The 57671-nt window shown below is 63.7% G+C and carries 52 protein-coding genes and 1 tRNA gene (2 of these 53 cut by a window edge); 37 read left to right on the top strand and 16 right to left on the bottom strand.

Annotated features, from left to right (window positions below):
• From ALII_RS0101965 to ALII_RS0101940, 6 genes are all read left to right on the top strand, one after another.
• Positions 1 to 1140, top strand: partial view of an acyl-CoA dehydrogenase family protein gene (locus tag ALII_RS0101965; protein WP_029660100.1) — the 3' portion only. Its footprint begins 39 nt before the window's first position; 1140 of the gene's 1179 nt are visible here — the last part of the coding sequence; its start codon lies off the left edge, out of view; the stop codon is at positions 1138 to 1140.
• Between the two features lie 37 nt (positions 1141 to 1177).
• Positions 1178 to 2539 carry an MmgE/PrpD family protein gene (locus tag ALII_RS0101960; protein WP_024585657.1) on the top strand — a complete coding sequence of 454 codons (1362 nt, stop codon included), beginning with the start codon at positions 1178 to 1180 and terminating at the stop codon, positions 2537 to 2539.
• An 89-nt stretch (positions 2540 to 2628) separates the two neighbouring features.
• Entirely contained in the window at positions 2629 to 3669 is a 1041-nt protein-coding gene (dctP, locus tag ALII_RS0101955) for a TRAP transporter substrate-binding protein DctP (RefSeq protein WP_024585656.1), read from the top strand.
• Positions 3659 to 4228, top strand: a complete 570-nt coding sequence (locus tag ALII_RS0101950) for a TRAP transporter small permease (RefSeq protein WP_161632224.1) — start codon at positions 3659 to 3661, stop codon at positions 4226 to 4228. The genes dctP and ALII_RS0101950 overlap by 11 nt, the downstream gene beginning before the upstream one ends.
• Positions 4229 to 4231: 3 nt before the next feature.
• A complete protein-coding gene (locus tag ALII_RS0101945; RefSeq protein WP_024585654.1) occupies positions 4232 to 5509 on the top strand; it encodes a TRAP transporter large permease in 1278 nt (425 codons plus the stop codon).
• Positions 5482 to 6603: a LacI family DNA-binding transcriptional regulator gene (locus tag ALII_RS0101940; RefSeq protein WP_152529500.1), complete on the top strand. Its 1122-nt coding sequence runs from the start codon at positions 5482 to 5484 to the stop codon at positions 6601 to 6603. The genes ALII_RS0101945 and ALII_RS0101940 overlap by 28 nt, the downstream gene beginning before the upstream one ends.
• Positions 6604 to 6821: 218 nt before the next feature.
• On the opposite strand, the gene ALII_RS0101935 is transcribed toward ALII_RS0101940, so the two are convergent.
• The 7 genes from ALII_RS0101935 to ALII_RS22605 all read right to left on the bottom strand — a co-directional run bounded on the left by ALII_RS0101935 (position 6822) and on the right by ALII_RS22605 (position 19055).
• On the bottom strand, positions 6822 to 8240 hold the full coding sequence (locus ALII_RS0101935) for a UvrD-helicase domain-containing protein (RefSeq protein ID WP_081718864.1): 1419 nt from the start codon (positions 8238 to 8240) through the stop codon (positions 6822 to 6824).
• A complete protein-coding gene (locus ALII_RS0101930) occupies positions 8227 to 9984 on the bottom strand; it encodes an ATP-binding protein (protein WP_024585651.1) in 1758 nt (585 codons plus the stop codon). Before ALII_RS0101930 ends, ALII_RS0101935 begins: the two co-directional genes overlap by 14 nt.
• Positions 9985 to 10353: 369 nt before the next feature.
• On the bottom strand, positions 10354 to 14187 hold the full coding sequence (locus tag ALII_RS0101920; RefSeq protein WP_024585650.1) for a hypothetical protein: 3834 nt from the start codon (positions 14185 to 14187) through the stop codon (positions 10354 to 10356).
• 7 nt (positions 14188 to 14194) lie between these two features.
• Entirely contained in the window at positions 14195 to 15481 is a 1287-nt protein-coding gene (locus tag ALII_RS0101915; protein WP_161632223.1) for a restriction endonuclease, read from the bottom strand.
• 786 nt (positions 15482 to 16267) lie between these two features.
• Positions 16268 to 17128 carry a hypothetical protein gene (locus ALII_RS21475; protein ID WP_024585648.1) on the bottom strand — a complete coding sequence of 287 codons (861 nt, stop codon included), beginning with the start codon at positions 17126 to 17128 and terminating at the stop codon, positions 16268 to 16270.
• Positions 17125 to 18711 carry an AAA family ATPase gene (locus ALII_RS21470; RefSeq protein ID WP_024585647.1) on the bottom strand — a complete coding sequence of 529 codons (1587 nt, stop codon included), beginning with the start codon at positions 18709 to 18711 and terminating at the stop codon, positions 17125 to 17127. The genes ALII_RS21475 and ALII_RS21470 overlap by 4 nt, the downstream gene beginning before the upstream one ends.
• Entirely contained in the window at positions 18708 to 19055 is a 348-nt protein-coding gene (locus tag ALII_RS22605; protein WP_161632222.1) for a DUF6634 family protein, read from the bottom strand. The genes ALII_RS21470 and ALII_RS22605 overlap by 4 nt, the downstream gene beginning before the upstream one ends.
• 164 nt (positions 19056 to 19219) lie before the next feature.
• Between ALII_RS22605 and ALII_RS0101895 the strand changes: the two genes are divergently transcribed.
• Positions 19220 to 19492 carry a helix-turn-helix transcriptional regulator gene (locus tag ALII_RS0101895; RefSeq protein ID WP_024585645.1) on the top strand — a complete coding sequence of 91 codons (273 nt, stop codon included), beginning with the start codon at positions 19220 to 19222 and terminating at the stop codon, positions 19490 to 19492.
• Positions 19493 to 19728: 236 nt separating this feature from the next.
• On the opposite strand, the gene ALII_RS0101890 is transcribed toward ALII_RS0101895, so the two are convergent.
• The 4 genes from ALII_RS0101890 to erpA all read right to left on the bottom strand — a co-directional run bounded on the left by ALII_RS0101890 (position 19729) and on the right by erpA (position 21732).
• Positions 19729 to 20163, bottom strand: a complete 435-nt coding sequence (locus ALII_RS0101890; RefSeq protein ID WP_024585644.1) for a hypothetical protein — start codon at positions 20161 to 20163, stop codon at positions 19729 to 19731.
• A 92-nt stretch (positions 20164 to 20255) separates the two neighbouring features.
• Positions 20256 to 20543 (bottom strand): hypothetical protein, encoded by a 288-nt coding sequence (locus ALII_RS0101885; protein WP_024585643.1) that lies wholly within the window; start codon positions 20541 to 20543, stop codon positions 20256 to 20258.
• Between the two features lie 37 nt (positions 20544 to 20580).
• Positions 20581 to 21381 (bottom strand): exodeoxyribonuclease III, encoded by an 801-nt coding sequence (gene xth / locus ALII_RS0101880; RefSeq protein WP_024585642.1) that lies wholly within the window; start codon positions 21379 to 21381, stop codon positions 20581 to 20583.
• Positions 21382 to 21732 carry an iron-sulfur cluster insertion protein ErpA gene (erpA, locus tag ALII_RS0101875; protein ID WP_024585641.1) on the bottom strand — a complete coding sequence of 117 codons (351 nt, stop codon included), beginning with the start codon at positions 21730 to 21732 and terminating at the stop codon, positions 21382 to 21384.
• 83 nt (positions 21733 to 21815) lie between these two features.
• Between erpA and ALII_RS0101870 the strand changes: the two genes are divergently transcribed.
• The 14 genes from ALII_RS0101870 to ALII_RS0101805 all read left to right on the top strand — a co-directional run bounded on the left by ALII_RS0101870 (position 21816) and on the right by ALII_RS0101805 (position 37885).
• Positions 21816 to 23000 carry a deoxyguanosinetriphosphate triphosphohydrolase gene (locus tag ALII_RS0101870; RefSeq protein ID WP_024585640.1) on the top strand — a complete coding sequence of 395 codons (1185 nt, stop codon included), beginning with the start codon at positions 21816 to 21818 and terminating at the stop codon, positions 22998 to 23000.
• 60 nt (positions 23001 to 23060) lie between these two features.
• Entirely contained in the window at positions 23061 to 24815 is a 1755-nt protein-coding gene (argS, locus tag ALII_RS0101865) for an arginine--tRNA ligase (protein WP_024585639.1), read from the top strand.
• Positions 24816 to 24920: 105 nt separating this feature from the next.
• On the top strand, positions 24921 to 28178 hold the full coding sequence (locus ALII_RS21460; RefSeq protein ID WP_024585638.1) for an SPOR domain-containing protein: 3258 nt from the start codon (positions 24921 to 24923) through the stop codon (positions 28176 to 28178).
• 81 nt (positions 28179 to 28259) lie between these two features.
• Entirely contained in the window at positions 28260 to 29273 is a 1014-nt protein-coding gene (gene nagZ, locus ALII_RS0101855) for a beta-N-acetylhexosaminidase (protein ID WP_024585637.1), read from the top strand.
• 50 nt (positions 29274 to 29323) lie between these two features.
• Complete coding sequence (locus ALII_RS0101850; protein WP_024585636.1) at positions 29324 to 30091, top strand: ScpA family protein; 768 nt, start codon at positions 29324 to 29326, stop codon at positions 30089 to 30091.
• Position 30092: 1 nt separating this feature from the next.
• On the top strand, positions 30093 to 30809 hold the full coding sequence (gene scpB, locus ALII_RS0101845) for an SMC-Scp complex subunit ScpB (RefSeq protein ID WP_024585635.1): 717 nt from the start codon (positions 30093 to 30095) through the stop codon (positions 30807 to 30809).
• A gap of 35 nt (positions 30810 to 30844) precedes the next feature.
• Positions 30845 to 31954 carry an ABC transporter ATP-binding protein gene (locus ALII_RS0101840; RefSeq protein ID WP_024585634.1) on the top strand — a complete coding sequence of 370 codons (1110 nt, stop codon included), beginning with the start codon at positions 30845 to 30847 and terminating at the stop codon, positions 31952 to 31954.
• 36 nt (positions 31955 to 31990) lie between these two features.
• On the top strand, positions 31991 to 32218 hold the full coding sequence (locus tag ALII_RS0101835) for a twin-arginine translocase TatA/TatE family subunit (protein ID WP_024585633.1): 228 nt from the start codon (positions 31991 to 31993) through the stop codon (positions 32216 to 32218).
• A gap of 38 nt (positions 32219 to 32256) precedes the next feature.
• Positions 32257 to 32871, top strand: coding sequence for a Sec-independent protein translocase protein TatB (tatB, locus tag ALII_RS0101830; RefSeq protein WP_024585632.1), 615 nt, complete (start codon positions 32257 to 32259; stop codon positions 32869 to 32871).
• Entirely contained in the window at positions 32868 to 33695 is an 828-nt protein-coding gene (gene tatC / locus ALII_RS0101825) for a twin-arginine translocase subunit TatC (RefSeq protein WP_024585631.1), read from the top strand. Before tatB ends, tatC begins: the two co-directional genes overlap by 4 nt.
• 66 nt (positions 33696 to 33761) lie before the next feature.
• A complete protein-coding gene (gene serS, locus ALII_RS0101820; RefSeq protein WP_024585630.1) occupies positions 33762 to 35066 on the top strand; it encodes a serine--tRNA ligase in 1305 nt (434 codons plus the stop codon).
• Positions 35067 to 35077: 11 nt separating this feature from the next.
• Positions 35078 to 35839, top strand: a complete 762-nt coding sequence (surE, locus tag ALII_RS0101815) for a 5'/3'-nucleotidase SurE (RefSeq protein WP_024585629.1) — start codon at positions 35078 to 35080, stop codon at positions 35837 to 35839.
• Positions 35836 to 36486 (top strand): protein-L-isoaspartate(D-aspartate) O-methyltransferase, encoded by a 651-nt coding sequence (locus ALII_RS0101810; RefSeq protein WP_024585628.1) that lies wholly within the window; start codon positions 35836 to 35838, stop codon positions 36484 to 36486. Before surE ends, ALII_RS0101810 begins: the two co-directional genes overlap by 4 nt.
• A 103-nt stretch (positions 36487 to 36589) precedes the next feature.
• A complete protein-coding gene (locus ALII_RS0101805) occupies positions 36590 to 37885 on the top strand; it encodes a peptidoglycan DD-metalloendopeptidase family protein (protein WP_024585627.1) in 1296 nt (431 codons plus the stop codon).
• A 148-nt stretch (positions 37886 to 38033) separates the two neighbouring features.
• On the opposite strand, the gene ALII_RS0101800 is transcribed toward ALII_RS0101805, so the two are convergent.
• The gene (locus ALII_RS0101800; RefSeq protein WP_024585626.1) at positions 38034 to 38867 is read right to left on the bottom strand and encodes an ATP-binding protein; all 834 of its coding nucleotides are present in this window, start codon (positions 38865 to 38867) and stop codon (positions 38034 to 38036) included.
• A gap of 203 nt (positions 38868 to 39070) precedes the next feature.
• On the opposite strand from ALII_RS0101800, the gene yajC reads away from it, so the two are divergent.
• From yajC to ALII_RS0101770, 6 genes are all read left to right on the top strand, one after another.
• A complete protein-coding gene (gene yajC, locus ALII_RS0101795; RefSeq protein ID WP_024585625.1) occupies positions 39071 to 39409 on the top strand; it encodes a preprotein translocase subunit YajC in 339 nt (112 codons plus the stop codon).
• A 153-nt stretch (positions 39410 to 39562) separates the two neighbouring features.
• The gene (gene secDF / locus ALII_RS0101790) at positions 39563 to 42118 is read left to right on the top strand and encodes a protein translocase subunit SecDF (RefSeq protein ID WP_024585624.1); all 2556 of its coding nucleotides are present in this window, start codon (positions 39563 to 39565) and stop codon (positions 42116 to 42118) included.
• 6 nt (positions 42119 to 42124) lie between these two features.
• On the top strand, positions 42125 to 42514 hold the full coding sequence (locus tag ALII_RS0101785; RefSeq protein ID WP_024585623.1) for an Mth938-like domain-containing protein: 390 nt from the start codon (positions 42125 to 42127) through the stop codon (positions 42512 to 42514).
• A complete protein-coding gene (locus ALII_RS0101780; RefSeq protein ID WP_029660084.1) occupies positions 42514 to 43326 on the top strand; it encodes a squalene/phytoene synthase family protein in 813 nt (270 codons plus the stop codon). Before ALII_RS0101785 ends, ALII_RS0101780 begins: the two co-directional genes overlap by 1 nt.
• Positions 43327 to 43388: 62 nt before the next feature.
• Complete coding sequence (locus tag ALII_RS0101775; RefSeq protein WP_024585621.1) at positions 43389 to 43844, top strand: hypothetical protein; 456 nt, start codon at positions 43389 to 43391, stop codon at positions 43842 to 43844.
• Complete coding sequence (locus tag ALII_RS0101770; RefSeq protein ID WP_024585620.1) at positions 43837 to 44772, top strand: sterol desaturase family protein; 936 nt, start codon at positions 43837 to 43839, stop codon at positions 44770 to 44772. The genes ALII_RS0101775 and ALII_RS0101770 overlap by 8 nt, the downstream gene beginning before the upstream one ends.
• Here ALII_RS0101770 and trmFO read toward each other — a convergent pair whose 3' ends face one another.
• Positions 44773 to 46182: a methylenetetrahydrofolate--tRNA-(uracil(54)-C(5))-methyltransferase (FADH(2)-oxidizing) TrmFO gene (gene trmFO / locus ALII_RS0101765; RefSeq protein ID WP_024585619.1), complete on the bottom strand. Its 1410-nt coding sequence runs from the start codon at positions 46180 to 46182 to the stop codon at positions 44773 to 44775. It lies immediately after the preceding gene.
• Between the two features lie 80 nt (positions 46183 to 46262).
• Here trmFO and ALII_RS0101760 point away from each other — a divergent pair, with 80 nt between their 5' ends.
• A complete protein-coding gene (locus tag ALII_RS0101760; protein WP_024585618.1) occupies positions 46263 to 46865 on the top strand; it encodes a hypothetical protein in 603 nt (200 codons plus the stop codon).
• A 131-nt stretch (positions 46866 to 46996) separates the two neighbouring features.
• Here the strand turns inward: ALII_RS0101760 and ALII_RS21775 are convergent, their stop codons facing one another.
• Positions 46997 to 47137, bottom strand: a complete 141-nt coding sequence (locus tag ALII_RS21775) for a DUF1127 domain-containing protein (RefSeq protein ID WP_081718860.1) — start codon at positions 47135 to 47137, stop codon at positions 46997 to 46999.
• A gap of 223 nt (positions 47138 to 47360) precedes the next feature.
• Here ALII_RS21775 and ALII_RS0101750 point away from each other — a divergent pair, with 223 nt between their 5' ends.
• From ALII_RS0101750 to ALII_RS0101710, 9 genes are all read left to right on the top strand, one after another.
• Positions 47361 to 48473 carry a DUF2157 domain-containing protein gene (locus ALII_RS0101750; RefSeq protein ID WP_024585617.1) on the top strand — a complete coding sequence of 371 codons (1113 nt, stop codon included), beginning with the start codon at positions 47361 to 47363 and terminating at the stop codon, positions 48471 to 48473.
• Complete coding sequence (locus ALII_RS0101745) at positions 48470 to 49045, top strand: GDYXXLXY domain-containing protein (protein ID WP_024585616.1); 576 nt, start codon at positions 48470 to 48472, stop codon at positions 49043 to 49045. The genes ALII_RS0101750 and ALII_RS0101745 overlap by 4 nt, the downstream gene beginning before the upstream one ends.
• Before the next feature lie 108 nt (positions 49046 to 49153).
• A tRNA-Leu gene (locus ALII_RS0101740) sits at positions 49154 to 49238 on the top strand.
• 131 nt (positions 49239 to 49369) lie between these two features.
• Complete coding sequence (gene tig / locus ALII_RS0101735; protein ID WP_024585615.1) at positions 49370 to 50863, top strand: trigger factor; 1494 nt, start codon at positions 49370 to 49372, stop codon at positions 50861 to 50863.
• A 118-nt stretch (positions 50864 to 50981) separates the two neighbouring features.
• Positions 50982 to 52457, top strand: coding sequence for a DegQ family serine endoprotease (locus ALII_RS0101730; protein WP_024585614.1), 1476 nt, complete (start codon positions 50982 to 50984; stop codon positions 52455 to 52457).
• Between the two features lie 12 nt (positions 52458 to 52469).
• Complete coding sequence (locus tag ALII_RS0101725) at positions 52470 to 53792, top strand: replication-associated recombination protein A (RefSeq protein WP_024585613.1); 1323 nt, start codon at positions 52470 to 52472, stop codon at positions 53790 to 53792.
• 91 nt (positions 53793 to 53883) lie between these two features.
• The gene (locus tag ALII_RS0101720) at positions 53884 to 54861 is read left to right on the top strand and encodes an RluA family pseudouridine synthase (RefSeq protein WP_024585612.1); all 978 of its coding nucleotides are present in this window, start codon (positions 53884 to 53886) and stop codon (positions 54859 to 54861) included.
• Positions 54862 to 55785 carry a DMT family transporter gene (locus tag ALII_RS0101715; RefSeq protein ID WP_024585611.1) on the top strand — a complete coding sequence of 308 codons (924 nt, stop codon included), beginning with the start codon at positions 54862 to 54864 and terminating at the stop codon, positions 55783 to 55785.
• Positions 55786 to 55802: 17 nt separating this feature from the next.
• Complete coding sequence (locus ALII_RS0101710) at positions 55803 to 56597, top strand: ATP12 family protein (RefSeq protein ID WP_024585610.1); 795 nt, start codon at positions 55803 to 55805, stop codon at positions 56595 to 56597.
• Here the strand turns inward: ALII_RS0101710 and ALII_RS0101705 are convergent.
• Entirely contained in the window at positions 56594 to 56956 is a 363-nt protein-coding gene (locus ALII_RS0101705; RefSeq protein WP_024585609.1) for a YggT family protein, read from the bottom strand. The two genes, ALII_RS0101710 and ALII_RS0101705, sit on opposite strands and share 4 nt — an antisense overlap.
• A gap of 74 nt (positions 56957 to 57030) precedes the next feature.
• A protein-coding gene (locus tag ALII_RS0101700) for a sodium:solute symporter family protein (RefSeq protein WP_024585608.1) crosses the window boundary here: on the bottom strand, positions 57031 to 57671 show its final stretch. It continues 1159 nt past the right edge of the window; 641 of the gene's 1800 nt are visible here — the last part of the coding sequence; its start codon lies off the right edge, out of view — the gene reads right to left on this strand; the stop codon is at positions 57031 to 57033.

Below are 57671 nucleotides of genomic sequence, written 5' to 3'. Positions count from 1 at the left end.
TATCCCGAACTGCGTGAAGCGGTGCGCCGCATCTGCGTGCGCTATCCTTCGGAATACTGGCGCAAGCTGGAGAGCGAAAGCGGATATCCCAGCCAGTTCGTCGACGAACTTACGAAAGCCGGGTTTCTCGGTGCCCTCATTCCCGAAACTTATGGTGGGTCCGGCCTGCCACTTCGTGCTGCGGCGGTCATTCTTGAGGAGATCAACGCGTCGGGATGTACCGCGAGCCCCGCGCACGCGCAGATGTACATCATGGGAACGCTTCTTCGGCACGGCAGCGAGGCGCAAAAGCGAACGTATCTGCCCGCTATCGCGAGAGGCGAATTGCGCTTGCAGGCGTTCGGAGTGACCGAGCCTACCACGGGCTCGGACACCACCAAACTCAAGACGCGCGCTGAACGGCGCGGCGATACCTATGTCATCAACGGCCAGAAAGTGTGGACATCGCGCGCGCGCCATTCGGACCTGATGCTTCTTCTCGCTCGCACAACTCCGCTTGAGGAGGTGAAGCGCAAGACAGAGGGCCTGTCGGTTTTTCTGGTCGACATGCGCGAGGTCCTCGGCAAGGGACTGACGATCAATCCCATCGACGCCCTCATCAACCACAACACGACGGAAGTCTTCTTCGACGATATGAAAATTCCCGCCGATAGCCTCATTGGCGAGGAAGGAAAGGGTTTCCGCTACATTCTCGACGGGATGAATGCCGAGCGCATTCTTGTCGCGACGGAAGCGCTGGGCGATGGGCGATGGCTCCTGAAGAAGGCGAAGGAGTACGCTGGCTCACGTGAGGTTTTTGGTCGCCCGATCGGCGCCAATCAGGGCGTACAGTTCCCCCTTGCGCGCTGCTTCACGGAGTTGGAAGCCGCCGACATGATGTGCCGCCGCGCAGCCGCACTCTTCGATGCGGGACGCGAGTGCGGAGCGGATGCGAACATCGCCAAGCTAATGGCGTCCGAAGCGACCTGGAACGCGGCGGAGGCAGCGATGCAGACCCATGGCGGCTTCGCCTTCGCCAAGGAATACGACATCGAGCGCAAATGGCGTGAGGCGCGGCTTTATCAGATCGCTCCCATCTCGACCAATCTGATCCTCGCTTATGTCGGCCAGCACGTGCTCGGTCTGCCGCGATCCTATTGAAAAGGCATTGGCTCCACTGCGTCCGGGAGGAAAAAAATTGACTGGGTTGACCATGGACATTGCGGCGTTCGTCTCCGGGCTTTCGACGCAAGATATCCCCGCGCGTTGCTTTGACGCGGCGCGGATCGGCATGCGCGACTGCGTGGCGGTCATGATCGCCGGCCGCAACGAACCCGCACCCCGGCTCGTTGCCGACACGGTCCACGAAACGCGCGCCAATGACGGTGTTCCAGAGATCCCACTGGGCCGGTGGCTCTCCCCCGCAGATGCGGCCCTTGTCAACGGCGTTGCCGGTCATGTGCTCGATTACGACGATGTCGGGCTCGATGGTCATCCGAGCGTTGCCATGACACCTGCCATCCTGGCGGAGGGCTGGGCGCTCGATGTTGGTGGTGCCGAGGCGCTGGCGGCCTATGTCGCTGGGTATGAAGTGTGGGCGCTTCTCGAAAATCTGGAGCCCGGCGCAATGCATGAGCGCGGATTTCATCCGACTGCGGTCTCCGGTACGCTCGCCAGCGCGGCCGCCTGCGCCTATCTCAACCGGCTCGATGACGAGACGACCGGCCATGCGCTCGCGATCGCAGCGTCACTTGCATCCGGCCTCGTCGCCAATTTCGGCACCATGACGAAATCGCTCCACGCCGGACGCGCAGCGCAAGCGGGCGTGATGGCGGCACGTCTGGCGAAGGCGGGTTTCACCGGTTCTTCCGATGCGCTCGAACACCGCACAGGCTTCCTGCGCGCTCATTCGGCCAGCGGCTCGCCTGACTTGGCGCGAGGGTATTTGGGTTTGGGACAAGAGTGGCGACTTGAGGAGCAGGGCGTTCACATCAAACGCTACCCGATTTGCTATGCGACGCACCGCTCTATCGATGCCATGATCGATCTTGCCGAAGGCCATGACCTTCGTCCCGATGAAGTAGAGGAAATTCACGTCGAGACGGGACGCACCCAGCGCCTGATGCTGCGCAATATCGCGCCGAAAACCGGCCTGGAGGCGAAGTTCTCGATGGAGTTTGCGATGGCGTCGGCGCTCGTAGAGCGCAAGGTCGGGTTGAGCGAACTCACCGACGATTTCGTGGGCCGCAGCGACGTTGTCGCGGCAATGCGCAAGGTGACCTGTACCACGACCGATGAAACCATGCCTGGGTTGCCATTCGCACCCTCGGACACCGTCAGTGTACGGTTGCGCGATGGGCGGCGTGTGGCTCACGTCCCTATCGTTCATGCCAAGGGAAGCTGGCAAAGCCCTATGAGCGAGGATGAACTCGAGGAAAAATTCCTGGATTGCTGCCATGCGCATCTGTCAGACGATCATGCAGCACGGCTGTTCCGGTCACTGGGAGACATGCCGAACCTTGTCTCAGTTCGGGAGGTGCCACTGACGGTACACCCATGACGGTTTGGGGAGGAGAGCCCGTAACGCGTGGGATCGGCCATAAGTATTTCCGCAAGTAAGAAGATTCAAAAGCTAGGAGGAGAAACATCATGCCATACCGGTTGAACTGGAAAATGCAGGCCTCGGCACTTGCTGCTACGGCGCTTGTTTCGCTGACAGGAGCAGGCCTCGTCGAGGCGGCCGAGCGGCTGCGCATCTCGCTCGACACCAATCCGAGCCACGTCCGAAACGAAGGGGTTGAGCTTTTCGTGGAGGCTTTGCGCGAGCGTGTCGGTGACGAAATGGTCATTGAGGTTTACCCGAGCGCGCAGCTCTACCGTGACCGCGACGTCGGACGTGCCCTGCGCCAGGGAAGCGTGGAGATGGCCGTCCCAGGGACCTGGGTTCTGGATGGCATGGTGCCTGCAATGGCACTCACGTCCTTGCCCGCATTCTATGGGGTTCCGCAAGAGGTCACTCTGGATTTGATCGACGGCGAACTTGGCGAGGCTATCAACGCGCAAGCCGAGGAGCGAATGCGCGTCAAAGTTCTGGGCCCTTGGATGAGCCTCGGCATGTCGCACTATTATTCGACAAGCCGTCCCCTCAATTCGCACGACGATCTCGCAGGCATGCGTATTCGCATATCGGGGGGGACGTCGAACGCCAAACGGGTCGAGGATATGGGTGGCGTGCCCAACCTCATCGCCTGGCCCGACGTGCCGCTCGCTCTGTCGACTGATGTCGTCGACGCCGTTTCCTCCACGCACGAAAGCATCGCATCGGCGCAGCTTTGGGATGCGGGATTGCGCTTTGCCTTCGAGGACGACCAGTGGTTCGGCCAATATGTGCCGATGGTTTCGCAGCGCTTCTGGGATGACTTGAGCCCACATCTGCAGGAGGCCATGACCCAAGCGTGGGTCGAGGTGATTGAGGAGACCCGCCGCCTTGCCGATGAAGCTCAGCTCGAAGCGCGCGAGAAAGTTGCAGCCAGCGGGATCACGATTGTGACTGCGACAGAGGAGCAGCTTGCGGCAGCTCGCACGAAGCTCATGAGCAGCCAGGATGGGCTGGCTTCCTCCATCGGCATCGACCAGGATTTGGTCGACATGGCGTTGGAGGAACTTGAGGAGCGAGGATATGGGGATTGAGACAGCCTCGGCGCCTTCAGACGAATTGCGTCGTTCTTCCGCGCCGCGGGGCCGGTTCGATCTGTGGCGTGCACGCGTAGAAACGATCATCATCGGCGGGTTGATGGGCGCGGCCATGGCGCTTGTCTTTTACACAGTACTGATGCGCTATGTCTCACCGGCAAATGCTCCGCGCTTCACCGATGAGATCGTCGTCTATGGAGTCATGTGGGCCGTTATGCTCGCATGGGGAGGCGTGAGCCGTTCACGCAATCACGTGCGCGCCGACCTGGTCCTGCATGTTATGCCGCCGCGCCTTCGCCATTTGAGCGAAATCGCTGCCAATGTCGTGGGATTTGCCTTCGCGTTGTTCCTGGGCTGGTTCGGCTATCTGGTCGCCTATGAAGCTTGGGATTTCGGTGATTTGTCGCCGACCAACATCCGTTTTCCGCTCTGGGTTTACTATTCCGCCCTGCCAATTGGCGCGCTTCTGATGGCCCTTGGGCATGCCAGAGCCGCAATGGAAATGATCGTCGACGGTCCTACGGACGAAAAACTGCAAATCGGCGAGGAGATCTAAGCCATGGCTGGAGGTATTTTCGCCGGGATGTTCGGCAGCCTGATGGCTCTCGGATTTCCCATCTATCTCGTCCTGGGCCTGACAGCTGCAGCATTGCTGTGGATGGACGCGACACCGATGGTGTCCGTTACACAGAAGATCGTCGACGAGTTGAATTCCCAGACGCTGATCGCATTGCCCTTTTTCGTCGTGGCAGCCGTCTTCATGGAGCGCGGGGGCATTGCGCGCGCGCTCATCGAAGCCGCGATGAGTTGGGTCGGACGAGTTCGTGGCGGTCTCGGCCTCGTCTGCGTGATTGCCTGCATGCTCTTTTCCGCAATGGCTGGTTCGAGCGTTGCGACCGCGTTGGCTATGGGAACAATTCTGGTCCCTGCCATGCTGCGGCAGGGATATGATCGCCATTTTGCTGCGGGCGTGGTTGGGGCGTCGGGCACGCTCGGCATTCTCATCCCGCCAAGCCTTGCAATGGTCGTCTATGGCGTACTGGCCGACGAATCCATTCCCCGGCTTTTTCTGGCTGGCGTCATTCCCGGTCTGCTACAGGCGACGCTCCTGGGAGCGTGGGCAATTTATTATGCCAATCGGCGCGGATACCCACGAACCGAGAAGGCGACGATGGACGAATTCTTACGGCTCAACGTGCGGGCGCTGCCGGCATTTGCGCTACCAGCGATCGTCCTGGGCGGCATTTATGGCGGGCTCACCACGGTTACCGAGGCCGCCGCGCTTTCGGCCGTCGCTGCGCTGCTGATTTCGCTGTTCGTGTATCGGACGGTCACGCTTTCCGATGTTGTTCCGCTTCTGGCAAACGCCTCTTATAAGGCCGCCTCCATCATGATCATCATTGTGGTCGCGCTGGTCTTCGGCCACTGGGTAACCGAGAGCGGAGTGGCATCGGCGATCGTCCAGTTCGTGCAAGCGCATGACCTCAAACCTTGGCACTTCCTCGTCGTGGTCTCGGTCATGCTGTTCCTACTGGGCATGTTCCTCGAGGTCTTCTCGGTGATGCTTATCGCCCTGCCGCTGCTGATCCCGCTTCTGGAGCCATTTGGCATCGATCCAGTCCACTTCGGCATTATCGTCGTCATCAATATGGAGATTGCGCTGCTGACGCCGCCCGTGGGGCTCAACCTATTCGTGCTCGCGTCGATCACGAAAGCGCCGCTGTGGGATGTCATCAAGGGTACGACGCCTTTCGTCGTCTTAATGTTTCTGCTTCTTGTGTTGGTCATGGTATTCCCGCAACTGTCCTTGTGGTTGCCGAATGCCATTCTCAACTGAATGGAAGCGCGATTGCGGGCGGCCGGGCGCCCGCAATCAGGGAAGAGAGACGAATGTCCAGCACTGTGACGATCAGAGATGTGGCGGCCGCGGCAGGCGTCGGGATTTCCACCGTGTCGCGCGTCGTCCACCGCCATCCGTCGGTGGCCCAGGAACTGCGCGAGCGCGTGGAGACAGCAATGCGCGAGTTGGGCTATGAGCCCGACGCCTCCGCACAATCCATGCGGATGCGCGCGACGCACCAGATCGCCTGCGCCATTCGCGACAGCTCGATACCCGAATTCGCGGCGTTCGTGCGGGCTGCAGAAGCGGTCATCCGCCAAGCAGGGTATACTCTACTTTTGACCAATATCGACGAGAGCTCCGAGCAGGAGCGGGATCTCGCCCGCATGCTCGGCCGGCGTCGTGTCGACGGCCTCATGATGACGCGTAGCGCCGATGGCGACAAGCGCGTCGACGAAGCCTTGACCAAGCTAGGCATTCCTGTCGTCTACATCGACCGCGACGCCTCGCCGATTGCCGACACGGTCGTCATCGATCACCGCCATGGCATCCGGGCGGCTGTCCATCATTTGGCTGCGCTGGGTCACAGCCGGATCGCATTTCTAACGGGACGCCCGACGATGCGTCCGGCACGCGAGCGACTGTTGGCCTTTGAGGAAGCTATGGGCGAACGGGGATTGCCGGTCGATCCGCGGCTCGTATCGGCGCAGAGCTTCTACGCGGAACAGGCATTCCAGCACGCCTCGCTCGTGCTGACGTCGGAGCCGCGCCCATCGGCGATCATCGCCGGTGGGATGTCGCTTCTGCCGGCGGTTCTGCGGGCTGCCCGAATGCACAATCTGCAGATCGGGAAGGATGTCTCGGTCATAGCCGGCTGCAATTCCGATCTCGCCGAACTTTCCGTACCGCCGGTAACGGCTATACGCTGGGACGTCCCAGCATGGGGACGTATTTGCGCACAACTCCTGCTGGATCGAATCTCGGCCCCCCCTGAGAGTGCCGGGGGGCGCGAGATCATATTGCCTACCGAACTCGTCATCCGCGAATCGTGCGGATCGCTTGTCCGATCTCCGGACCGCTCAACAGGGTGAGCAATCAGAGGCAGATCCGGGGCCGTCTGCTGCCTGTCCGGTTCTGGGTGGAAAACTGAGATAGCCGACGTTCGGCCAACGACCCCATTGCCGCGGTTCGGGGGTGCCTCCGTCGCCGCCAAGACTTGCCATTCGTGAGGCTCGCTACTGACGGCAGAGCCCAGGCCCGAATGCAGACTGGCTGCTTCTGGCGTGAGCCATCACGGCAGCGGTCGCAATCACTTGGCTGAGAGATCGAGAGCGGCCGTTACAATGTCGATCCGGCGCGACGCTCGAGTCAATGCAACATAGATATCTTCCTTCGTGGCGGGCTCAGTCAGGAAAATCACCGAATTTTCATACTCCAAGCCCTTCGCGAGGAGGGTGCTGGTGACGATCTTATAGCCATAGCGTCGGCCGGCATGGCGGCGGCGTTCCTGCACATGCCAGGCGCAGTCCAGCAGCGACGGGCTTCCGGGCAGGCAGCGCAGCTGAAGGCTTTCACGGAGCGCAAAGATGAGTTCACCGCGGAACATACGCCTTCCATTCCGGAATTCGTCGAGCAGCGCGATGATCGGCTCCAACTTGTCACTCGTCACGATCGCCAGGGCTGCGGCTTCGGGCGCCGTGAGGGACTTGCGGATCTGCTTGCCGCTGTGAATTTTGCTTATCCGGCGTAGGAAAGGCGTCTTGTTTACCCCGACAATCGACCGTTGAAGCAGTCCCATGACGAACGTTAAGCGATCCATGCCAGCCGTTGCCTCAATCGTTGAGCAGGCTGTCTGCAAATCCTTGCATTCGATCGTCTCGACGTTTTGAGCATGTACCCGCTTCGCCAATGCCGCACGCATCCGTTCGCTGCTTTTCGAGCCTATAATGGCGAGCCGGTTGGCGTCTGACAGGCTACGATGGCCACAGGCCTTTTTCTCCAAGGCCCGTAATCGCCCGGGTTCGTCCAGGTGGTGAACCTGGACACAGGCTGGCACCTTGCGCAGGTCGATCGCCTTGCCTGCGAGTAGGTCGGCCCGCACGATGCGAAGCCATTCGGCAAGACGATCATTCTGTTTGTTCTTCCAGCGCCACGGCGTGCCCAGCTCGTCGAGTTCAGGAAAGGCCGGCAGTACGTCTTCCTGCCAGCGCACGGTTGCTTCGCCGCCAAAATCGAAGATGCTCTGCAGCGGATCTCCGAAAATGAGGGTGGGCACAAGTCTCGATAACAACACCACGACCGCGTGTTGGTCAGCGCTACAGTCCTGGTATTCATCCACGAGAACGAGACCGTAAGATGCTTGGATCACCCGGTCGATCGAGCGGCCGTCGAGCAGCTTCCGCGTAGACGCGTAGACCGTCGACCACTGATGCCCACGTGGAGTCACCAGTCGTGGGAAACCCGACGTGACCGGATAGGCGGCCGCGTACCTCAAGGACCAGGCGGCAATTGTTTCGAGCTGGTAGCGATCGGAACTCACGCCCTTTTCCCGGAGGCGCTTTCGGAGCGCATCGACGCCGGCGAGGGTATGGGTGAGCAGCAGACAGCGGCAGGATGTTTCCGCCACGATGTCGGCGATGGTTTCTGTCTTGCCGTAGCCAGCCGGCGCCACCACCGAGCCGTTGCCTTTCTCTTGCAGGGCCATCCGGATCCGGTCAGGAATTGTCATCGATCCAGCTCCGAAGAGCGCTCACCGTTTCCTGCAGTCCCTTTCGCGCGTCCTTAAGATGCGGGCCGAGGATCTTTTGCGCTATATGCTCCGCCTTCGCGATATCCTTATACCAAGCTCCATGCAGGACCTCGCTGTCGTTTCTCTTCTTCCCCTTTGCCCTAGCTGCTAAGGCGTCGAGAACGGTCGCGTCGCTCAGGCGGGCTCTGACCTGATCGATGGAAGTGAAGCGATCATCCGCTTGCCGGGGCTTGTTGGCCGCGTCGAGAATAGCTGACTGTTCGAGGAAGGTGAGGGTGTAATCGAAGAGCATCTCGACGGCGGCCAGGGGCAGCTGGTGAAACAGGACATCTTCCGTTGAACAACCCTTATCCCAACGAAACACGGCGACACCCGCCTTTTCCAACTTGCCAAGAATCTCGGTGTCCGCAGGATCCTGATCGGAATCCAACAGTAAGCCCACCTGGTAACCCAGGCCGCAGAACTGTCCCGCCAGCGCTGGGGCATTGTCGACCCCGCCCCCGTCAGCCAGCGCGATGCCTTTGAGAGCCAGGTTGTCGAAATGCAGGGCGACCCAATAATCATCCAGTCCCTTCAGGAGGCCGACTTCGGTCTTTCCCTCACATATGAGCACTGTGGGAGCCAGATATGCTTCAGGCATCGAACGAGGGGGCGCCTGGGGATCCCGCTTGCTATATCTCTTGTTGGCAGGCCGAACCGTCACCTTACCGTCCTCCGCGCGGCGGACGACATGCAGATCGTGAACACTCAGCTCGCGGATAACAATGGGCGAATGCGAAGTGATGAACACCTGAGGACTTACGCGGTCCTTCGATTTCAGGTGCTTGAGCAGGCGAACGATCCGGTGAGGCTCGAGCCCGTGCTCGACTTCGTCGATGATGGTTAGGCATAAGGACGATTTGGAGTAATCCTGCAAGGCCGCGACGAGTAGCCTTGCCGATCCCATGCCCAATGCACGAAGGGGAACTTGCCCATCGTGAATGGCGACGCTTCCCTTTGCAATAGCAAGGTTCTGCACGTCCAGACCGGCAGCGATCGTACCCGGCAGTGCGAGGCCCACCTTCTTGGCAGCCAGCTTGACGCTCTCGAGGCTGCTTTTGAAAAGCGCCGCCGCCTCGGTTTTGAAATGATTGCGGGCAAGTCGGCCAGCACGGGCGAGAATGTCCTGGGTGCCCGCGGCTCCTTCGCTCATGCGGGCAAGTGTGGAATTCCGCCCCCAGCTCAGATGTCGGTCCGCATAGACACCCAAGCGAGCCGGGGCAACGCTTGCTCTGTGCGCATAAGTCAGCGAGCGCTCTTTCATGTCGCCTGCAGCAACACGCTCATTCCAAAGCGTCCACGTTCCCTCAAGGCCCTCATCGATGCTGAGCATGATTGATAAGGCATGTTGGCCCTTCTCGGGCAAAGGAGGTTCGTCGACGACCTTTCCATCGTCAGAGATGCCCCTCAGATACGGAGCATACGTCGCATCCGAAATGAATTCGTCCGGCAGGTCAGTTAAAGTAACAATGATTTTGGCGACTTTATTGAACTCGCCTCCAAAAAAATCGAGATCGTCGAAACTCAAGGTGTGGCGAGGTGAAAGCGCCAGTTCGACGGCATCCAAAATTGTAGTCTTACAAGAATCTCCTGGACCGATCAGACAATTGACCCCTAATGCAGGCGCCCAACATAGTTCTTTTATCCCTCGGAAATTCTCAATTTCTACGTAGCCGACGCGCATATACTTTGCCCCCTGTTCTAGGTTAGGTTGAGGCTGTAGCGACGTCAAACGAAATGCCGCAAGAGTTTAGATGCACCTCCACTGTCCAAATGGCTATACACGATGGCAGTGCTGGTGATGAGCTAAAGATAGATCGGAATTCGCCATCTCCGACCCAAAGTCCGAACACTAATCGCGGTCGAGCTCGGGTCCGCTGTCTCGTGCCCAGGATTTCGGACCGCTCAGAGGCGCCGATGGACGAAGACGGCCTGTTGTTGGATGAGGCCGCGGCCCTCGATGCTCTGATGGCGCGCTGCCCTGAAATCACAAAGGACGTGAACGCGGCGGCGATATGAGATTGTCGTCGGCGTGACGGCGACCTGAACTTACCTAGGGATCGATCCAGCCGTCGAGCTGCGGGTCTGGCTGCTTCATAGCTTGTTCAATAGCCTCACGCTCGGCAAGTATTGCTGCGCGCCGCTCACGCAGCAGGGTGACGAGCTCGGCCGTATCGACCGTTGCGCGCTTGAGCCAACTGAGCAGGCGATCGCAGGTGCCGAATAGCAGCGGCGGGCGCTCATGGACCAAGAATGCCAGCACCTTGACCGCGTTGTCCTGCATCTCGCGGCCGTCGACATCGTCGGGCAAATCGAAGGCAATCTTGGCCATCTCCAAGGGCAGAAAATCGTTCTGCAGTCGGTCCAGCATGCCGCAAAGATCGCCATTGTCGCTCAGCCAATGTCTCAGATCGGAAATGTCGTCGAGGATCGCGGGCGACGCCTCGGCCATCCGGTCGAGCCACCGGCTATATTCGTGCGAGTCGGCGGCGAGGCGGAGCAGCGTTGCCCAGGCCTCCGGCATGAAATTGCCGGTGAACCCGACCTTGATCCTCAGCAGAATGCTCAGTGCGTGTTCGGCGTTCTTGGCGCCCAGGTCGGCGACGATGCGCGCCACACGCTTGCCGTCGCCGTTAAAAGCAATGTGTTCCCACGCGAGCTCGAACAGCGGGTGGTCCGGCCGACGCGCGATGATCTCCACAACCGGTTCCCATACGGCCTCGCCGCTGTGATGCGTGCCGAGCCACCACAAGGGCTGAGGCTGGCCGCTATAGACATGGATCGCAGCCTCAATCAGCGAGGGCGGCACCATATCGATCAATCGCGTGGGCGGCTGTGAAAGGTCGATGCCTTCCGGGAGCAGCGTCACGACGACCGCGTCGGGAACCTCTGAGCGCGTCAGGGTAACAGCCTGGAGCCAGCGATCATCCGAGCGACCGCATTTCAGACGCTCAAAGACCGCGGCGCGTTCGTCGTCACGCAGCAGCGACCAGTGGTCTATGAGGTCGGCCATGAAGGTGATCTTCGCGCCGGTTCCCGTGAAATCGAGCAAGCGCGTGACCCGGGATTCACGGCGTTCCGGCTCCGCCGCGGTCGCCTGCAGCAGGATCTCGGTGACACCGAGCGAGAACTCGCTCGGCAAGCGCCCGGCACGTTCGTTGCGCTCCAGCCAGTCGATCCAACCGTCGCAGAGAGCGACGAGCGATGACGGCGAGAGCGCGCCGAGTGCGTTGCGTGCGACGGCAAACAGTCTTGCTTCGATGAACGCGGCGTTGTGCGGCAGGGCCGCCATTACGACCGGCATGAGCCGCTCGAATATCGGCCAGGGCGGGTGCTCGCCCGTATGTTCTTCGCGATCGAAGACGACGAGAAAGTCGAGCATCGCGGCTGCGGCTGCGACGTTGTACGCGAGAGCCGCGAGACCGTCGAGGTGCCGCGCCCGCCGATCGGCTGAGCTGGCCTCCCAGCCCCGTACAGCGCCCTTAAGCGCCGCGAGCGCGCAGCTTGGATGATCGTCGGCGAAGATGCGGTCGAGGATCTCGTCGTCACCTATTCGTGGCCGGCTCAACCAGAGTTTTGTCGCCTCGGCACGCAACGCGGCCTCGTCATAGCTAAGCAGGCGCCCAACCATCGTAAGGGTCATGGCCTCGGGAGAGGCGGCCAGGAAACGCAGGGCGGCGGCGGCGCGCTCGGGGCCGACCAAGCCCTCGGGCGCATCGAGCAGGGCTAGTTCGGCCGCGACCTCGCGGCGGCGGACGGTCCGGAAGGCGCGTTCGAAATAGTCGGTCCCGAGCTGCTCGCCATAGGGAAGATGCGCCTCGCCCTCGCTCCATTCGAGGTCGTCGAGCGTCACCGACGTGACCGAACTAATCCATCTCGGCAGCTCTCGCTGGGTTTCGGCGGGTAGGTCGGACAGACGGTTGACAAGGAAGCCGAAGCAGAGATCGCGCGTCGCTGGGAAGAACGAGCGCAGCCCCTCAGTGGCCTGCTCAACGAGGGACGCGCGCGCGGTCGGACGCGCTTGGAGCCGGTCGAAGATCCAGTCGAGATTGCGCGCGGTGGCGCGGGAAGTCTGCGGCGACAGGCAGAACAGCCCGCGTTGTAACGCGGGACCGATGGCTTGTGCGGCGTGATGGGTCGGCGCCTCAAGCAGCGTCTCGGCCGCGGCGCGGTAGAAGGGATGCGCGAAGCCGACGGTCGGCTGTGCGTCGATCGTGACAAGCCGTCGTCGTTCGAGGGCGTCGAGGCCCGTCTGTTCGGCGAGGGCAAGCTCGGGAGGCTCGTCATAAGCGGGAGGGGGCGCCAGCGGGATCGGCGGGCCGCCCATCGTAATCATCGTGCCCAGTGCCGCGCGCTTGCCTGGCAGGCCCGCGCCGCCGCTGCCGCGCACATAGGCCAGGTCGACAAGCCTGATTGGCTCTCGTGGCGCGGTCGCCACCGCGAGGCTCACCGCGAGATCTTCTAGCCCGTCGGCAGCGAGTGTCCGGCCGAGCTGGGCGGCGTCTTCGCGAGCTAGCCGGGCGACATCGGCGATCGACGCAGACGCAAGGAGGCGATCGTTGTTGGCGGCGAGGTGCTCAAGACAGCCAGGCTCCAGCAATAATTCGCCGGTCCTGAGCGCGTCGGCGACGCGCGCGCGCAGCGCAGCGTCCACGGCGAAGGTCGCCGCCAGCGCCTGCCACAAGCTGACCAGAAACGCCGTTTCGAGCTTGCCGATGTCGCGCCAGCGCCGGTGCGCCGTGATGGTCTGAGCGAGCGATGCTGTTCGGTTGGTCGCGAGCAGCGGTTCGAGCCCTTGCGCGACGAGGAGCTTGCGTTGCGGACGGGTGTGGCCAATCAGATTGGAGAGACGCGCCAGCGACCGGGTCGCCTGCGCCTCGACTTGCGCACCCCCGAGGGGGTCATCAAGAAGCGCGAGCCGCGGCGCTGCTCCCGGTTCGAGCAGGAAGCGCTCCGCTGACTCTACGTCGACGAATTCCTGCACGTCATAGCCGTGCGGCATGAATTCCGCCGCAACAAAGCGGGCCGTGTAGCTCTTGCCGACCCTGGGCGTCCCGGACAGCAAGAGGACGTTGTCCTGCGAGAGAGCGTCGACGAGAGCGGCTTCGTCGCCCCTCGCAAGATAATCGGTCGGACGGATCGGCGGCGGCGAGGCCCGCGCGAGGATGCTCCGTAACAGGGGGAAGGCGTCCGTTTTGTTTGCCTTGGCCTCGCCAATTGCGGCGCGTAGCCTGAGCAGGACCGCCGCTGTGCGGTCACTGGGGATCCCGTGGTCACGCCTGAGGCGCTCCGCGCAACGCGTCTCTAGCCCGTCCTCGTCCGTCTGGTCAAAGATAAGAGTTCGGCGGAGCGCCTCGCGGATGGCCGCAGGGTCTGCCGATGCGGCGAACGCCGCGTTGTGCGTTTGTCGTTTGGCGTAAAGCGCGCCGCCGTCGCTGCCCGCCACGTCTGCGATGGCGAAGGCGGCGAGCAGCTCTGCGGCGTCTGTCGCTTTGATGCGCGACACGTTGTGTTGCTCGCCATGCCAGGTGCTCGCACCGCGATAGACCGCGCTCGCATCATCGGCACGGCCGGTCATCACGAGGAGGGCGAGACAATCAGGATCGCCGATCACCCGCTCGAGGAGCGTCGGGGCAGCGCGCCGCGGCGGTGCGTGGGCGAGGCATGCGGCGACGTCGGCGAGCGCAACTGTGCCCGCTGCGCCTTTCACCTGGATCTCGCAGCGGATCGGCCGGCCGTAAGCGGTGAACCTAAGTTCGGCGTCCTCGCCGCCGTCAGGCTCGACAAGCAGTGTGGCATCGTCGTGCCCGCAGAACCGCAGCATGATCTCGATGCAGACCAGGTCTTGAAACGCGAATTTCTGCGGTGCGGTGATCGCGATCGACATAGAGTCCCTATCTGGCCGACTTAGTGGTGCGCTCTAGCCTGGCTTGCGACAGCCGGAATTCCGAAACGCGTTCGATAATCGTCAGGAACTCGGCGACATTGTCGAGGGCTGGTTCGACTTGATAGAGCGGACATGTGCGCTCTTCGTTCAGAGGAAAGCCGACTTTGCAAGGCTTGGTCGTGCGTTCGAGCCGGGCATAGCGCGTTGGCTGATCGTCGACCGGCAGACCCTCCTGCTCTAGGCGCTGCCAGTAGTTCTCCAACGGGTCGCCGTCGCGAACGAGGGTCCGAGGCTCACTGAAGAAGCGATGGCAATCCGAACTGCAGGTGTCCTGCATCTCGCCGCCAAGCTGGTCGAGGATCGGCATCAGCAGCGTTTCGACGACGTGATCCGGTACCGCCTTTCCGTTTACGTTCCGTACGAGCGTGAGAACATGGTCGGCGACGGCCTCAGCGCGTGCGTGTTGAAGTGTTGCGAGGAGGAGGTAGGCGAAAGCGCGGATCATGGCCGAGCTGTCGACGCCCGCCCGCGTCGCACGTAGGAAAAGGTAAGGAAGATTGAGCAGCCCGATCTGGAGCGTGTCGAAGACCTCGTCGGCCTGAGCGGCGCCCGCCCATGGCCTTGCGTTGATCGAACCGTGACCGAACTCGTTGATGACCAGCGCCATCCGCTCGAGCGGGCCGATCGCGAGCGAAGCTCGGTTCGCCCATATGTCCTTGAGGGTCTTGGGTGTGGTGTATTCGAGCCGGTTCCAGAACCGTTCGCGGAGCGCCTCGAGTTGGCCGGCCGTGCTTAGCGCTTCAGCGAAGAGCCGCAGCACGACCGATGGATGTCGCGAGAACTGGCGCTCGAGGACGTCCTTGTCCCAGAGCTTGATGCGGGGTCGCGGGTTCGCTGCCTGCCAGCTCTTTACCCAATCTCGGGTAGGATTTGTAAACGTTGTGTTGGTGATGATGACGAGGCTCGCCAGGCCAGCGGGCGCAGCGTTGACGACGGCGTTTTTCACCGCCTCAGCTTCGAGCGTGTCGCGCCTGCCTTTGCATTCGATCCACCAGCGTTCGGCTTCCATTTCGCCGTCAGGCGCTGGGACGAAGAAGGTGGCCTCGAGATCGCGGCCTCCGTCAGCAGCGCCGCCGCCGCTTCCACCGGTTCGCCATTCCAGATCTTTGGCGCCAAGCGCATCGAACAGCCAGTAGATGCACTCTTCGAGGTCTCGCGCTTTTAGGTCAGCGAAAGGGATTGCAGTGGGCAAAATCCACTGGGTAGCAGAATTCTCTTTGATACTATCCCTCACTCCAATCGGCCTCCCGGTTTCCGACCCAGCATCAACTCGTTGTAGGACGAATGTTGTTGTCGCGCGAACTTGTTCACCAAAAGCTGGCACAGTCGCTGGACTAAACAGCTAGATGCCGCGCTGCCCATGGTAGCGTTCCATCTTCAGTTTAGGAGACTGGCGATGTGCACGGGCGACGTATGTCCGCTTCAGGGAGGCCGCCCAAAGCGACTGAACGTCCGAGATGGGGGCGCCTTCCCGACGTTGGCTGGCAGCGCCTCGAACGTTCAGTTTCAGGCGCAGGCAAAGTTTGCCCAAACGTCCAGAACGGGGCCCGAAGCTTCCTTTCCACTAAGTCGTCACCACCCCTTTCTCTACTTCGTGCCTTCTAGGGCTTCGCTTGAAACGGCCAGATCGCTCAGCTGTCTTGAGTTGAAGGACCCGTTTTCGTAGCGATACCCGCGCGGGTTACACACGACCCGAATCTCATGGATTCGATAGTTGCAGCTGTCTTGCGCGTGGCCGTGGATCAAGAGATCCGGCCTGCCCGCTGGGATCAGGACCCCGAGATCGGACGCGGCGTTGCACGGTGTGGTCGAGTTTTGCGTGGCAGGTGGGGGCGACGACCCGTCGGCAAGGATACGGCCTCGTGCGCCGACGCGAGGAAACAGCCGCGACTGATCATCGATCCTTGCGGCAACCTCCGGCACGAAGCGCATCCACGGCTTCTTCTGCAGCTATTGCCCTGTAGTCGTTCATGCGGTCACGGGCATTCATCATGGCCAGGTGTTGATGGCCTTCGATCCGTTAGTCAGTCCAGAGCGTCGCGGCGAGGAAGCAGACGCCACCGATTGTCACCATGTCCTGCTCGAGGAAGAGGACGTTGGCGAATCCTTCCGCCGCGCGCCGTCCTTCTTCCAGACCCTCCTCGATCGAGTCCTTGTAGAACTCGTGGTTACCGGCGACGTAGATGCATGGCATTGCGGGTGCGATGTGTTCCGCCAGACAGCGCGCCGTTGGCGACGCCTCGACAGAGCTCGCCGGCCACGACGCAGACGTCGGCGTCGGGTATCGCGAGCGTCTTTCATGTAGAATCATCGACGCCTTGTACTTCACCGCCGCCTTCTGACGGAGGACCAGCGCGCAAGCTCCCTCATATGATACCGCGAGGCGCTGATGGATTCGCCCCGCCAGTTCCTTGTCCATGGTGAGGAGCATCGTGAGGTCGGTAGTCGGCAGGTGCAGCGGCGGCAGCGCCGTCCCGAACCCCAGCACCGTCTCCATGCGCAGGGCGAGTTCGTTCGCCTGCGCGAGATCGCTGAACTCGGGCCCGCCGGAATAAGCAGATACCGATCCAACCAGGACTTCCTCGGCCGCCCGCCCAGCCAGCATGATGATGAGTTCGTTTATCAGGCGCGTCTCGGTCGCCTCGTCATCATCGTCGGGAATCCACGAGACGCCGCCGCCGCGCTCCCGGGCGAGGTCCAACATGATCAGCTCGAGGGAGCAGGCATCGAGCTGAATCCTTGCCACGGCATGCCCGGCCTCGTGGATGGCGAGCCGGTAGAGGAGCGCGTTCGATGGCAGCGCGCGTCGCCCCAGTGAGGAGTGACGTTCCGAGCCGGCGTCTCCACTTGCCTGATCCGCTGTGGTCGAAGGATTCGTCATTGCTGCACCTGCGACTGATCGCGCGCTGCGATCAATCCTTCGACGAGCCGTTCCAGCCTGCGGATCGAGCCCCCCGGCCAGGCTTCGCCGAGCGCCGCGCGCTCGACCCCATCGAGGGGCGTCGCCCAACGCCGGTCGTGACCGGTGTCTTCATAAAGCCGCTGAAGGATCCGGTGCGCCAGCATGTCGAGGTCGTCGGGGCCCGGATCTGGAAAGCGAATGAACCGGCACCGGTCCCGCAGGACAGATGGAATCGGCCCAACGCTGTTGGCCGTCATCAGCCAAACGACGAAACTCAGATTGCAGTGGGACTCGACATAGGGGTCGTGCCAGCGCTGCGCGGTCTCGTTCTCGAGCAGCCCGATCAGGACATCGTGCGGGTTGCCGTTGTTGCGGTTGGTGCCGACCTTCTCGATCTCGTCGAGGATCACGCATGGATTGGCGACGCCGTGCCGGCGGATGGACATGATCGGAATGCTGGGCTCTCCGGACGACCAGCGCCGCGCCGTGCCACCGATCGCGCTGTCGCTGAGCCCGCCGCACGGCACGAGTTCGTAGGGCAGGCCGACGACCTCCGCGAAGCGGCGGGCGAACCGCGTCTTTCCGCATCCTGGCGACCCGACCAGCAATGTCGGCCGCAGCCAGACGTGGTCGCGGCCGATCATCGTCTTCAGCAGGGCGTCGACGATGCCGGCGGCGTAGGGAAACTCCGCGATGAGTTCTTCCCGCGCAAGCGAAAGGTCGGGCGGGGCGCGCAACGGAACGGGCTTGCCGATAAGGGAAGCGAATTCCTTGACGACCTTCTTTCCTTCGGACGTCGTTTCATTGCCGATCCCGGTCAAGATCATCACGCCATCGATGCTGGGGCGCGGGGACGGAACGCTTTCGTCGTCAATGTCGCTGTCGGACGTCTCGCTCCCGAGGCCGAAGTCCTCATCCTTCTGCTCTGCTTTCTTGACGTCGCTCTCCGCCAAGCGCTCCTCCAACTCACGCTCGACGGCACGTTGGAAGGCGCGCCGGAACTGCTGGCGTGTGCGCTGGAGTTCGTGATCGGTGCGAGTGTGCGAGGTGGCGATGGCAACGCCGGTGTCCTTCCATCCCGCTATGCGCACGGACAAGGCACCCCAAGCGAGCGCATCCCAGGTCAGCTCGGGAAGTCTGTCGTAGCGGCCGTCGTCGAAGGCACGCGCCGCGGCCTCGGCGGCGACCTGCGCCATGGCATCCTCTTCCCCGAACCAGGCGCGGTAGATGCGGCAGCGCAGTCTGCAGGCAGCGACAGGAAACCGTTTTGCGTCCTCCACCTCGGCGATCACGTCCTCGAGGACAGTCACCGCTTCCAGGCAAGGATCGACGGCGAGTTCATCGAGGCAGGCGAGGATACTCGCAGGTCCCAAGGTCGCCCGCTTCTTAGCAGCGCGGCCCAACCGGCTTGCATATTCGCGGATATCCTCGATGAGGCGGTCCTTGAAGAAGGACATGCCGCGCAAGAGCTCTTCTTCCGACGGCAGATGCACCCCGGCCACCGCTGCGGCCAGTCGGCGCTGGAAATGGCGGTCGTTGCCGATGTCGTCAGCGATGATCACGATCCAACTCCCCGACCTGAAACAGGGGCGCGCTGGTTGAGCCGGTACCAGCGGGAATAGGTCCTGGCCCAGCCAGCCTCCGCGTCGAGGTACCATAGCTCGGACGTGCGGATAGCCCGATCATGGCCTACGAGGACGGGGTGTCCCCCGACGAGGCCTTCGAGGCAAACGGACGGCCGGACCGTCGGGGTCCACTGGTCGAGGGTGGGGGCTGATCCCTGGACCAGGTCTTCCGGCAGCCGGCCACCAGAGATGGCCCGCAGATCGGCGGCGAGCGCCGACAGCCGCTCCGCCATCTCGGCCAAGGATTCTTGTTGTGGGTTGTCGCTCGTGAAGGTGACCATGGCATGGCTCCGGGATATCGCCGCCGGCCCGAATGCTTGGGTGCGGCTGGCGATTCGCTTCGTGAAGAGCTCTGCCATACGGCGTCGTAGGGGCCGGCGTCCACCGGCCCGAACAGGCGTCACGACGCCTGGAGTCTTGGACACGGATTGGCTACAAGTCGCTGATGCAAGCTTCCTACGATCTCCTGCGCGCCGCGCGCTCCGCCCTTGACATGTCAACGACCGAGCTCTGCCAGAGGGCTGGCATCAGCAAGCGCTCGCTCGTGCGCATCGAGGCAGGAGAGCCGGTCGGGCTCGAGGTTAGCCTGCGCGTCCAGAAGGCGCTCATCGACGCAGGGGTCGAGTTCCTGCCGGAAATGGACAGCGCTGGAGAGGGCATTCGTCTGCGGCGGGGTTTCCCGCGGCGGATCGGCTTCCAGATTGGTTTTAGCCCCTGACTTATCCGGAAGTGTTGCAAGCCTTCCGCTGGGCTTATAATGACCGTGCTCGTTGCTGTGGGCAGCGAACTTAGTAACGTTTTCGTTACCGCGATTGGGATACTAGTCGGGTCCAAACTGGGATACGCGCCGTTCGTTAGGCAAACGACTCCGCATTAAAAGTCAACGGGTTAATTGAAGTTTGACGCCTGCTTCCGGCGCCATCGACGCACGCTACCCGCTCCAGATTCTATCCTTTAGTGGGATACGATCCCGCCACATTCGCCCAATCTGCCCAGCCGGTCATCGACCGCCGCAAGCCCGCGTGCCAGCTTCAGGCGCAGGGCCTGCAATTGACGGCGCGCTTCGTCAGAAGGCTCGTTGATCAGCAAGACAAGGGCGTTCTCGATCAAGCTGTCGAGCGGCATCCCCGACAATCTGTTTTCACGAAACTGGGCATCGAGGACACTCTCTTCGAGCCCGTCGGGGCAGGGGAAGACGACCCCGTCGGGATGACAGAGGATCGAAATGGTCAGTTCGGAAAACACTGCCGTCTGCAGCGCGGCGCGGCAGACGCGATAGCTTTCGCTCGTTCCGGCGTTGCTGTGCAGGCCCAGCAATGAAAGCGACTTGCCCGGAGGCGTCTGCAGATCGGCCACCCAGGTGGTCACATCGCGATTCGATTGCCTCATCGAAATCTTCCGAACGGGAACAATTGCGGCCGACTATCAAATGTTGGTCGCGGAAGGGCAAGAGGCGACTTGCGGAGCAAGGGGCTGCATGATCACTTTTGGTGTCGTTTCGCCTCTGCGAAAGTCGAGGCCAGCCCCTTGATCGCAGGGCCGGGACGCTCCTGGCTGCTGACGACGCACCCATCCTGAATCTTGATCCAGGCCGAATTGTTGAGAACCATGCCGCAACGCGCCAATTGCGGGGCGCAGGGAATGTCGAGGCAGACGACTTGGCCCTGGCCGAAAACCAGCCCGTTCGCGTTGCATGTGGGACCGGCTGAAACAGTCGGTTCGGCTGCGGCACCGACAGTCATCGTTGCAATGAGCAGGGTCTCGAACATGTCTCGATCATAGCACAAGACATGACGCTGCGTCACGTCACGCGGCGCGGGACAGGCCCATGTCGAGATCGATCGCCACCGGCACATGGTCCGACGGCTTTTCCCATGCACGCACATGCTTTTCGATGTCGGAGGAGCGCAGTCGCGCCGCGGCCTCGGGCGAGAGCATCTGGAAATCGATGCGGATGCCGTTGTTCTTCTGCCAGGCGCCCGCCTGGTAGTCCCAGAAGGAATAGGCATCCCGCGCATCGGAAACGGACCGGAAGGCGTCGATGAAGCCCAGATTCTCCAGACGCCGGAACGCCTGACGGGACTCGGGCTGGAAAAGCGCGTCGCCCAGCCAGTTTTCCGGATGACGTGCATCGAAAGGCTCAGGGATGACATTGTAGTCGCCTGCCAGAACCAGCGGCTCCTCGAGCGCCAGCCGCGCTTGCGCCCAGCGTTCGAGCCGTTCCATCCACCCGAGCTTGTAGGGGAATTTCTCGGTGCCGACCGGGTTTCCGTTCGGCAGGTAGAGCGAGACGACCCGCAGCGCACCGCGGTCGGTCGAAAACACGCCCTCGATGAATCGCGCCTGCATATCCTCATCGTCGCCGGCAAGGCCGCGATTGACCTCGTCGAAGCGCAGCTTGGAAAGGAGCGCGACGCCGTTGAAACCCTTTTGGCCGTGCGTCTCGACATGATAGCCGAGCGCTTCGATCTCCAGCCGCGGGAAATTCTCGTCGACCGACTTGATCTCCTGCAGGCAGGCGATGTCGGGCTGGCTCTCACCGAGCCAGTGCAACAGGTTGTCGATCCGCGCCTTGACGCCGTTGATGTTCCAGGTCGCGATCTTCATTCAGATGGCAAAGCTCGTGCCGCACCCGCAGGAAGCGACGGCGTTCGGATTGCGGATCTGGAAGGACTGGCCCATCAGATCGTCGACGAAATCGATCACCGACCCGCCCATATAGACGAGCGAGATCTCGTCGATCAGCACCTTGCCGCCGTCGCGTTCGATGACGACATCGTCGTCGTTCTGGCTGTCGACGAGATCGAACGTGTAGGAAAAGCCCGAGCAGCCGCCGCCTTCGACCGCGACGCGCAGCGCCGTCTTGCTCGGCTCGTCGCGCAGGATCGCCGCCACGCGGGCGATCGCCGCATCGCTCACTTCGACGGATTTCATGTCGGTCTTGGCGTCCATGCCCATGGCGTCACCTTGCGTTCGCATTCGCACCATAGGTATGAAGCCGGCGGGGACAAGTCAACGAAGCGGCAACGGGTGACGGCAAGGTGAACACGACCGAGATCGGTTTCGGCTACCGGCCGCGCGCAGCCTATGCGAGCGATCCGGCGCAAACGCGCGGACGCCTTGTGCCGGAGCCCGAAAGCGCGACGCGCACCCCGTTCCAGCGCGACCGCGACCGCATCATCCACTCCACCGCGTTTCGTCGTCTCAAGCACAAGACGCAGGTCTTCATCGCCCATGAGGGCGACCATTTCCGCACGCGGCTGACCCATTCGATCGAAGTCGCCCAGATCGCCCGCGCTTTGGCCCGCGCGCTGCGCCTCGACGAAGACCTCGCAGAAGCCGTCGCGCTCGTGCACGATTTCGGCCACACGCCCTTTGGCCATACGGGGGAAGACGCACTCGACGAGAAGATGCGGCCCTGGGGCGGCTTCGACCACAATGCGCAGTCGCTGCGCATCGTCACCGAACTCGAGCGCCGCTACGCCGATTTCGACGGCCTCAACCTGTCGTGGGAAACGCTGGAAGGCCTCGTCAAGCACAACGGCCCGCTGCCCGGCGACATTCCACCCGCCATCACCGAATACAACCGACGCCACGACCTCGAACTCGACCGACACGCCGGCCTCGAAGCGCAGGCGGCCGCCATCGCCGACGACATCGCCTACGACACGCACGACATCGACGACGGCCTGCGCGCCGGGCTGATCTCGCTCGACATGCTGGAGGACGTGCCGCTCTGCGCCGGAATCCTCGCCGGCGTGCGCAAACAATACCCCGCGCTCGACCCCGTCCGCACAGCCCACGAACTGATGCGGCGCCAGATCACCTTGATGGTCGAGGACGTCATCGCAACCGCAAGCGCCAGGATCGAACGCCTCGCGCCCCGATCCGCCTCCGACGTGCATGCCGCGGGCACGACGCTCGTGACCTTCTCCGAACCGATGCGACGCGCCGAAGCGGAATTGAAGACCTTCCTTTACGGGCACTTGTATCGCCATCCTCAAGTGATGCGCGTACGCGCCTCCGCGGACCTCATCGTCCGCGATCTGTTCGATCGCTACATGGCCGACGACACAGCCTTGCCGGACGACTGGCGCGACCCGCGCGCGCTGCTCGACGAAGCCGCACGTGCCCGCCATGTCGGCGATTTCCTCGCCGGCATGACCGACACCTACGCGCTGCGCGAACACCGCCGCCTGTTTGACCACACCCCCGATTTGGGCTAGGGCCGCGCCATCGCGCGCGGGCCTCGCGCCGCGGAATTCATCTGACGAGATTGGCCATCGATGAACATCTTCGCCGAATTCAACGCACGGATCGAAAAGATCGTGCAGAGCTTCGACCTGCAGACGGAGACGGGCTCGGTCGATCTTTCGCGCGTGACCGTCGAGCCGCCGCGCGATCCGAGCCACGGCGACCTCGCGACCAACGCCGCGATGGTGCTGGCGAAACCGGCGAAGACCAACCCGCGCGCGCTGGCCGAACGCATCGCCGAAGCGCTGAAGGCCGACCCGGACGTCGCCGCGGTCGATGTCGCCGGCCCCGGCTTCGTCAATCTGCGCCTGAACGACACCTTCTGGCAGGCCCGCCTCGGTGAGGTCCTGGACGCGGGCACCGATTACGGGCGTTCCAGCCTTGGCGCCGGCCGCAAGGTCAATGTCGAATACGTCTCGGCAAACCCCACTGGCCCGATGCATGTCGGCCATTGCCGCGGCGCCGTCGTCGGCGATGCGCTGGCCAATCTGCTCGCCTTTGCCGGCCATGACGTCACCAAGGAATACTACATCAACGATGCCGGCGCGCAGATCGACGTGCTCGCCCAGTCGGTGATGGTGCGCTACCGCGAGGCACTCGGCGAGCGCATTGGCGAAATCCCCGCCGGGCTCTATCCGGGCGACTATCTCGTGCCGGTCGGCCAGGCGCTGGCCAAGGAATTCGGCCACAAGCTCCTCGAAATGCCGACCGAGGAAGCGCTCGCCATCGTCAAGGACCGCACGATCGACGCCATGATGGCCATGATCCGCGAGGACCTCGCCGCGCTCAACGTCCACCACGACGTCTTCTTCTCCGAACGCAGCCTGCACGGCGCGAACGGCGGCGCGATCCTGTCGGCGATCAACGACCTGACCCTCAAGGGCCACGTCTACAAGGGCAAGCTGCCGCCGCCGAAGGGCCAGTTGCCGGACGACTGGGAAGACCGCGAACAGACGCTGTTCAAGTCCACTGGCGTCGGCGACGACATCGACCGTCCGCTGATGAAGTCGGACGGCCAGTTCACCTATTTCGCCGCCGACGTCGCCTACATGAAGGATAAGTACCAGCGCGGCTTCGAGGAACTCGTCTTCATCCTCGGCGCGGACCATGGCGGTTACGTCAAGCGGCTGGAAGCGCTTGCCAAGGCGCTGGCCGGCGACAAGCTGGAAGTCACCGTCCTGCTGTGCCAACTCGTCAAGCTCTTCCGCGACGGCGAGCCGGTGCGCATGTCCAAGCGGGCAGGGGAGTTCGTCACCCTTCGCGACGTGGTCGACGAGGTCGGCCGCGACGCGATCCGCTTCATGATGCTCTACCGCAAGAACTCCGAACCGCTGGACTTCGACTTCGCCAAGGTCACCGAGCAATCGAAGGACAATCCGGTCTTCTACGTGCAGTACGCCTCGGCGCGCTGCCATTCGGTATTCCGCCAGGCCAAGGAACAGCTCGGCACGGACTGGATCGACGAGGCCGCGATGAAAGCGGCCGCCCATCGCCTCACCGACGAGGGCGAACTGGCCCTCATCCGCAAGCTCGTCGAATATCCACGCCTGATCGAATCGGCGGCCCTTGCCCAGGAGCCGCACCGGCTGGCATTCTATCTCTACGACCTTGCCAGCGCGCTCCACGGCCACTGGAACCGCGGCACGGACAACAATGACTTACGCTTTATTAAGGTTAACGACCCAGAATTGACGCGTGCCAGGCTCGGAATGGTGCAGGCGGTGTCCAACGTTCTTTCGTCGGGGCTCGCGCTGGTCGGGGCGGATGCTCCCTCCGAAATGCGCTGATTGCCTCTAGGGAAAGTGTCACCTTTTGCCCACATTGCCTTGGTAGCGGCCAAGATCCATTGAGACGTCGCCGGCGTCCGACCGAGTGCGAGTGCGGGAAAAAGCATGGCAGACAATCCTTTCAAGCGCCCCGACGAGTCCGGTTTTCTGGACAATGATCCCTTTGCCGAGCTGATGCGCATGGCCGACGCGCCGCGCCCCGCCGCGCAGGAGCCGGCCTTCGCGGCCAATGAAAGCTTCGATATCGATCTGGAGCGCGAGCTGCTCGGCGATTTCGACGAGCCGGATCAGGCTCCGGTCGAAACGACGGTTGCGGATCACTGGTCGCGCGAACCCGAATACGAGCCGGAGCCCGCCGAAGCCGAACCGGCGATCGAGGCGCACGCATTCGATGAACCGCATTTCGATGAGCCCGAGTTCGACCACTCGCAGCTTGATGAGCCCGTCGACCCCTCCGCACTGGACGATCTCGATATGGCATTCGAGCTCGACATGTCGGACGAGGGGCCGCATCTGCCCCTGTCGGCGGCCGACGCGGCTGCCGAACCCATCGCTTCGTTCGAGGCAGAGGAAGACGTCCCGGAGGATTTCGACGCGCGCTCCCATGCGCTGTTCGCCTCGGTTCCCGAACTCGCGGAAGAGGTTGTGGTCGAAAAGCCCGAAGCCGACGATTTCGACCGCGCCTTCGCGGATTTCGACCTGGCCGGTGAACCTGAGGTCGAAATCGGCGGCACCCAGCAGCTTGTTGCCGATCCGATTTCCTTTGACGAGATGAACGACGATCGCGACCCCTTTCCGGAGCCGGCCGCACCGCACTTCGCGGCGGCCGAACCGGAGCTGGAAGCCTTCTCCGACGACGATTTCGATTTCGATCCCGATCTGGAAATCGCATCCGACGCGCTCGCCGTTGCGGACGAGCCGGCCATTGGCCACGCCGATGCCTGGCCAACCGACGACGTCTCCGCCTCGACGCCGACGGAAATGAACATTGCCGGGGAAATTTCGCACGACGACGTACCGGCCCAGGACGATCATCCGATCTTGGATGAACCCGAAGCATCGAACGAAGTCCCGGCATTTTCGCATGACGATGTCTTGCAGGCCGGCCCCGCTGCCGATCATGAAGAACAGTCCGAATACGCCCAGGATCTCGAATTGTCGCACGACGAGGAACCGGCCCCTGCATGGGCGCCCTTCGACCTGCGAACCGAAGGCCCGGTCGAAGCCGTTTCGATACCGACAGCGTCCGAACTGTCCTCGCCTTTCGAACCGCAGTTGCGGCGCGAGATTGCCGATGACGATGACGTCCTGAACGATATCGAAAGCTGGCTTGGAGCCGACATCGAGCCGGAGCCGACATCGTCCGAAGCGCATGTTTCGCCTTTCGTCGCGCCTGTCCAGCATGCTGAGATTTCGGCACCTGCGCCCGTTGCGAACGAACCGGAGCCGCTGAGCCTCGAGGACGAGTTGAGCGCGCTTCTGGGTGGTGACGAGCCCGCGCCGGCTCTTTCCGCCGCGGACGCTGCGCCGAATTGGCAGCAGCCTGACATGGTCGAAGCGCAATCCACGATCGAACCCGATCTCGAATTCGCAACTGACGAAATCGATCTGGCTCTCGACCTCGAGTTCGACGAACCCGAACTGCACGGCGCAGAGGCGGATACGTTCGATCTCAGCGACCTGGAAACCGAAGGCTGGCAGGAAGACGACGTTCCAGGCGCTTTCGAGCCGGAGGCGACGGACAGCTTCGATGAGACGCCCGTCGCCGCCAATGCCACATCGGCGAGCAACGAGCCGGTCGTGACGAAGAAGACCGGCCCGCTCGCCATGCTGGCCGCACTTGCTCCTGCAGCCATGGCCCGCTTCGGTGGCGGTGAAAAATCGTCTGCGTCGCGACCTGTGGAAGCGCCCCAGCCGGCGACGCCTCTCTTTGGAATGGCGCGGGCCAATCGGCCGATCGCTCCGGAAATCGAGACCGTCGACGTCGACGACCAGCCGGTAGCGATGGTCGACGACCTGGAAATCCCCGAACTCGCGGAGCAGGAGGAAGTCACGCCTCTGTTCTCGCCCGACGACCTCGAAGCAGAACTTGACGTGGCGTTCGGCAGCCTTGCGACGGACGACGAAACCCCGACGGCCCAGCCCACCCCGGCCACGTCGGCTGTTCCCGAACAGGTTCCGCTCCAGGGCTATTTCGTTGACGGCGACTACGCCTATACGCCCGAACAGAATACGCAGTCCGGCGCGGGCGAATTCGGCGATGTGGACTTCGACGACGATCCGGATGCCGATTTCGAGGTCCAGCAGCCTGCACCCAAGGATGGCCTGCGCCGCAAATACTTCATTCTCGGCGGTGTCGCCGCAGTCGCGATCATCGGTGGTCTTGGCTATTTCGCCGTCGGCGGCCCAATCGGCAACGGCACGCCCGTCGTCGTCCGCGCCGACTCCGAACCGGTTCGCGTGCGGCCGGAAAATCGCGGCGGCGCGACGGTTCCCAACCAGAACAGCCAGGCCTACCAGCGCGCAACCGGCGCCACTGGCGTGCCCGGCGGCGGACAGGAGCAACTCGTCACGTCCGCCGAGGAGCCGATGGATGTCCGCGCGGCCGTCACGCCCTCCGAACCGATGAACGATTTCCCGCTCGTCGGCATGGAAGAGATTCCGATGCTCGACGAAGCGGACGCGACGAACATGCTCGCCTCGGTCAAGAACGACGAGCGCCTCGGGAGCGTCGAGGACATTATCGAGGAAGACAGCATCGAGATCGCACCGCGCCGCGTTCGCACCATGGTCGTCCGCCCCGACGGCACGCTCGTCCCCCGCGACGAGGTTCCCGCCGCGGCGACGCGCGCCGAACTCGAGGCGACGACGATCGCTGCCGCAGCCGGGCAGGGGACGGCCGTTCCGCTGGTACAGGATGCGCAGCCGATCGGCACCATCGTGCCGCCAGGCGAAGTCCTTGCCGACGATCCGGTCATGCCGGACACGGTCGGCGTGGTTCCCTCGCGGCCGCAGGCATCGGCGGCTCCCACCGCCCAGCCGGCTCCCGTCCAGGTCGCCGCTGCCGCACCCGCGACGCAGGCGCCCGTCGCGCAAAGCGCATCCGCAGCGCCCGCCGTCGGCGAATGGTCGATGCAGATCGCCTCGCAGCCGACCGCCGAGGGCGCACAGAGCGCCTATCAGGATCTCGCTCGCCGCTACGGCTCGGTCCTCGAAGGCAAGGGCGTCAACATCGTGCGGGCCGACATCGACGGCATGGGCACCTTCTACCGGGTGCGCATTCCCGCCGCGACGCGCGACGAAGCCATCGGCCTTTGCGAAAGCTTCAAGGGCGCCGGCGGCAACTGCTTCGTCTCGCGATAGACATCCAAGGCCGGGCCCATCGCCCGGCCTTCTGCTTCAAGGGCCGATTGACGGCCGAAAACTCCATGCCATGGTTGAGATATGACCGATTCGAAAGCCCTCATCCTGGGTGCCTCGGGCACCGTTCTGACGCCGCAGGAGCGCGCCTTCTTCCAGGGCGAGGCGCCGTGGGCGTTCATCCTGTTCGCGCGCAACCTGTCCGAGCCCGAGCAAATTCGCGATCTCGTCGCCGACCTGCGTGACTGTATCGGCCGCCCGGACGCGGCGGTTTTCATCGATCAGGAAGGCGGCCGGGTCCAGCGCCTGCGCCCGCCACTCGCGGGTCACTATCCTCCGGCCGATGTCCTTGGCCGCATCCATGCGTCAGACCAGCAAGCGGGCATTCGCGCCTCCTGGCTGATGTCGCGCCTCCACGCGCTCGACCTGATGCAATACGGCATCAACGCCGATTGCCTTCCCGTTCTCGACGTTCCGATCGAAGGCTCGCACGACGTCATCGGCGACCGCGCATATTCGCGTGATCCCCAGGCTGTCGCGGTTCTCGGCAAGGCGGCGGCAGACGGGCTTCTGGCAGGCGGCGTGATGCCGGTCATCAAGCACATTCCCGGCCACGGCCGCGCCTTCTCCGACAGCCATCACGCGCTCCCCGTCGTCGATGCGTCGCTGGAAGAGTTGCGCAATCATGATTTCCTGCCCTTCAAGGCATTGAAGGATGCGCCCGCCGCGATGACGGCCCATGTCGTCTACACCGCGATCGACGCTGAAAACCCGGCGACCACGTCGCCCCGCGCGATACGCGACTTCATCCGCGGTGAGATCGGCTTCGACGGCCTCCTCATGAGCGACGACTTGTCCATGAAGGCGCTTTCTGGGGATTTCGCCACCCGCACCCGCGCATCGCTTGCCGCCGGCTGCGATGTCGTTCTTCACTGCAACGGCGTGATGGAAGAGATGGCGCCGGTCGCCGCCGCTGCGCCCGTTCTTTCGGGAGAGGCGAAGCAGCGCGCGACACGCGCCATGGCAGCCATCGCCAATGGCGGTGACGACGACAGGATTGCACTGCGCCGCGAGTTCGAGGATTTGATCGCGGCCTAGAAGGATTGGGATTGGCCAAGGATACGCCCGCTGCCGCCTCGACTCTCCCCCTGGAGGAATTCTGGGACGAGAACGGTCGCGCAGCATCCGACCCGGCGCTCGTCGTCGACGTCGAGGGCTTCGAAGGCCCGCTCGACCTCTTGTTGCACCTTGCCCGCGGCCAGAAGGTCGATCTTGCGCGCATTTCGGTGCTGGCGCTTGCCGAGCAATATCTGACCTTCGTCGAGCGCGCACGGCACCTGCGCATCGAGCTTGCCGCCGACTATCTCGTCATGGCCGCCTGGCTCGCCTTCCTGAAGTCCAAGCTTCTGATTCCACATAAGAAATCCGAAGAAGGCCAGAGCGGCGACGAACTCGCCGCCGTCCTGCAATTTCGCCTGCGCCGGCTCGAAGCCATGCGCGACGCCGGCAATCGCTTGATGAACCGCGACCATCTCGGCCGCGAAATCTTCGCCCGCGGCATGCCCGAACCGATCGCGATCCGCCGCGAAAACACCTACACCGCCTCGCTCTACGATCTCCTGACCGCTTACGCCTCCCAGCGCCAGCGCGCGGCAGTGACCAATGTGCGAATCGCCAAGCGCGGCGTCTGGTCTTTGAAGGACGCGCGCGAACTCCTGACACGCCTGATCGGAAACTTCACCGAGTGGACGGCACTCGACCGCTTCCTGATCGACTACGTCGTCTCGCCGGAGGAACGGGCGAGCGCGATTGCGAGTTCGTTCGCCGCGACGCTCGAACTCGTTCGCGAAGGACAGTTTCAGGTTCGTCAGGACGGTGCCTTCGCCCCGCTCTATCTGAAGTCGAGAAGCGCCTGAGATGGACCAGAACACCGGAAAAATCATCGCATTCTCGGGACAAACGAGCTCGAAATCGCTCGATTCGGCACTTTTCGAAGCCATTCGGATGGCCGAAGCGCTCATTTTCGCCTCGTCCGAGCCGGTTTCAGCCCGTCATTTGAGGGATAAACTCCCAAATGACGTCGATACCGCAACCGTCCTGACGGAACTCCAGAAGCTCTATTCGGTCCGTGGCGTGAACCTGATCCGGGTCGGCGATGGATGGGCGTTCCGCACTGCGTCGGACCTCTCCTTCCTCCTTGCCCGCGACCAGGTGCAACAGAAGAAGCTCTCCCGCGCCGCCCTCGAAGTCCTCGCCATCATCGCCTACCACCAGCCGGTCACCCGCGCCGAAATGGAGGATATCCGCGGCGTCGAGACCGCCAAGGGCACGCTCGACACGCTGCTGGAGACCGGGTGGGTGCGCATGCGCGGCCGCCGGAAGACACCGGGCCGGCCGGTCACCTACGGCACGACCGAAGGCTTCCTCGACCACTTCGGGCTTGGCGAAATCCGCGATCTGCCTGGCATGGACGAGTTGCGCGGGGCAGGGCTCCTGTCGGCCCGTCTGCCGGCCAATCTCCACATTCCCCAGCCGCCCGCCGATCCCGGCCTCTACGGCGATGACGAGGAACCGCTGACGGACATCGATCTCGAAGAACTCGGCCTGTTGACACCCAAGGTCGAGGATGATTGACCCGGAACGCCGCGGGATGCGGCGTCGGAGGTCACGTGGCTGAAACGATCGAACGCAGGCAGGACGGGCGCGTCACCGCGGGCGTGACCTTTGCGTCGCGCCTCGCCTTCGAGAACGTCTCCCATTCCTTCAATTCACACGCCCAGACCCTGCGCAATGTTTCGCTGACGGCTGAGCCCGGCGAGGTCCTGTGCCTGCTCGGCCCCTCCGGGTCCGGCAAGACGACGCTGTTGCGGATCGCCGCCGGTATCGAGACCCAGACGAGTGGGCGCGTTCTTCTCAACGACCGTGAGATTTCCGGGCCCGACCTGTTCGTCCCCCCGGAAAAACGCTCGGTCGGGCTCGTCTTCCAGGATTTCGCCCTCTTTCCGCATCTGACGATCCTCGAAAACGTGAAGTTCGGGCTGACCGCATTGTCGCGCGTGGAAGCGAAACGGGAAGCGTTGATCTCGCTCGAGCGCGTCGGCCTCGAATCCTACGCCGACGCCTATCCGCACGTGCTTTCGGGCGGGGAGCAGCAGCGCGTAGCGCTTGCCCGCGCGATCGCGCCACGTCCCGGCGTCCTGTTGATGGACGAGCCGTTCTCCGGCCTCGATTCGCGCCTCAAGGACCAGGTTCGCGCCGAAACGCTCGGCATCCTGCGCCAGAGCCGCTCGACGGCGATCGTCGTCACGCACGATGCGGAGGAGGCGATGCGGATGGGTGACCGGATTGCGCTCCTCAAGGACGGCGAACTCGTCCAGACCGGCACCGCCGAGGAACTGTTCAACGCCCCCGTCAATCTTTTTGCGGCGGGGTTCTTTTCGGAACTGAATATTTTCGATGGCCGCGCGTTGTCAGGACGTGTCGAGACGCCGATCGGTATTTTCGACGCAAACGGGTTTCAAGATGGCGTCGGCGTTGCGGTCGCCACACGGCTTTCGGCATTCGATGTGTCGGAAAGCGTTGGCGAAATCCCGGCGCGGGTGATATCACGCCGTTTCCTCGGGGTGGTGGAATTGCTGGAACTTGCGGTTCAAGGGGCTGAGCGACACGTGCGGGCACGCATCCGCTGCGGCGCGTTGCCCCGGTCGAGCCGGGACGTCTGGCTAAACGTCAGAAAGTCTGATGTTCTCGTGTTTGAAAGCCGTTCCGAAAACGCATAAGTCAAGAACGAACGAATTGTTCGAAAGAGAGTGATCATGGGTAGCTTCTCGATCTGGCACTGGCTCATCGTGCTCGTCGTCGTCCTCCTCCTGTTCGGCCGGGGCAAGATTCCCGAGCTGATGGGCGACATGGCCAAGGGCATCAAGAGCTTCAAGAAGGGCATGGCCGACGACGAGGATGTCGGGACCAAGACGCTCGACCACCGCGCCGACGAGCCGATGGCGCCGACCGGCAAGGACAAGGTCGGAAAGACGTCGTCCTGATCGCGAGAAGGCCGCAACGCCTGACGCGGACATGAATGATGATTGACTTGAGCTGGTCCGAAATCCTCGTCATCGCGATCGTGCTGATCGTGGTCGTGGGTCCGAAGGATTTGCCGCGCCTCCTGCGCTCTTTCGGCAAGACGATGTCGACGGTGCGCTCGATGGCGGGCGATTTCCGCAAGCAATTCGACGAGGCGATCAAGGAAGCCGACCTTCAGGACCTGAAGTCGCTTGCCGATGACGCACGCAAGCTCAATCCGGCGTCCGAGATCAAGAAGGCGCTGAACCCGATGGAGCAGGCGGCCAAGGACGTGCGGTCCGGGCTCGACAAGGCGATGAAGCCTTCAACGCCGATCTCCGCCGAAAAGCCCGCCTCGACGCCGCAGCCGGCAGCGCCGCTGAAGACCGGCGCGACGGCAATGCCCGAGGCGATGACGAAGGCACCGTCTGTGACGAAACCTGCTCCGGGTGCGGCAAAGGCACCGGTCAAGGCCGCGCGACCCGCAAAGACCCCGGTTGCCAAGGCTGCCGCGAAGGGCAATGGCGCGGCCGCACCAGCGAAGGCGGCAGCGGCCAAGCCTGCCGCCGCAAAGGCAAAACCGGCGGCGAAAGCAGCCAAGACGACCACGGCCAAGGCGAAGGCGGACAAGTGACCACCAAAGACGACGACCTCGAGTCGAGTTCGGCACCGCTGCTCGACCATCTGATCGAACTGCGCTCGCGGCTGATCCGGGCGCTGATCGGTTTTTTCGTCGCCTTCCTGATCTGCTTCTTCTTCGCCCGCGAACTCTTCAACCTGCTCGTCATTCCGTTTCAGTGGGCGACCGAGTGGGCGGGGCTCGACCCGAAGAGCGTCGACCTGATCTACACAGCGCCGCAGGAATTCTTCTTCACCCAGATCAAGCTGGGCATGTTCGGCGGCATGGTTCTGGCGTTTCCCCTGATCGCCAATCAGGTCTACAAATTCGTCGCGCCGGGCCTCTACAAGAACGAGCGCGCCGCGTTCCTTCCGTTCCTGATCGCATCGCCCATCCTATTCCTGATGGGCGCCGCGCTGGTCTATTTCTTCTTCACGCCGATGGTGATGTGGTTCTTCCTGTCGATGCAGCAGGTGGGTCCGGACCAGGAAATCCAGATTTCGCTCCTGCCGCGCGTTTCGGAATATCTCAGCCTCATCATGACGCTGATCTTCGCGTTCGGGCTGGTGTTCCAGCTTCCCGTCGTCACGACGCTGATGGCGCGCGTCGGCATGGTCACCGCCGAGGGGCTGGCCGACAAACGCAAGTACATGATCGTCGCCGCCTTCGTCGTCGCGGCCGTGATCACGCCGCCCGATCCGGTCAGCCAGATCGGTCTTGCGCTGCCTACGATCCTTCTCTACGAGGTCTCCATCTGGATTGCCCGCAGGCTCGAACGCACGCGCGAACTGGAGCGCATCGCCCGCGAAAAGGCGGAAGCTGCATCCTCCGAGGTCTAGGCGCTCGCCGGACCCGTCATCGTTCGGCCACGGCCACTCCCTGACATATACCGGGACGCTCTGCCAATGCTCGACATCAAATGGATTCGCGAAAAGCCCGAAGCGCTTTCCGCCGCTCTCGAAAAGCGCGGCTGGACGAAGGACGAGGCCGCCGCAAAGGTCGAGGAAATCATCGGCCATGACGAGGCGCGCCGCGCCCATCTCGTCGCTCTGCAGGAAAAGCAGGAACGCCGAAACGCCGCGTCCAAGGAGATCGGCAATGCGATGCGCTCTGGCGACATGGAGCTTGCCGAGCGGCTGAAGGCCGAAGTCGCCGACATCAAGGCCTTCGTCCAGAACGGCGAGGCGACCGAGCGTGATCTCGACCGCCAGATGAGCGACGCGCTGGCGGTCCTGCCTAACATCCCGCTCGACGACGTTCCGCTCGGCAAGGACGAGAACGACAATGTCGAGGTGCGACGGATCGGCGAGCCGAAGCCGAAGACCAACTGGACGCGCGAGCATTTCGAGATCGGCGAAGCGCTCGGCGAAATGGACTTCGAGCGCGCGGCGAAGCTTTCGGGTTCACGCTTCACGGTGCTCTCCGGGCAAATCGCACGGCTTGAACGCGCGCTCGGCCAGTTCATGCTCGACCTGCATACCGGCGAGCACGGCTACACCGAGATGCAGGTGCCGCTGCTGGTGCGCGACGAAGCGCTGTTCGGCACCAATCAGCTTCCGAAATTCGAGGAAGACCTGTTCTTCGCCAAGCATGGCGAAGGCAGGCTCGGCCTGATTCCGACAGCCGAAGTCTCGCTGACCAACATGGTTCGCGAGGAAATCCTGGCCAACGACCGCTTGCCGCTTCGCATGACCGCGCTGACGCCGTGCTTCCGCTCGGAAGCGGGCTCGGCCGGGCGCGACACGCGCGGCATGCTGCGCCAGCACCAGTTCTACAAGGTCGAGCTCGTCTCGATCACCGCGCCGGACGAATCGATCGCCGAGCACGAGCGGATGACGGCCTGCGCCGAGGAGGTGCTGAAGCGCCTCGACCTGCCGTTCCGCACCGTGACCTTGTGCACCGGCGACATGGGCTTCGGCGCGCGCAAGACCTACGACATCGAGGTCTGGCTGCCGGGTCAGAACGCCTATCGCGAAATCTCGTCCTGTTCGGTCTGCGGCGACTTCCAGGCGCGGCGTATGAATGCACGCTTCCGCCGCGCGGACGGTAAGGGCACCGGCTTCGTCCACACGCTCAACGGTTCCGGCACGGCGGTCGGCCGCGCACTGATCGCAGTCATGGAAAACTACCAGAACGAGGACGGCAGCGTCACCGTCCCGCAAGCCTTGCGGTCCTATATGGGCGGGCTGGAAAAGATCGGCGTCAAATAGGAGAAGTCACCTTGCGCATTCTGCTCACCAATGACGACGGCATTCATGCCGAAGGATTGCAGGTTCTGGAGCGGATCGCGCGGGAACTCTCCGACGACGTCTGGGTGGTGGCGCCGGAGACCGACCAGTCGGGCTTTGCCCACTCACTCTCGCTGTCCGAGCCGCTGCGGATGCGCAAGATATCCGACCGGCACTTCGCCGTGCGCGGCACGCCGACCGACTGCGTCATCATGGGCGTGCGCGAAATCCTGCCCGAGCCACCGGACCTGATCTTGTCCGGCGTCAATTCCGGCTCCAACGTCGCCGACGACGTGACCTATTCGGGCACGGTCGCGGGCGCGATGGAGGGAACGCTTCTCGGAGTGCCGTCGATCGCGCTGAGCCAGGGCTACAACGTGACCGAGGAAGGCCGCACGCTGCACTGGGAGACGGCCGAAACGCATGCGCCCGCCATCCTGCGCCGCATGCTCGACGCTTCCATTCCGGCGGGCATCTTCCTCAACATCAACTTCCCAAACTGTCCGCCCGGCGATGTGAAGGGCGCGGTCGTCACCGGCCAGGGCAAGCGCATCCACGGCCTTTGGCTCGACAAGCGACGCGATGGCCGCGGCTTTCCCTATTACTGGCTGCGATTCGGCCGCGAGCCGTCCGAGATCCGCGAAGGCACGGACCTGGCCGCGCTGCGCGACAACCATATCTCGGTGACGCCACTGCATCTCGATCTGACCGCCCACGAGGTCAAGGACCAACTCGCAAAGGCGCTCGCGTCATGACGGACACGGTCGAGCGCGAAGGCTTTGCCGCATTCCTGCTGCGCGCCCGCGCGCTGGGCATCACCGGCCGCGAACTGATCGCGGCGATCGAGGCGACACCGAGGCAGGGCTTCGTCCCTAGTCAGTGGCAGACCGACGCCTGGTCGCGACGCTTCCTGCCGATCGAATGCGGCGAGGCGATCGAAGGCATCGATCTGCAGGCGCAATGCCTTGGCGCGCTCCAGGTCCAGCCCGGGCTGCGCGTCTGCGAAATCGGAACGGGCTCGGGCTACACGGCGGCGATCCTCGGCCGGATCGCGGGCAGGGTGCTCTCGCTGGAGCGATACAAGACCCTCGCCGAGCAGGCGCAGGCGCGAATCGAATCGCTCGGTCTGCAAAATGTCATCGTCCGGCATGCCGACGGCCTGTCCGGCGTTGCCGCCGAAGGTCCGTTCGACCGCATCATCGCCTGGTGTGCCTTCGACGCGCTGCCGCGCCATTTCGTCGACCAGTTGTCGAGCAACGGCATCATGATCGCCGCAATCGGCCCCGCCGAGGACGAGCAGGCACTGGCGCGGCTGACCAAGGTCGGCAGCCGCTTCGAGCGCGAGGACATCGGCCGCGTCCGTTTTCAGCCGATCGTCAAAGGCGTGGCCGCGGTCATCTGATTTCCCTCGAAATGCCACGAATAAGCCGTCGAATTTAACCGGCCAGTAACATTAACGCGCTTTAATCCAGATCAATTGGTATCGGGTAATTGCGGGTTCTGCCATGTGCTTCGGCCTTTCTCATCAGACGCGACGGATTCTCCTGCGCAGCGCCGCAATTGCGGTGGTTGGCGGCCTGGCTGCCGGTTGCAGCTCCAATGTCCAGCGCTTCCAGGATTCACTTTTCACCGGGACGTCGAACAGCGCGGCTGCCGTCGCGCCGGTCTCGCAGCCCTATCCGGGCAATCAGCAGGTCGCCGGCGTCGACCAGACCTATACCGGTTCGGTCTCGCGCAACGGCCAGCGCGGTGCGCCGGTCCCGGCGGCGACCGTCGGCAGCGGGCAGCCCGTCTACCAGGCGCAGCCGCAGCAGCCGGTCTATCAGCAGTCGCAGCCGGTCTACGCGAACCAGGGCGTCGCCGCTTCGCCGGTCGGTCGCGCGACGCTCGCGCCGCCTTCGGGCTCGCAGATGGCCGCCGCTCCACAAGTCAACCAGCCGGCGCCCATCCAGCCGGCGTCGAATGCCCTTCCGTCTCCGACGCAGCCGCAGCAGCCGGGCCAGACGCAGGTCGCCGTGCTGCCGCAGACGCCGACCGTCGGCGGCGCGGGCGCACAGCCGCAGCCGCAGGCAACGCCTGCTCCCGGTGCCGCAGGTGGATCGAGCTACACAGTCGCCTCCGGTGACACGCTGTCCGCAATCTCGCGGCGCACCGGCGTCTCCGCCGATGCCATCAAGCGGGCGAACAATCTCGACAGCGGGCTCATCCGCATCGGTCAGACGCTGACCATTCCGGGCGGCTCCACGCAGGCGACGACGCAGGTTGCAGCCGCGCCGCAGCGTGACCCCGTCGTCACCAACGCGACCCCGGCACCGCAGCAGCCGGCGCAGCCGCCGCGTGCGCAGGAGGCAGCCTACGCGCCGTCATCCTCGGCGCAGGCGTCGGTCGAATCGGCCGTCAAGGACGGTGCGGCGGTCGCGCCCGACTCGACCGGCGTCGGCAAGATGCGCTGGCCGGTTCGCGGCCGCGTGATCTCGAATTTCGGCTCCGCGCAGAGCGGCGACGGCATCGACATCTCGGTCCCGAACGGAACGCCGGTGATGGCCGCCGAAAACGGCGTCGTCATCTATGCGGGCGACGGGCTCAAGGAATTCGGCAACACGGTTCTGGTGCGCCACGACAACGGCCTCGTCACGGTCTACGGACATGCGAGCGACCTGAAGGTGGCGCGCGGTGAGAAGGTCACGCGCGGCCAGCAGATCGCAACGTCCGGCATGAGCGGCAATGCCGAGGCGCCCAAGCTGCGCTTCGAGGTCCGCAAGGACTCCGCTCCCGTCAACCCGGCCGGCTATCTCGAATAGGCGGGCAATGATTTGGCCACATTTGTGCGGTGCGAGGTATCGACGCCTCGCCGCACGAAGTGGCCGGCGTTCGACGCTGCCTGTTTAGTCTCCAGTCCAGGATCGCGTCTGCCCGTCCCGCTTGCGGGGCGGGCAATTTGCGTTGCGCTCAAAGGCTGCGGCCGAGCCGTCCCGCCAGGTCCTGCGTGAACTGCCAGGCGACCCGGCCCGAGCGCGCGCCGCGCGTCGTGGCCCATTCCAGCGCGTCGCGATGCAACTCCTCACGCGGAACGTCGAGCGAAAAATGCGCGGCGTACCCGTCGATCATCGCCAGATAGTCGTCCTGCGAGCACTTGTGGAAGCCGAGCCAGAGGCCGAAGCGGTCGGACAGCGACACCTTCTCCTCGACCGCCTCCGACGGATTGATCGCCGTCGAGCGCTCATTGTCGATCATGTCGCGGGGCAGGAGATGGCGCCGGTTGGAGGTCGCGTAGAAGACGACATTGTCCGGCCGGCCCTCGACCCCGCCTTCGAGCGCCGCCTTGAGCGATTTGTAGGACGTGTCGTCGTGATCGAAGGACAGGTCGTCGCAGAACAGGATGAAGCGGTACGGCGTGTCTTTCACGAGGCCGAGCAGCCGGGGCAGGGTGTCGATGTCCTCACGATGGATCTCGATCAGCTTGAGGGCCGGGGACGATGCCGCCGCTTCGGCGTGCGCGGCCTTGACCAGTGACGACTTGCCCATTCCGCGCGCGCCCCAAAGCAGGACGTTGTTGGCGGAATGACCCACGGCGAAGCGCTGCGTATTCTCGAGCAGGATATCGCGGACGCGGTCGACACCCTTGATCAGGCCGATTGCGACGCGGCTCACCTTCCTGACCGGATCGAGCGCAAGTTCGTCGGCATTCCAGACGAAGCAGTCCGCCGCATCGAAATCGGGCGTCGCGACCCGCCGCGGCCCCATGCGTTCGAGGGCTTCGGCGACGCGCTCGAGTTGCGTCATCAGGCGGGCGACGTCAGGGCGATCCAACTTGTTCTTCCTCCAGCTTTTGCAATGCTGCGGCTCTATCACGCAGGCCCGCATGCGCAAAGCGGTGTAACGGGCGGCAACAAGAGTTGCATTGATGGCCTTAGCGACTATATTCGCGCCGATTTCACGGGACCGCCGCATGCGGTCCCTTCGCGTATTTTCACCAGGAGCAATCGATGTTCGTGACCCCCGCATATGCGCAGGCAGCCGGCGGCGCCCCTGACATTTTCGTCAGCATTCTGCCCTTTCTCCTGATCTTCGTGATCATGTACTTCCTGATCATCCGCCCGCAGCGGACCCAGTTGAAGAAGCGCACCGAAATGCTCACCGCCATTCGTCGCGGCGATACGGTCGTCACCGGCGGCGGCCTGATCGGCAAGGTCACCAAGGTGATCGACGACAACGAGCTCGAGATCGACCTCGGCAACGGTCTCAAGGTGACGTCGCTTCGCGCGATGATCGCGGATGTCCGCGTCAAGGGCGAACCTGTCGCCAACCAGAACGCCAAGAAGTAGTCGCAATTGGGGATCATCGAGCTTCGATGGTCTCGAGCGCCGCGCACCGATACGGCCGGTCTGCGCCGGATTTGCTTCGATTGAGCCGATAAGTCGATAATGTGTGGCGCGGGGCGGCAAAGCCCTGTTGCGAAACTGCCCTTACGAGGCCCAATGCTTTACTTTTCCCGCTGGAAGACGATCTCGATCTGGCTCTTGGTGCTCCTGGGCGTCCTCTTCGCCTTGCCGAACATGGCGTCGCAATCGACGCTGTCGGCTCTGCCGGATTGGCTGCCCAAGCGCCAGATGACGCTCGGCCTCGATCTTCAGGGCGGCTCGCACATGCTGCTCCAGATCGACCGGCAGGGCCTCGCCAACGATCGTCTCGAGACCGTGCGGGACGATGTGCGAACCTCGCTTCGCGACGCGGGCGTCGGGTATACGGGCCTGACCGAAAGCGGCAGCACCGTCCAGGTTCGCGTTCGCGACGAAGCCCAGATCGAAACGGCACGCACGGCGCTGCAGGCGCTGGCCGAGCCCGTATCTTCCGGGCTGTTCGGCACCGGCGTCGTGACCGAAGTCGATCTGGCCGAAACGGAACCGGGCCTGTTCCGCCTGTCGCTGAGCAATGAGGGCATCGCATACCGGCTCAATTCCGCGCTCAACCAGTCGATCGAGGTGGTGGGCCGGCGCGTCAACGAACTTGGCACGACGGAACCGATCATCCAGCGCCAGGGCGAGGACCGAATTCTCGTTCAGGTTCCCGGCCTTCAGGACCCCGAACGGCTGAAGGAAATTCTCGGCCAAACGGCGCAGCTCACGTTCCAGATGGTCGACCAGACCAACTCCGTCGACGATGCGATCAACGGACGGCCGCCGGCAGGCACGCGAGTCCTCTACTCGACGGACGAGCCGCGCGTCCCCTACCTCATCGAGAACCGCGTCATCGTTTCGGGCGAAAACCTCGTCGACGCGCAGGCGACCTTCGACCAGCGGACGAACGAACCCGTCGTCTCCTTCCGCTTCGACAATCAGGGCGCGACGCGCTTCGGCCAGGCGACCCAGCAGAATGTCGGCCGACCCTTCGCGATCATTCTCGACGACGAAGTCATTTCCGCCCCCCGCATCAATGAACCGATCCTTGGCGGTTCGGGTCAGATTTCCGGCAGCTTCACGGTTCAGGGCGCGAACGACCTCGCCGTTCTGTTGCGCGCCGGTGCCTTGCCGGCCGATCTGACGATCATCGAAGAACGCACCGTCGGCCCGAGCCTCGGCCAGGACTCGATCGAAGCCGGCCAGATTGCCTCGCTTCTGGCAGGCTTCCTCGTCTTCGCCTTCATGATCGTCGCCTATGGCAAGCTCGGCATCATCGCCAACATCGCGCTTCTCGCCAACCTCGCGATGATCGTCGCGATCCTGTCGACGCTCGGCGCGACACTGACGCTGCCCGGCATCGCCGGCATCGTGCTGACGATGGGCATGGCCGTCGATTCGAACGTCATCATCTTCGAGCGCGTGCGTGAAGAGCGCCGCCAGGGACGATCGATCGTCCAGGCACTCGATTCGGGCTTCCAGCGCGCGCTATCGACCGTCATCGACGCCAATCTGACCACGTTCATCGCGGCTGCGATCCTGTTCTTCCTCGGCTCTGGCCCGGTTCGTGGCTTCGCGGTCACCCTCGCCATCGGCATCATCACGACCGTCTTCACCGCCTATACGCTGACACGCTGGCTCATTGCCTGGTGGCTTCGCAGGCAGCGCCCGACCGAAATGCCCGCCGGCGCCGTCAGCTACATCCCGTTCGACACCAAGATCCCGTTCATGAAGGTCCGCAACTGGGGCTTCCTCATCTCGGGCGCCCTGACGGTTGCCGCGATCGCACTGTTCTTCACCGTTAACATGAATTACGGCATCGACTTCCGCGGCGGCTCAAGCATCGAGGTCCAGTCGCGGGAAGGGCCGGCGGATGCGGGCGACGTGCGCAGCCGCTTGACCGATCTCAACCTCGGCGAAGTGCAGGTGCAGGAATTCGGCAGCCCGAACGAGCTTTTGATCCGCATCGGCACGCAGGATGCTGAAAGCGACACCGCAGAACAGGCGGCGGTTCAGCAGGTTCGCAGCGTGCTCGAAGCGGACTACGAATTCCGCCGGGTCGAAATCGTCGGACCGACCATCTCGAGCGAACTCGCCCGAAACGGCACGATCGCGGTCATTGTCGCGATGCTGGCGATGCTGGTTTATATCTGGTTGCGCTTCGAGTGGCAGTTCGCCATCGGCGCCATCGTCTCGACCCTGCACGACGTGATCATGCTGATCGGGTTCTATGTGCTGCTGGGCATCGAGTTCAACCTGACGAGTATCGCCGCGGTGCTGACGGTGGTCGGCTATTCGATCAACGATACGGTCGTCGTCTACGATCGCGTGCGCGAAAATCTCAGGCGATTCAAGAAGATGCCGATCGCAGACATTCTCGATCTGTCCTTGAACCAGACCCTGTCGCGGACGATCCTGACCGGCGTGACGACGTTGCTCGCACTGTTCGCGCTCTATCTCTTCGGCGGCGAGGTCATCGCGTCGTTCACCATCGCGATGATCATCGGCATCCTGGTCGGCACCTATTCGTCGGTGTTCGTTGCCGGCCCGCTGCTGATCCTGTTCAATCTTCGCCCGGCGAAGACCGAGGCGGATCAGACGTCGGATGCGCCGCCCGCACAGCCGAGCCAGGCCTGACCGAAGATGTCGCACGGCCTGGTCATTCGGGACGCTCACTTTCCCGGCAGGGCGCCGATCGATGCGTATGGCAATGGCGGATTCCGCTTTGCCGACATGTCGCATCGCGGATCGATTCTCTGCCTGCCCTCCGGCATTCATGGCTGGACGCCGGCGGACCCGGCGGCGCTAGCGATCGACGATTTCGAACCGCTTCTGGCCGAAAGCGAAGCGATCGAAATCCTGCTCGTCGGGATGGGGCCGGATTTGCGCCCCTTGCCGGCCGATCTTCGCAAGCGCTTGCGTGAAGCCGGCATCTCCGCTGACCCGATGTCGACAGGCGCGGCCGTCCGTACGTTCAACGTGCTCCTCGCCGAGGAGCGCGCCGTCGCCGCGGCCCTGATCGCGGTCGAGTGATGGACAACGCGGCCTTCGTCCGGGATTTCGTTCGCCAGAACGATCCGGACCGGTTTTTCGCCAGCCTGTTCGCGCCTCAAGACGAGCGGGCCGCACTTCTGGCGATTGCCGCATTCGACGCCGAGATCGCCTCGCTGCGCGGCAAGGTGCGCGAGCCGATGGCCGGCGAAATCCGCATCCGCTGGTGGCAGGATCGGATCGATGCCGAAGGGAACAGTGCAACGGGCAATCCGCTCGCCGATGAACTTGCGACGGTGATCCAGACCCACGGCCTGCCGAAGACGGCCTTTTCGACCTATCTCGATGCCCGCCTTTTCGATCTCTACGATGACGGTTTCCCCGCGCGCGGCGATCTCGAAGCCTATTGCGGCGAGACGAGCGGGATCATGCTCCAGCTTGCCGCGATGGTCCTCGACCGCGACACGGCGAGCCGTGCCGCCGACGCCTGCGGCCATGGCGGCTGCATGGCGACCGTCACGCAGGCTTTGCGATGGCGAAACCAGCCGGCGCGGCTGCGGCCCTACCTGCCGGGCGACCTGTTGGCTGCGATCAAGCTCGACCGCCAGCATTTTGGCGAAGCGGGACATGAGGAGCGATCCGGCGCTGCGGTCGAAGGCTTGCAGGCCATCGCGCGCGAGCATCGCAGCGCTTTTCTTGCAGCAGCCGCCGCGCTTCCCGACACGGTACGCCCGGCCTTCATCGCCCTGGCGCCGTCGGCTGCTGCCGTGCGCCAGGCGGGGCGTCTTGCCGGGCCGCTTGCGCGCCGGTGGCAGATGCTGAAGGTTGGCGTTGGAGGCTGGCCGGCGCGTTGACGCAAACGTCAATGCTGCTACGCTTGCCTCCTGCAAAGTCCGGATCGGGAGGAGATCCAGATATGAGCCTTGTTTTGCTCGCATCGATCGTCGTTGTCGGCATCGCGGTCGTGGTTCTGGCAGTCCACTATTCGGGCGGCAGCCGTTCGGGCCAGTTCGAGACCGTGTTCGACGCCATCGCCGCCTATCGTGGCGACTATCCCGAAACCGAAGTGCTCGACGGGCGTCTGACGCAAACTCGCGATGTCGCGTTCCTGCGCCTTTCGACACCGGGCCGCGTCGGCTACGTCCAGATTTTCGGCCAGCATTTCCTGACGCGGGAAATCGGCGCATCCGACCTGGCCGCCAGCGTCGTCGCCGACCACGCGGCCATCACCGTTTCACCGCGCGATTTCACCTGGAGGGGCGGGCGCTACGTCTTCGACGACACGGGCATCGCGGCGGAGGTCGCCGGCTGGTTCCCGCAAGCCGCCCTCGACGCACCGCGCTATCACATCGGGTCCGTCCGGCATGGATGACTATCAGTTTCCATCGGTGACGCAGCTTGCGATCCCGTTCTTCGTCCTCGCCATGCTGATCGAGCTTTGGCTGGTGCGGACGGGGAGGGCAAAGGGGGACTTTTCGACCCGCGACACGCTGACGAGCCTTCTCATGGGCACCGGCAATGTGGTTGCCGGCATCCTGCTGGGCGTCGTGTCGTTCGCCGCGCTCTTGTGGGTCTGGCAGTTCCGGCTGTTCGACCTCGGGCTCGGCTGGTGGGTGTTCCTCGCCGCCTTCCTGCTCGACGATTTGCGCTACTACATCTACCACCGGATCGCGCACCGAGTGCGCTGGGTGTGGGCAGAGCACGTCAACCATCATTCCAGCCAGCACTACAATCTGTCGACTGCGCTGCGGCAGAGCTGGACGGGGCTCTTCACCGGCATGTTCGTTCTGCAGGTGCCGCTGGTGCTGCTCGGCTTCCACCCGGCGGTGATCGCCTTCGTCTTCGGCTTCAACCTTGTATGGCAGTTCTGGATTCACACCGAGACGGTGGGCAAGATGTGGCGGCCGATCGAGTTCATCATGAACACGCCATCGCACCACCGCGTCCATCACGCGACCAACCCGCGCTATCTCGACGCCAACTATGCCGGCACGCTGATCATCTGGGACCGGATGTTCGGGACATTCGTCGAGGAGTTGCCGGAGGACGCGCCGCGCTACGGCATCGTCAAGAACATCGGCACCTACAATCCGGTGAAGGTAGCGTTCCACGAATGGGTTGGCATGTTCAAGGATGCGGCGCAACCGGGGCTGACGGTGTCCGATCGGCTGAACTATCTGTTCCAGCCGCCGGGCTGGAGCCATGACGGGTCGCGCGACACCTCGCAGACGATCAAGGCGGCGTATGTGAAGCGCCATCCGGGCGAGGCGGGCAAGCCCGGCTTGCCGGCCGCCGAATAGCTATTCGGCGGCTTCCCGCGCGGGCGCGACGCCGAGCCATTCGCGCGCATCGACGAGCGCGCGCGCGGTGATGGCGCGGCGCTTGGCGTTGGTCTTTTCCTTGCCGCGCAAGCGCTTGCCTTCCGACTTCGGCGCCTCGATCGGCGGGAAGAGGCCGAAATTGACGTTCATCGGCTGGAACGAGCGCTTGCCCGGCTCCTCGTCGGAGACGATGTGGCCGCCGGTGATGTGATTGAGCAGGGCGCCGAAAGCCGTCGTCAGCGGCGGTACGGGGAGGGGGCGTCCCAGGCGTTCGGCAGCGGCGAAGCGGCCGGCGAGAAGTCCGATGGCGGCGCTCTCGACATAACCTTCGCAGCCGGTGATCTGGCCGGCGAAGCGAAGGCCCGGCCGCGACTTCAGTTGCAGCGAGCCGTCGAGCAGCGTCGGCGAATTGAGATAGGTGTTGCGGTGGAGCCCGCCAAGGCGCGCGAACTCTGCATTTTCCAAGCCCGGGATCATCTTGAAGATGCGCGTCTGCTCGGCATATTTCAGCTTCGTCTGGAAGCCGACCATGTTGTAGAGCGTGCCGAGCGCGTTGTCCTGGCGAAGCTGGACAACGGCATAGGCCTTGACCTCGGGATTGTGCGCGTTGGTCAGGCCCATCGGCTTCATCGGGCCGTGCCGCAGCGTCTCGACGCCCCGTTCGGCCATGATCTCGATCGGCAGGCAGCCGTCGAAATAGGGCGTGCCTTCCCATTCCTTGAACTCGGTCTTGCCGCCGTCGATCAGCGCTTGGACAAAGGCGAGGTACTGGTCCTTGTCCATCGGGCAGTTGATGTAGTCCTTGCCCGTGCCGCCGGGGCCGACCTTGTCGTAACGCGACTGGAACCAGGCGACGTCGAGGTCGATGGAGTCGAAATGGACGATCGGCGCGATGGCGTCGAAAAATGCGAGCGCATCGGCCCCCGTCGCCTCCGCGATGGCGGCGGCGAGCGACGGCGCGGTGAGGGGGCCGGTCGCGATGATCGTCTTGTCCCAGTCGGCGGGCGGAAGGCCCTCGACCTCCTCGCGAAGGATGGTGATGAGCGGATGGGCTTCGAGCTTCGCGGTCACGGCATCGGAAAAACCGTCGCGGTCGACCGCGAGCGCACCGCCTGCCGGCACCTGGTTGGCGTCGCCGCAGGACATGATCAGCGAATTGGCAAGGCGCATCTCGGCGTGCAGCAGCCCGACCGCGTTAATCTCGGCGTCGTCCGAACGGAACGAGTTCGAACAGACGAGTTCGGCAAGACCTTCGGTCTTGTGCGCGTCTGTGCCGCGAACGGGGCGCATCTCGTGCAGGATGACGGGAACGCCGGCTTGGGCGAGTTGCCAGGAGGCTTCGGAACCGGCAAGGCCGCCGCCGATGACGTGTACAGGTTGTGTGCTCATTGCGGCGAGATAATCCACAGCGCGCGCCTTTGCAAATCAAAGCTCCGTTGCGATGCGGGAGGCGGATGCTACGAAGACGGATGACCCTGTCGTCGCGATTCGCTCTCCTCACGGCCCTCGCAGCAATAGCGGCCGGCTGCACCTCCGTTTCGTCCAACTACAGTGACGACATCGCGAACGTGTCGACCGGCCGGCTCACGGTCTGCCACGGCTTCGACTGCCGCAACCAGACGGCACTGACCTTCTCGGCCGACAACCAGCAACGCCTTCGCGCCCTGTTCGCGGCAAATGCGGATGCCGCGGCCGAGCGCGAGGCGATCCGCAAGGCGGTGCAGGTCTTCGAGAATGCGGCCACGGCACGGCTGGGCGTCGCGGACAAGCCCAAATCCGATCTGTCGCAAACCGGCCAGCACGGCCAGATGGACTGCATCGACGAATCCACCAACACCCGCACCTTCCTGCGCTATCTCGCATCGAACGGTTTGCTGAAGCACCACACAGTGCAGACCAACGTGACGCGCGGGGTCATCTTCGATGGACGCTATTTCCACGCGACCGCGGTCATTCGCGACAATGGCGGGCAGCGCTGGGCCGTGGATAGCTGGTACGAGCCCGCGGGTGGGCCCCCGGACGTCATGCGTCTGGAGGAATGGCTGGGACGCGGCCAGATGGGCCGCAGATAAGAAAACGGCGCTCACCGGGGGAGGACCGGGAGCGCCGCTGATGTGGACCGACGATCGGGAGGAGGATAATCGTCGGTCTTTCGCGCTCGAGCCCCGGGGAGGAGACGGGACGAGCGGAACTGATTGTTTCGTTAGACGGCCTTGCGGGCGACGAACGGAATGTCGCCACGGGCGATGCCGAGGTCGTTGAGTTCGCGGGTCGACAGGCGGCTCAGCTCGTTGACGGTGTCGCGGTAACGGCGCCAGTTGCGGTAGTTGCGGATCAGGTTCATGGTCGTTCTCGTTTCGTGTTGCTGTTGTTCTTGCGGTATGACGTGCAGATAATCCCGGCACCTGCATATTTGAAGTGCAGTTTCTGCATGCCTGCGATGCAGTTTGTGCATTGCACCATTAACGGCCGTTAGGAGCTGTGTCGAAAGTGGGCAGGCGCCACGATTCGGGCGCAGTCATCAGGCGTCATATCCCCGCCAGGGCAGGGGTTTGAAGGGAATTTGCATGACGCGACGCAACCGCTTTGTGCAGCGCGAAATCGAAGACTGGAAAAAGCGCGGGTTGATCGATGCCGAACTGGCTGAGCGCCTTCGTCACGACGTCGCCACGCGAAGCGGGGGATTTGCCGTTTCCGGCGTCCTGATCGTGATGTCGGCGCTGCTCTTTTCGGCCGCACTCCTGATCTTCATCGCCGCGAACTGGGAAGCGATGCCGCGTCTGGCGCGGGTCGGCCTGATCGCGACCATCATCCTCACCGCGAACGGCCTTGGTGCGTGGGCCTCCATGCTGGGCAGGCGCTATCTTGCCGACGCGCTGTGGCTGATCGGCTCGGCGGCGTTTGCCGCCGGCATGGCTCTGGTCAGCCAGATGTATCATCTGTCGGGCAGCGAGAGCGGGCTTTACCTCGTCTGGTGGCTGTCGGCGATCGTCTCGGCGGTCGCGCTGCGCTCGCGCGCGCTGACGATGGCCTCGATCCTGCTCGCCGTCGTCTGGCTCATAGCCGGCCTCGGTGACTGGGGCGGGATCGAAGCGAACCTGCCTTTGTCGGCGCATCTTTTCCCGCTGATGCTGGCAGCCGGCTGGATCGCTTCACTCCATACGCGCGTCGCCCTGGCGCGCGATCTGGCGCTTCTCGCCTTCGGCGCCTATGTGACCGTGCTCTTCATCGCCTGGGGCGTCGTGGTGCCGATCGTCACCGTGGCGCTGGCCGCGCTCGGCTTCGCCGCCGCGACACATCTCGACTGGCGCGGCGAGAGGAGTGCCGCACCCCATCTCGGCCTCGAACTGTCGATGCTGCAGTATTTCGTTCTCGCCAGCGTGCTTCTTCATGTCGAGTGGCACGAGGGCCCGGGACTGGTGGTCGTCGCGAGCCTGATGTTCGCCGGACTGACGGCAGCGCTTCTGCTTGGCGGGAAGGAGAGCAGCGGCGTCCGGCGGCTGGTCTATGTCGCCTTCGCCGGCGAACTCATCTTCATCTATGTCCAGACCGTCGGCACGATGCTCGGCACATTCGGTTTCCTGACGCTCGCCGCGATCGCGCTCGCCATTTTCGCCCGGTTGGTGACGCGCTTCGAGCGACGGATGGCACCTCCGGCGCAGGAAGGCGCATCGACATGAGACGCCCGGCCCGGATTCTCGCCATCGCCCTTGGTCTTGCAGCGGTCCAGATCGGCTTCCTCGGCTCGATGATTCTCGGCCGCGCGGGCATTCTGCGCGAAGGAACGGAAATCCGCCTCGCCGTCGAGCCGGTCGACCCGCGCGATCTCCTTCGCGGCGACTATGTCGTCCTCGGCTATCCGATTTCCCGCATCGATCGGTCGCTGATCGGGGAGACGGACGGGCGCGACCTGAAAGGCCGCTGGGTCTACGTGCGGCTGTCGCGCGACGATGACGGCTCGTTTGCACCCGTCGCAGCAGTGCTCGACGGACCATCCGCGGCCGAACGGCTCGAAAACGAGATCGATCTGCGCGGCATTGTCACAAGCGAGGCCGGCTCGGGCGAGGCGACGGTTCAGGTCGCCTACGGCATCGAGCGCTACTACGTGCCGGAGGGCGAGGGCAGGGCGATCGAGGACGCGATGCGGCAGGATCGCTTCGAGATACTGGCGGCTGTCGATAAGGACGGCACGGCCCAGATCAAGGCGCTTCTCCACGATGGCCGCGCCATCTATCGCGAACCGCTCTTCTAGATGTCTCGAGCGACCAGAAAAAAGCCCGTTTTCAGGGCAATTTTCCTTTGATCGATCATGAGCCGGTGATATAGAACCAGCCGATTTCAAGGGCTGACTGCTCGTGAAGCGGGTGTGGCGGAATTGGCAGACGCACTTGGTTTAGGTCCAAGCGCTGAAAAGCGTGGGGGTTCAAGTCCCTCCACCCGCACCAACGGCCACCCCGGGAAATGAAATTGAGCGTCGGCCCGGTTCGGATGGGGCTGAGACGTTCAAGCCACAAGAATTCAGCAGGCTGGGCGGCGCGCCGTCGCGACAGCAGCATGCGATAGCAAAGGTTGTAAGATGCAGGTTACCGAAACGCTCAATTCCGGGCTGAAGCGCCAGATCAAGGTGTCCGTGCCGGCCAAGGACATGGAAGCCAAGCTCATGGAGCGGCTGTCCGACGCCAAGGGCAAGGTGCGCCTGAACGGGTTCCGTCCCGGCAAGGTTCCGGTCCAGCACCTGCGCAAGATGTATGGCCGCTCCTTCATGGCCGAAGTCGTCAACGAGATCATCTCGTCCTCGCCGCGCAACATTCTCGCCGACCGCGGCGAGAAGGCCGCGATGCAGCCCGAAGTCACCATGACCGAGGACGAGAAGGAAGCCGAGAAGATCCTCTCCGGCGGCCAGGATTTCGAGTTCTCGATTGACTACGAAGTCATCCCCGCGATCGAGACCAAGGACCTTTCGTCCGTCAAGATCACCCGCCAGGTCTATGACGTGCCGGAAGAGGAGATCGAGGAGCAGGTCAAGAAGGTCGCCGAATCCGCGCGCACCTACGAGACCAAGAAGGGCAAGGCCGCCGAGGGCGACCGCGTCACGATCGATTTCGTCGGCAAGATCGACGGCGAGGCCTTCGACGGCGGCGCTGCCGAAGACGCCAATCTCGTGCTCGGCTCCAACCAGTTCATCCCCGGCTTCGAGGACCAGGTCGTCGGCCTGAAGGCCGGCGACGAGAAGACGATCAACGTGACCTTCCCGGCCGATTACGGCGCGCAGAACCTTGCGGGCAAGGAAGCCACCTTCGACGTCACCGTCAAGGAAGTCGCCAAGCCGGGCGACCTCGAGATCACCGACGAAGTCGCCCAGCAGCTCGGCCTCGAATCGGCCGAGAAGCTGCGCGAGATCATCAAGGGCCAGATCGAGACCCAGTTCGGCGCGCTGACCCGTCAGAAGGCCAAGCGCCAGCTCCTTGATGCGCTCGACGAGGAGTACAAGTTCGAAGCCCCGTCCAAGCTGGTCGAGGCCGAGTTCACCAACATCTGGACGCAGGTCACCCGCGATCTCGAACAGGCCGGCCGCTCCTTCGAGGACGAAGAGACGACGGAAGACGAGGCACGCGCCGAGTACCAGCGCCTTGCCGAGCGCCGCGTGCGCCTCGGCCTCGTCCTCGCCGAGATCGGCGAGAAGGCGGGCGTGCAGGTCACCGACGACGAACTGCAGCGCGCGCTCTTCGAACAGATCCGCCGCGTTCCGCAGCACCAGCAGCAGGAAGTCTACGACTTCTACCGCAACAACCCGGCCGCGCTCGCCAATGTCCGCGCCCCGCTCTTCGAGGAGAAGGTCGTCGACCACCTCCTCAACGAAGTGAAGGTCACCGACGTTAAGGTGACCCGCGAGGAACTGCTGGCCGAGGACGAGGACGAAGCGGCCGACGCCAAGAAGACTGAAAAGAAGGCCGCACCGAAGAAGAAGGCTGCCGAAAAGAAAGCCGACGCCGACGACAAGGCGGAAAAGGCCGAGAAGAAGGCTGCGCCGAAGAAGAAGGCCGCTGCCAAGGACAAGGACGCCGAATAAGGCGTTGGTCCGGCTTGAATGAGGGAAGGGGTCCGCAAGGGCCCCTTTCTGCATTCGGGGCCTTCCATTTTGCACAATCGGACACGACATTGCCCGCGAAACGACAAGGGGATTCGCGATGCGCCGACTGATCTTGGCTTTGACGATGGCAGCGACGATGCTCGGGCCCGCGCATGCGCAGGAAGAGCGCAATCGCAGCCTGCTCGACATGTTCGGCTTCGGCAATGAGCGCACCGAGATGCCGGCCGAGGCCCCCGAAGGCGAGCGTCCCGTCCAGCGCCGGCTGCCGTTCAGCCAGAGCGAAATGCAGCTATCCTATGCGCCGCTGGTCGCCGAGGCCGGGCCTGCCGTCGTCAATGTCTACGCCTCGCAGCAGGTGCAGGCGCGCTCGCCCTTCATGGGCGACCCCTTTTTCGAGCAGTTCTTCAACCGGCAGATGCCGCCACGCGTCCAATCCTCGCTCGGCTCGGGCGTGATGGTCGATCCGTCCGGCTATGTGGTGACCAACAACCACGTCATCCGCGACGCCGACGAGGTGCGCGTGGCGCTGCCCGACGGGCGCGAGTTCACCTCGCAGATCCTCTTGAAAGACGAGTCGCTCGACCTCGCGATCCTGAAGATCGAGGCCGACGAGGAGTTCGCGTCGATCGCGCTCGGCGATTCCGACGCGCTGGAGGTCGGCGACCTCGTGCTCGCGATCGGCAATCCGTTCGGCGTCGGCCAGACCACGACGAGCGGCATCGTCTCCGCGCTCGCACGCTCGCATATCGGCATTTCCGATTTCGGCTTCTTCATCCAGACGGATGCGGCGATCAATCCCGGCAATTCGGGCGGCGCGCTGGTCAATATGGGCGGCGAGGTCGTCGGCATCAACACGGCGATCTTCAGCCAGTCGGGCGGCTCGATCGGCATCGGCTTCGCGATCCCGTCCAACATGGTCCGTGCCGTCGTCGACGCCGCCAAGGGCGGGTCGGACTATTTCGAACGGCCCTATCTTGGCGCGACCTTCGAGGCGGTGACGCCGCAGATCGCCGAGGCGCTCGGCATGAACCGGCCGCGCGGTGCGCTGGTGGCGAGCGTGGCGGCGGAAGGGCCAGCCGCCGGCGCGGGCCTGCGCCCGGGCGACGTCGTGCTGGCCCTGAACGATCGCGCGATCGAGCATCCCGACGCACTCGGCTACCGCCTCGCGACACTCGCCATCGGCTCGACCGCAAGGCTCGGCGTTCTCAGCCAGGCGCACGAGCGCGACCTGGACATCACGCTCGTGCGCGCGCCGGAGGGGGCTGCGGGTGGAGCGGTGAAGATCGCCGGTTCGAGCCCGTTCGCAGGCGCGACGGTGGAGAATTTGTCGCCGCGCCTCGCGCAGCGGCTGCGCCTGCCCCAACAGGCGCGCGGCGTCGCGATCGTCGAGATCGACCGCTCGTCCCCTGCCGCCAGCCTCGGCCTTCGGCCCGGTGACATCGTGCACGAGGTCAATGGCGACGAAATCGACAGCCCGGCCGCGCTCGAAACGGCTGTATCGGCGCAGACGCGCTGGTGGCGCTTTACACTGGAGCGCGAGGGGCGTTTGCTGCGCCAGGCGCTGCGTTTTTGACGGACGGACCCCTTGGCCGATCTCTTCTCGACAGGTGACGATCAGGATGACCGGCGGCCCGTGGGCCAGCCGCTCGCCGACCGGTTGCGGCCGCAAAAGCTCGCCGACGTCGTCGGGCAGGAGCATCTGACCGGCGAGGGCGGGGCACTGACGCGCATGTTGCGCTCCGGCACGCTCGGCTCGATGATCTTCTGGGGACCGCCGGGAACGGGCAAGACGACCGTCGCACGGCTCCTCGCCGGCGATACGGGACTGGCCTTCGAGCAGATTTCGGCAATCTTCTCCGGCGTCGCGGACCTGAAGAAGGTGTTCGAGACGGCGCGGCTGCGGCGCACTCAGGGGCGGCAGACGCTTCTCTTCGTCGACGAGATTCATCGCTTCAACCGCGCCCAGCAGGATTCCTTCCTACCCGTGATGGAAGACGGCACCGTTGTTCTCGTCGGCGCGACGACGGAGAACCCGTCCTTCGAGCTCAACGCCGCTCTGCTATCGCGGGCGCGGGTGCTGACGTTCCATCCGCTGGACGGCGAGAGCATCGAGCGGCTACTGGTCCGCGCCGAGGAAAACGAACAAAAGCCGCTGCCGCTCGATGAAGAAGCGCGCGCGGTTCTCCTGCGCATGGCGGACGGCGACGGGCGCGCGTCGCTGACGCTCGCCGAGGAAATCTGGCGCGCAGCGGCCGGCGATGAAATCTTCGACGCCGAAGGCCTGCAGCGCATCGTCCAGCGTCGGGCACCTGTCTACGACAAGGGACAGGACGGGCACTACAATCTGATCTCCGCGCTGCATAAGTCGGTGCGCGGCTCGGACCCGGATGCCGCGCTCTATTATCTGGCGCGCATGCTGGATGCGGGCGAGGACCCGCTCTATCTCGGCCGCCGGCTCGTACGGATGGCCTCGGAAGATATCGGACTTGCCGATCCGCAGGCGCTGGCGATCACGCTCGCGGCCAAGGACGCCTACGACTATCTCGGGTCCCCGGAAGGCGAGCTGGCGCTGGCGGAGGCATGCGTCTATCTCGCCACCGCGCCGAAATCGAACGGCGTCTACGTCGCCTACAAGGCGGCGATGCGTGCGGCCAAGGAGAACGGCTCGCTGCTGCCGCCCAAGCACATCCTCAATGCACCAACCAAGCTGATGAAGTCGGAGGGCTACGGCACCGGCTATTTCTACGACCACGACGCGCCCGACGCGTTCTCCGGCCAGGACTACTTCCCCGAGGCGCTCGGTCGCCAGAAATTCTACGACCCGCCGGACCGCGGCTTCGAGCGCGAGATCAAGAAGCGCCTCGACTATTGGCAGAAGCTGCGCGCGGAGCGCCAATCGGGCCGTTAGGAAGCTGGATTGCAGATTTCGACGGCCTGAACCTCGCGCCTGCCTGTCTGGAGTGCTATGGGCGCTCTTCATACGCGAAAAGAGAATAAGAATGGCAGGCGTCGAACAGATCGCAGTGGCAAGGGACGAGGCAGGAATGCGCCTCGACCGCTGGTTCAAGGTGCATTTTCCCGGGCTCGGCTTCGGCCCCTTGCAAAAGCTGCTGCGTTCCGGCCAGGTCCGCGTCGACGGCGGACGGGTCAAGTCCGACACGCGTCTCGAGGAGGGTCAGAAGGTTCGGGTTCCACCGTTGGCGGTCGATAGGAAGGCCGGCCCGGTGACGGCGCGGACCATGCGCGGCGAGGACGACGGCGACGTGCTCGCCAAGATGATGCTCTACGAAGACAAGAAGGTCATCGTCTTCGACAAGCCGGCCGGTCTGGCCGTCCAGGGCGGATCAGGCATCACGCGAAGCGTCGATTCCATGCTCGAGGCGCTGCGCAGCCAGAAGGGCGAGAAGCCGCGCCTCGTTCACCGGCTCGACCGCGACACCTCGGGCGTCCTCGTCGTCGCCCGCACGCGCCTTGCGGCGATGAAGCTGGCCGAAGCGTTCCGCCACCGCGAGACCAAGAAGACGTACTGGGCGCTGGTCAAGGGCGTGCCGCCCAAGCGCGAGGACAAGATTTCGACCTGGATGGTCAAGGAATCCACCATCGACGGCGACCGGATGCGCGTCGCCGACCACGGCGAGAAGGGCGCGGACCATGCCGTCTCCTTCTACCGCATCGTCGAGCAGGCTGCGCAGACGATGTCGTGGCTCGAAATGGAGCCCTATACCGGCCGCACGCACCAGCTTCGCGTCCACGCCGCGCATATCGGCTGCCCGATCCTCGGCGATCCGAAATATTTCGAGGCCGACAAGAATTACGATTTCCCCGGTGGCATGCAGAAGCGCCTGCACCTTCACGCGCGCCGCATCATCATTCCGCATCCTGATGGCGGCAAGATCGACGTCACGGCGCAGTTGCCGCCGCATATGAAGCAGAGCTGGAACCTCCTCGGCTTCGACGAGAATTCGGCGGACGACTGAATGAGCGAGGCAGGAACGGCGATTGACCGACGCGCGGTGATCGACGGATTCGCCGTTGCCATGATGATCATGCTGACCTTTTCCTGGGGCCTGAACCAGGTCGCCATCAAGGTCGCCAATACCGGCTACAGCCCCATCTTCCTGACGCTTGCCCGCTCGGGCATCGCGGCGGTTCTGGTCTATGGCTGGTGCGTCTGGCGCGGCATCCGCCTGTTCGAGCGTGATGGGACGCTGTGGCCGGGACTCCTTGCCGGCGCGCTGTTTGCCATCGAGTTCATGCTGATCTTCTTCGGCCTCGACTACACGACCGCGGCGCGCGGGGCGCTCATGATCAACACCATGCCGTTCTGGGTTCTGATCGGGGCGCACTTCCTTCTCGGCGAGCGGATCACTTCGACCAAGTTCCTCGGGCTGGCGATGGCGTTCGTCGGAGTGGCGCTCGTCTTCGTCGATCAGCTCAGCCTGCCCGACGCTTCGGCCTTGCGCGGTGATCTCATGTGCCTTGCCGCCGGCGTATTGTGGGGCGCGACGACGCTCGTCATCAAGAAATCCAAACTGTCGGACGCGACGGCAGAAAAGACGCTGATGTACCAGCTCGTCGTTTCCGTCATCTTTGCCATCCCGCTTCTGCCTTTCGGCGGGGCGATTCTGCGCGACGTGTCGGCTCTGGCAACCGGCGCGCTGCTGTTTCAAGCGATCTTCGTGGTCGCTTTCACCTACATCCTCTGGTTCTGGATGATCCGGACCTATCCGGCGACCGGACTTGCCAGCTTCGCCTTCCTGACGCCTGCCTTCGGCGTTCTATGCGGCGGCTTCCTGTTGAACGAGCCGCTTTCGATGAACATATTCGCGGCTCTGACGCTCATCGCCGCCGGGCTTTTCGTCGTCAACCGCCCGGTGCGCAGACGCATTCCGCCCGGCTGAACATTCGAGGACCGACCATGCGCGATATCCTGAGCGATCTCGACACCCCGTTCGTTTCGGACGAAAATCCGATGAAGCGGGCGCAAAAGCAGATGCGTACGCCGCTTCCAAAACGCTTCTACAAGGCGGCTTCGGTCCGGCAGGACGCCGCCAGCGGCACGTTCGCAGTGGAACTTGATGGCAAGCAGGTCCGAACGCCAGGACGCGCTGTGCTTGCGCTGCCGACCGAGGCCGCCGCGCGGCTCGTCGCCGATGAGTTCGACGCGCAGACCGAGGAAATCAATCCATTCGACATGCCGGTCCTGCGGATCGCCAACACCGCGATCGATGGTGTCTCGACGGACACGCAGGCCGTTCTCGAAGACATCCTGCGTTACTCGTCGACCGACCTCGTCTGCTACCGCGCCGACGGGCCGGAATCGCTGGTCGAACGCCAAAGCGAAGCCTGGGACGGCATCATCGACTGGGCGCGCGCCAGCCTTGGCGCGCGGTTCGTTCTCGCGGAGGGTGTCATGCATGTCGACCAGCCGCGCGAGGCCATCGGCGCCATCGGCATTCACCTGAAGATGCGCGAAGAACCATTCCGCCTGTCGGCGCTGCACGTCATGACGTCGCTCACCGGTTCGGCGCTGATCGCGCTCGCGGTCGATGCGGGGGAGCTTTCGCCGGAAGAGGGCTGGGCGGCTGCCCATGTCGACGAGGACTGGAACATCGCGCAGTGGGGCGAGGATGGCGAAGCGGCACGCATGCGCGCCGCCAAGAAGCGCGACATGCTGGCCGCAGCCGCGCTGATCGAGGCATTGAAAGGCTAGGGCCTCGGCGTCAGGAAAACCTGGATGGCGCGGGCGATTTCGCTTTCGAGCGGGAAGGACAGCATGCCCATCACCGAATAGCCGAGCAGCCACGGCATCACGTAGAATCGGAACAGGAAGAAGAACCACGCGACGTATAGCGGGATCAACGGCTCGAGCAGGAAGCTTGGGGTGATCGGCCGGAATACGCGCAGGATCGGATTCGTCGAGCGCACGAAGAAGCGCATGAAGAAGAAGTTCGAATCTTCCGACAGGAAGAAATTCATCGCCGCCCGGCCGATAAGCGTCCACATGATGACGCCGAGCACGTAGTCGACGACGATCACCCATAGCGGGAAACTTCCAAGTACCTGTTCCATCGACCGAATCGTTCATTGAGAAAAAGGGCAGGGGCGGGACGATGTCCCGCCCCTGCGGCGTTTGCAACCGGGCCTTAGTGCGGGTCCAGGATCGGCTTACCCGTCGGAATGCGGGTTTCGTCGACCATGCGCTGGATTTCCGCATCGGGCTCCGGCGTCATCAAGGTGACGGTAACCATCGCAACGAGGCTGAAGGCCATGCCGATGATGCCGAACCGCAGATCGTCGAGACCCATGATCGGCGCTCCACCCGTATAGACGTACCACAGGTAGATCGTGCCGGAGATGAAGCCCGCTGCCATGCCGGCGATCGCGCCTTGCGTATTCGCCCGCTTCCACCACACGCCGAGGACGAGCGGGAAGAAGAGGCCCGAACAGGCGAAGCAGAAAGCCCATGCAACCGCGCCGAGAATGCCGGTTAGCTGCATCGCAGCCATGAAGGCACCTGCGGCACCGATGATCACCAGAAGAACGCGCGCAACGATCAGGCGGTGCTTCGTGTCGGCCTTCGGGTCGATGACCTTGTAGTAGAGGTCGTGGCTGAGCGCGTTGGCGATGGCGAGCAGCAGACCGTCTGCCGTCGACATTGCAGCCGCCATGCCGCCTGCGGCAACGAGGCCGGAGATGACGTAGGGCAGGCCCGCGATTTCCGGCGTTGCCAGGACGACGATGTCTTCGCGCATGAAGAACTCGTTGAGCTGGAGAATGCCGTCGC

The sequence above is a fragment of the Aliihoeflea sp. 2WW genome (genome assembly GCF_000497755.1).
In the GTDB taxonomy this organism is placed as follows: Bacteria; Pseudomonadota; Alphaproteobacteria; order Rhizobiales; family Rhizobiaceae; genus Aliihoeflea.
This window is presented reverse-complemented; position numbering and strand designations above follow the sequence as displayed.

What these genes read in the sequence shown, in the direction of transcription:
- dctP (WP_024585656.1), top strand. Translation starts at nt 2,629, where the DNA reads ATGCCATACCGGTTGAACTGGAAAATGCAGGCCTCGGCACTTGCTGCT.
- ALII_RS0101950 (WP_161632224.1), top strand. Translation starts at nt 3,659, where the DNA reads ATGGGGATTGAGACAGCCTCGGCGCCTTCAGACGAATTGCGTCGTTCT.
- ALII_RS0101945 (WP_024585654.1), top strand. Translation starts at nt 4,232, where the DNA reads ATGGCTGGAGGTATTTTCGCCGGGATGTTCGGCAGCCTGATGGCTCTC.
- ALII_RS0101935 (WP_081718864.1), bottom strand. Translation starts at nt 8,240, where the DNA reads ATGACAATTCCTGACCGGATCCGGATGGCCCTGCAAGAGAAAGGCAAC.
- ALII_RS0101930 (WP_024585651.1), bottom strand. Translation starts at nt 9,984, where the DNA reads ATGCGCGTCGGCTACGTAGAAATTGAGAATTTCCGAGGGATAAAAGAA.
- ALII_RS0101920 (WP_024585650.1), bottom strand. Translation starts at nt 14,187, where the DNA reads ATGTCGATCGCGATCACCGCACCGCAGAAATTCGCGTTTCAAGACCTG.
- ALII_RS21475 (WP_024585648.1), bottom strand. Translation starts at nt 17,128, where the DNA reads ATGACGAATCCTTCGACCACAGCGGATCAGGCAAGTGGAGACGCCGGC.
- ALII_RS22605 (WP_161632222.1), bottom strand. Translation starts at nt 19,055, where the DNA reads ATGGTCACCTTCACGAGCGACAACCCACAACAAGAATCCTTGGCCGAG.
- ALII_RS0101895 (WP_024585645.1), top strand. Translation starts at nt 19,220, where the DNA reads ATGCAAGCTTCCTACGATCTCCTGCGCGCCGCGCGCTCCGCCCTTGAC.
- ALII_RS0101890 (WP_024585644.1), bottom strand. Translation starts at nt 20,163, where the DNA reads ATGAGGCAATCGAATCGCGATGTGACCACCTGGGTGGCCGATCTGCAG.
- ALII_RS0101885 (WP_024585643.1), bottom strand. Translation starts at nt 20,543, where the DNA reads ATGTTCGAGACCCTGCTCATTGCAACGATGACTGTCGGTGCCGCAGCC.
- xth (WP_024585642.1), bottom strand. Translation starts at nt 21,381, where the DNA reads ATGAAGATCGCGACCTGGAACATCAACGGCGTCAAGGCGCGGATCGAC.
- erpA (WP_024585641.1), bottom strand. Translation starts at nt 21,732, where the DNA reads ATGGGCATGGACGCCAAGACCGACATGAAATCCGTCGAAGTGAGCGAT.
- argS (WP_024585639.1), top strand. Translation starts at nt 23,061, where the DNA reads ATGAACATCTTCGCCGAATTCAACGCACGGATCGAAAAGATCGTGCAG.
- ALII_RS21460 (WP_024585638.1), top strand. Translation starts at nt 24,921, where the DNA reads ATGGCAGACAATCCTTTCAAGCGCCCCGACGAGTCCGGTTTTCTGGAC.
- nagZ (WP_024585637.1), top strand. Translation starts at nt 28,260, where the DNA reads ATGACCGATTCGAAAGCCCTCATCCTGGGTGCCTCGGGCACCGTTCTG.
- scpB (WP_024585635.1), top strand. Translation starts at nt 30,093, where the DNA reads ATGGACCAGAACACCGGAAAAATCATCGCATTCTCGGGACAAACGAGC.
- ALII_RS0101835 (WP_024585633.1), top strand. Translation starts at nt 31,991, where the DNA reads ATGGGTAGCTTCTCGATCTGGCACTGGCTCATCGTGCTCGTCGTCGTC.
- tatB (WP_024585632.1), top strand. Translation starts at nt 32,257, where the DNA reads ATGATTGACTTGAGCTGGTCCGAAATCCTCGTCATCGCGATCGTGCTG.
- serS (WP_024585630.1), top strand. Translation starts at nt 33,762, where the DNA reads ATGCTCGACATCAAATGGATTCGCGAAAAGCCCGAAGCGCTTTCCGCC.
- ALII_RS0101810 (WP_024585628.1), top strand. Translation starts at nt 35,836, where the DNA reads ATGACGGACACGGTCGAGCGCGAAGGCTTTGCCGCATTCCTGCTGCGC.
- ALII_RS0101805 (WP_024585627.1), top strand. Translation starts at nt 36,590, where the DNA reads ATGTGCTTCGGCCTTTCTCATCAGACGCGACGGATTCTCCTGCGCAGC.
- ALII_RS0101800 (WP_024585626.1), bottom strand. Translation starts at nt 38,867, where the DNA reads ATGACGCAACTCGAGCGCGTCGCCGAAGCCCTCGAACGCATGGGGCCG.
- yajC (WP_024585625.1), top strand. Translation starts at nt 39,071, where the DNA reads ATGTTCGTGACCCCCGCATATGCGCAGGCAGCCGGCGGCGCCCCTGAC.
- secDF (WP_024585624.1), top strand. Translation starts at nt 39,563, where the DNA reads ATGCTTTACTTTTCCCGCTGGAAGACGATCTCGATCTGGCTCTTGGTG.
- ALII_RS0101785 (WP_024585623.1), top strand. Translation starts at nt 42,125, where the DNA reads ATGTCGCACGGCCTGGTCATTCGGGACGCTCACTTTCCCGGCAGGGCG.
- ALII_RS0101780 (WP_029660084.1), top strand. Translation starts at nt 42,514, where the DNA reads ATGGACAACGCGGCCTTCGTCCGGGATTTCGTTCGCCAGAACGATCCG.
- ALII_RS0101775 (WP_024585621.1), top strand. Translation starts at nt 43,389, where the DNA reads ATGAGCCTTGTTTTGCTCGCATCGATCGTCGTTGTCGGCATCGCGGTC.
- ALII_RS0101770 (WP_024585620.1), top strand. Translation starts at nt 43,837, where the DNA reads ATGGATGACTATCAGTTTCCATCGGTGACGCAGCTTGCGATCCCGTTC.
- trmFO (WP_024585619.1), bottom strand. Translation starts at nt 46,182, where the DNA reads ATGAGCACACAACCTGTACACGTCATCGGCGGCGGCCTTGCCGGTTCC.
- ALII_RS0101760 (WP_024585618.1), top strand. Translation starts at nt 46,263, where the DNA reads ATGACCCTGTCGTCGCGATTCGCTCTCCTCACGGCCCTCGCAGCAATA.
- ALII_RS21775 (WP_081718860.1), bottom strand. Translation starts at nt 47,137, where the DNA reads ATGAACCTGATCCGCAACTACCGCAACTGGCGCCGTTACCGCGACACC.
- ALII_RS0101750 (WP_024585617.1), top strand. Translation starts at nt 47,361, where the DNA reads ATGACGCGACGCAACCGCTTTGTGCAGCGCGAAATCGAAGACTGGAAA.
- ALII_RS0101745 (WP_024585616.1), top strand. Translation starts at nt 48,470, where the DNA reads ATGAGACGCCCGGCCCGGATTCTCGCCATCGCCCTTGGTCTTGCAGCG.
- tig (WP_024585615.1), top strand. Translation starts at nt 49,370, where the DNA reads ATGCAGGTTACCGAAACGCTCAATTCCGGGCTGAAGCGCCAGATCAAG.
- ALII_RS0101730 (WP_024585614.1), top strand. Translation starts at nt 50,982, where the DNA reads ATGCGCCGACTGATCTTGGCTTTGACGATGGCAGCGACGATGCTCGGG.
- ALII_RS0101720 (WP_024585612.1), top strand. Translation starts at nt 53,884, where the DNA reads ATGGCAGGCGTCGAACAGATCGCAGTGGCAAGGGACGAGGCAGGAATG.
- ALII_RS0101715 (WP_024585611.1), top strand. Translation starts at nt 54,862, where the DNA reads ATGAGCGAGGCAGGAACGGCGATTGACCGACGCGCGGTGATCGACGGA.
- ALII_RS0101710 (WP_024585610.1), top strand. Translation starts at nt 55,803, where the DNA reads ATGCGCGATATCCTGAGCGATCTCGACACCCCGTTCGTTTCGGACGAA.
- ALII_RS0101705 (WP_024585609.1), bottom strand. Translation starts at nt 56,956, where the DNA reads ATGGAACAGGTACTTGGAAGTTTCCCGCTATGGGTGATCGTCGTCGAC.